Genomic DNA, 51,780 nt, shown 5'->3' with positions numbered 1-51,780 from the left:
ACCCCCGACCTCCGATCTCCGATCTCCGGCCTCAAGCCTCCGACTCTACCCATTACCTACCTCAAACGGCTTAGCTGGCGGCTAATCATGACGGTAATTAATGTTTTGCATAATAATTTGGTGTTATATTTACGTATATCGTAATTGTGATGTATTAAAACCTGAGTTATGGGGTGTTAATGCATTGGGCTGGTTCAGACATTTAAGGAGCGCTTGTGAATAAGCAGATGAGTTTGCAGGAGATTGTTGGCCAACTCCGCGATGGTATGACCATTGGTATCGGTGGTTGGGGGCCTCGCCGCAAGCCGATGGCCTTGATTCGCGCGATTCTTAATTCAGATTTAAAGGATTTGACCATCGTCTCTTATGGCGGCGCTGATGTTGGCATGCTGTGCGCGGCGGGTAAGGTGCGCAAGCTTGTGTTTGCCTTTGTCTCCCTAGATTTTATTCCCTTGGAACCCTATTTCCGCGCTGCGCGCCAGAACGGTGAGCTAGAGGTCATGGAAATTGATGAGGGCATGATGCTGCTGGGCCTGCGTGCCGCAGCCTGGGGTTGTCCGTTTATTCCGACCAAGATTGGCTTGGGCACAGACGTTATCAAGTTCAATCCCGATATTAAAGTTATCGACAGTCCCTACGATGACAAAGAGTGGGTGGCTATGCCGGCTTTGAAGTTAGACGCGGCATTGGTTCACGTTGATCGTGCGGATGTGCGCGGTGTTTGCCAAATTAAAGCACCAGATCACCATATGGATGACTGGTTTGTGCGTGCCGCTGACAAAACCTACGTGACGTGCGAAGAGATAGTCGGCGCTGAGGCGTTCGCCGATCCGGCAGAGGCGCGCTTGGTGTTTTGGGAGCGCAATTTCACCACCGGCGTCGCGGCGGTTCCGGGTGGCGCTCATCCGTCTTCATGCAGCCCCAATTACGGTTTTGATATTCCCCACTTTCAGGAATACAACGCGTCTGCCAAAGAGGGTGGCTTTGCTGCCTATTTTGATAAGTACATTAAAGACAGCAGCGAGGAAGAGTATCAGGCCAAAGTTGGCGGCTTAGATGCGATTCGTAAATTGCCACAACCCGTCTATTAATCGTCTAACAGGTGAGAGGAGAATTGATGATGAGTAAACCTGCAAGCGATTACAGTTTGGCAGAATTAATGATTTGCGCGAACGCGGCGGCTTACGAGCACGATGGCGAAGTGCTGGTGACGGGTATTGGTGTATTGCAGCGTATTGCCGCGAGCCTTGCCATGTTGACGACGAACCCCGGCATTATGATGACAGACTCTGAGGCGTGGATTTTGTCGTCTCCGAATCCGGTCGGTAAACGTCCCGATGACTTTGTGCAAATGAATGAAAACTGGATGGGCTTTAGTCGTATTTTCGACAACGTTTGGAGCGGTCGTCGTCATCTTACCGGCGGCCCAACTCAAATTGACCGCTTTGGTCAGGCTAATATTTCTGCCATGGGTGGCGACTACCAAAAGCCCAAAGTGCAAATGCTGGGTGTGCGCGGTTTTCCCGGTAACTCAATTTGTCACGCCAATAGTTATATGGTGCCAGCTCACAGTAGTCGCGTATTTATTGAAGGTGAATGCGATGTGGTGTGCACCATTGGTTTTAATCCAGAGCGCCTGCCAAAGGGCTATAGCTTCGACGAAATCGATCTGCGCTGCGTATATACCAATCTAGGTGTGTTTGATTTTAACGGCCCGAACCGGCAAATGCAGATTGTGAGTTTGCACCCCGGTGTGACCGTGGAAGAGGTTATTGCTAACACGGGCTTCGAGGTGCATGTGCCAGAAAATATTGCGACTACTGCTGCACCGACAGAAGAGCAGTTAGCGATTATCCGCCAGATTGATCCGCACAATCTGCGCAGCAAGCAGCTGAAAGATAATCCGGCGGGGGTGCGACTGTGAGTTGGACGTCGGAAGTCGGATGTCTGACGATGGTATTACGTCCGACGTCTGGCGTCAGTCCTCAGACCATGAAGCCATAGGCTGAAATCATGTCAAACCTACTTAACACCCGCATTACCGAACTCCTCGGTTGCCGCTATCCCGTTATTCAAACTGCGATGGGCTGGGTGGCCGATCCGCAATTGGTGGCAGGCACTGGCAATGCCGGTGGCTTTGGTTTTTTAGCGGGGGCAACGATTCCGCCGTCGCAAATGGAAGCCGACATTCTCAAAGTGAAGTCATTGACCGATGCGAATTTCGGCGTGAATTTTCATATGTATCAGCCTAACGCCGCCGAGATTGTTGACCTCGTTATTAAGCATAAGGTGAAGGCGGTGAGTTATTCGCGTTCACCGGGTAAGGATATGGTCGGCAAGTTAAAAGATGCTGGCGTTATTTGTATGCCGACCATTGGTCTGCCTAAACACGCAATTAAAGCGGTAGAAATGGGCGCGGATGCCGTCACTGTTCAAGGTGGCGAGGGTGGTGGCCACACCGGATCGGTGCCAACGACTTTGTTGCTACCGCAGGTTGTTGACGCAGTGGGTGCCCAAGTGCCGGTATTGGGTGCAGGTGGTTTTAAAGACGGTCGCGGCCTTATTGCTGCAATGGCCTTTGGCGCTGATGGCATCGCGATGGGAACGCGGTTTTTATTGACCAAGGAAAGCCCTGTTCCAGAGGCCACTAAACAGCGTTATTTAGAGTGCAAAAATCCAGCCGACATTATCGTTTCACAAGCGCTGGACGGTATTCAGCAGCGCATGATTCTAAACCGCTTTTTAGGTGAGTTAGAGCGCGCGGGAAATCTTAAAAAATTAGTGATTGCACTGCGCAATGGTTTGGCGTTTCGCAAATTCACTGGCGCCAGTATTTTCGGCTTACTCAAATCCGCATTGGCGATGAGTAAAGACGGCGATCTCACTCCTGCACAGGCGATTATGTCGGCCAATGCACCGATGATTATTCAAAAGGCGATGGTGGATGGACGGCCCGATGATGGCGTTTTGCCCTCCGGCCAAGTGGCCGGCGTTATCGATAAATTATTAAGTTGCGAAGAATTAATTAGCGGCCTAGTTGCTGAGGCCGAAGCACAGTTACATCGTTTGCAGTCGCAGGGGAAATAATAATGACTCAGCCTTTCTCTATAAATATTAATAACGGAATTGCCGAATTAATTTTTAATCATCCACCGGTAAATGCCTTTAATAGTGCAGGCTGGTTGGCGATAGCCGCCGAGTTAAATGCGCTGGGTGAAAACCCTGATGTGCGGGCCATTATTATCGCCGCCGAAGGGCGTGGTTTTTGCGCTGGTGTAGACATAAAAGAACTCGCAGCTAATAGCGCGATGATTACCAAAGTAAACAAAGGCAATTACGACACCTTTAAAGCGATTCACCGCAATCCCAAGCCGGTGATTGTTGCCGTGCACGGTTTTGTATTAGGCGGCGGGATTGGCATCAGCGGTGCCGCTGATGTGCTGGTTGCCTCTGAGTGCGCTACCTTTGCGGTGCCAGAAGTCGATCGCGGCGCAATGGGTGGCGGCGCGCATTTGCAGCGTATGTTCCCCGTGCAAAAAGTGCGCTACATGTACTTCACCGGCGAGCCCATCGACGCGCAGGAAGCCTATCGCTTAGGTGCTGTTGAAAAGGTTGTGCCGCGTGAACAGCTATTAGATACCGCCCGCGACATCGCCCGTAAAATCGCCGCGAAATCACCCCGCATGGTGCAACTTGCCAAAGAAGCATTGAACGGCATTGAAGACGGCAATCTTGAAGATAAATATCGCTGGGAGCAGGGCTTTACCCAAGAGGCCTATGCGGATCCTGATTCGCAGGAAGCCAAAGATGCATTTGTGGAAAAGCGTGATGCGAAATTTTGATTGGCAAGTCAGGCGTCTGACGTCAGACGTCCGACGCGCACCTTAACAAAGTATAAACGCGGTATTGGACATCAACATGCAACTTGAATATACCCAAGAACAAACCGAATTCCGCGCCGAAGTTCGCGCTTGGCTTGCAGCCAATGTGCCTGCTGAGCCCTTGAAGTCTTTCGATACCGAAGAAGGATTTCAGCAGCACCGCGAGTGGGAGGCGAAGCTCTACGAAGGCCGTTGGGGCATGATTACTTGGCCAGAGGAAATGGGTGGCCGTGGTGCCGATTTGCTGCAATGGCTGATTTTTGAAGAAGAGTATTACGCAGCGCGCGCACCGCTGCGCGTAAATCAAAACGGCATATTCCTGCTCGGGCCAACTCTTATGGAATATGGCAGCGACGAGCAGAAGAAGCGGTTTTTAACTGGTATGGCAACAGGTAAAGACATCTGGTGCCAAGGCTGGTCTGAACCCAATGCAGGCTCTGATATGGCAGCGATTCGTTCGACTGCGACGCTGAGCGAAGACGGTTCTCATTACGTGATTAACGGCCAGAAAACATGGTCTACCCGCGCAGTTTGGGCTGATTGGTGTTTTGGTATGTTTAGAACAGATCCATCATCCGAGCGCCACAAAGGGCTCACTTTTATTTTGGTGCCGCTGGAGTCGGAAGGCATTACCGTTCGTCCGATTCCCCAGCTCGATGGCTTGCCCGGATTTGCAGAAATATTTTTCGACAATGTAAAAGTGCCCGTCGATTGCCGTCTAGGTGGTGAAGGCGAAGGTTGGAATGTGGCCATGGCAACCGCTGGATTTGAGCGCGGTCTTATGCTGCGTTCGCCTGCGCGTTTTCAAGAAACCGCAAAGCGCTTAGTGAATTTATACAAGGCCAATCAAGAGAGTGCAGACCAAGACCCCTCTGTTCGCGATGCGGTGCTGCGTGCTTATCTAGATGCAGAAGCCTATGCGCTAACGACCTATCAAACTGCCTGTCGCTTAATGCAGGGCGGCAAGATTGGTGCGGAAGCATCCACGAATAAAATATTTTGGTCAGAGCTTGATCAACAAATGCATGGTCTGGGATTGAAAATTTTAGGTGCACGAGCGGAGCTAGTGCCGCACGCGCCCGATGCCGGTGATGTAGGGACGTGGTTGGACGGATGGTTGTTCTCTCAGTCGGGGCCGATTTATGCCGGGACCAATGAGATACAACGCAACATTATCGCAGAACGTCTGTTAGGTATGCCGAGGAAATGATCTTTTCACCGCATAGCGGCGTTGAAATCGTGCTCAGTCGGTCACGTATTGCATATACGCTCCCTTCTTCCGCGCGATTTCGCCTTGCTCTGCAGCGAAAATATTTACTGAAGGGAACGCAGCGATCTTTTTGCGCGCTGGCTGCGTTAAAAATGTGCTCGGTTGGTCACGTATTGAATATACGCTCCCGTTCTGCGCGAATTTTGGTTTTGGATCGCAGCGATCTTTTTGCACGCTGGCTGCGTTAAAAATGTGCTCGGTTGGTCACGTATTAAATATACGCTCCCGCCCTGCGCGCATTTTTGCCTTGCCAGCGCACAAAAAACTGCGCTGCTTGGTTCGGTAGAGAGAAATTAAAAATTAATTTTGGGTTGTCTCAGTTTCTTGACGAGCGCTCGGAGAATGATTTATGGATTTTACATTTAGCGAAGACCAGTTGCTGTTCCAAGAATCAGTGCGTGATTTTCTGATTAACGAGGTCACGCCGGAATCAATTCGTGCGGCTTGGCAAACGGAGTCTGGTCGCAGTGATGCGCTGTGGCAGCAGTTTGTCGAGATGGGCTTAACTGGAATCACTGTTCCCGAGGCGCATGGCGGTTTGGGTATGAATGAGTTGGATTTTATTTTGCTGGCGCAGGAGGCAGGCTACGTTGCTTTGTCTGAGCCGCTGGTTCACAGCGCGCTGGTAGCTGTGCCGACCATTATAAAAATTGGAAATTCGTCATTTGCTGAGCAGTGGCTGCCAAAAATTGCGAGCGGCGAAGCGAAAGTAATTGTCGGTTTAGAAATTAATAATTTAGTTGAAGATGCTCACATTGCCGACCTTTTAATTCTTGAAAAAGCTGGTGCGGTTTACGCGGTGGAGGGGAGTGCGGTTACGCTGCGCTATAACGAGTCTATTGATTTGGGTCGTAAATTATTTGCTGTCGAGTTTGATGTAAATGCAGCACATAAATTAGCTGAGGGTGAACAGGCGAAGGAGCTTGTTCAATTTGCGCTAAATCGTGGTGCCCTAGCGGCTGCCGCACAGGCGCTTGGCGTTGCCCAGCGGATGATTGATATCTCGGTGCAGTACACCAGCGACCGCAAGCAGTTTGGTGTTGCCATCGGCAGCTTCCAAGCCGTTAAGCATCATATGGCTAATATCGCTTACAAGTTGGAATACGCAAAAACACCGGTTTATCGCGCTGCTTACGCATTAGCAAATAATTTATCTAGCGCCTCGCAAAACGTAAGTCACGCCAAAGTGGTTGCCTGTGAAGTAGCGGACTTGGCGGCTAAAAACAGCATTCAAGTTCACGGTGCCATGGGTTACACCTGGGAAGTGGATTTACATATTTTCATGAAGCGCGCATGGGCACTAAATAGTAGTTACGGCACCGCAGGTTTTCACAAGCAGCGTATTGCGGAGTATGTGTTTAGTGATGAAGCGAAGTTAGGGGCGGGGAATACGTTTGCGGCATAGCTTATTAGTCTGGCGTCAGGTGTCAGATGTCGGACGACCAACACAGCCCGATCAGTATTGAATAAAGCACCAGACATCAGACATCCGACGTCTGACCAAAAAACAGAGGATTTAACATGGCAGAAGCATACATCGTAGACGCAATCCGCAGCCCTACCGGGCGCCGTAAAGGCGGTCTTGCTCATGTGCACGGTGCTGATTTAGGCGCGCATGTTTTAAAGGCTATCGTTGAGCGCAATGGTATTCCCGACAATGAATATGACGATGTCATCTTTGGCTGTGTCGATACCGTTGGCCCTTTGGCCGGTGATATTGCTCGCAGTGCATGGTTGGCAGCGGGGCTCTCGCAAGAAGTGCCGGGCACGACGATTGATCGGCAGTGTGGTTCTTCTCAGCAATCCGTACATTTTGCGGCGCAGGCGATTATGTCTGGCTGTATGGATGTGGTGGTTGCCGGCGGCGTGCAAACCATGACGCAGATTCCTATTTCCTCAGCGATGACGTTGGCTGCGCCGCTGGGATTTAGCGATCCGTTTTCTGGCTCGACTGGCTGGGTAGAGCGTTATGGTGCAGAGCCACCAACGCAATTTAAATCTGCGCAGATGATTGCCGATAAGTGGAATTTATCGCGCAAGGATTTGGAATTATTTTCTTATGAATCTCATCAGCGTGCATTGAAGGCGATAGCTGAAGGTCGGTTTGATCGGGAGATTGTTCCCTACGGCGATGTGCTTATGGACGAAACGCCACGAAATTCCAGCTTAGAAAAAATGGCGGAATTAGATTATTTATTTGGCTGCGACAAAGTCACTGCGGCGGTTTCTAGCCAAACCTGCGATGGATCAAGCGCGGTCTTGGTCGTAAGCGAAGCTGCATTAAAGCGCTATAACTTAACACCACGCGCGCGAATTCATCATATGAGTGTGCGAGCTGATGATCCAATTTGGATGCTAACAGCCCCCATTTCTGCAACCGAATACGCATTGAAGAAAGCGGGCATGTCATTGCAAGACATCGACCTAGTTGAGATAAATGAAGCCTTTGCTTCAGTGGTATTGGCATGGCTAAAAGAAACGGCTTACGACCACGCAAAAACCAATGTCAACGGCGGTGCCATCGCACTCGGTCATCCACTCGGCGCAACCGGCACCAAATTAATGACGACCTTATTACACGAACTTGAGCGCACCGGTGGTCGCTATGGTCTGCAGACCATGTGCGAAGGCGGCGGTCAGGCGAATGTAACAATAATTGAGAGGCTTTAGTCGGACGACGGACGTCTGACTTCAGACACCAGACGTCCGACTAATCAGTTAAACGAGGAATAACAATAATGGGAATTTGTAATAACAGAGTGGTGATTATCACCGGAGCCGGCGGCGGCCTAGGCGCTGCACATGCAAAGGTATTTGCTGCTGAGGGCGCCTCGGTTGTAGTGAATGATATTAACGAAGCGGCTGCGCAAAAAGTGGTAGATGAGATTACCGCCGCCGGTGGTAAGGCCGTGGTGAACACCTCAGACATTACTAATTACGATGATAGTTTAAATGCGGTGAAGCAGGCTATCGACACCTTTGGTGACCTTCATATTGTGCTGAACAATGCCGGGGTAAACCGCGACCGTATGTTTGCTTCTATGACTGAGGCCGAGTGGGACACCATTATGGCCGTGCATTTGAAGGGGCATTTTTGTATTACTTCACACGCGGTGCATTACTGGCGGGCTAAGTCTAAAGAGGGCAAGCCTGTTGATGCGCGCATAATTAACACCACTTCGGGTGCTGGTTTGCAGGGCTCGATTGGGCAATCAAATTACGCGGCGGCTAAGGCGGGCATCGCAGCCTTAACCTTAAATCAGGGTGCTGAGCTTGCCCGCTACGGTATTACTGCGAATGCGGTTGCACCTGCAGCACGTACCAACATGACCACGGCAGTGGAAGAAATGGCGACGCGTATGGCCAAGCCTGAAGACGGCAGCTTTGATTTTTGGGCGCCGGAGAATGTGTCCTCTTTATTAGTGTGGCTTGGCAGTGTCGAGTCTGCTCATGTCACCGGCTGTGTGTTTGAGGCAGAGGGCGGAAAAATCTCCCTGGCTGACGGTTGGCGCAAAGGCCCCGAGGTCGATAAGGGCGCTCGTTGGGAGCCTGCGGAGGTTGGTGAAGCGGTAAAAACCCTTTTTGCGGAGGCGATTCCCGCTCAGAAAGTGTATGGTAGTTGATTTTATTCTTTGACGTTTACATCAGGAGAATCGCGACCATGAAAGCCCCTTTAATTGCAGCCACCGTGTTAGCTATTGCATCTAGTTCGGCATTTGCAGGCGGTGTTGCCTTCCGCTTTGGTGATGACAGCTTTGGCGTGTCGTTTGCCGGTGATCTGAGTGCAGAAAGCAGCGCGCAACTGGATTGGCTTCACCATGAAGATGACGCAGATATGGTGGCACTGGGACTGTTTGCTAATGGCCAGCGCGGCGCGCTGACCGGACGGGTTGGTGCCAAAGCTATTGGTCTTGAAGTTGACGAACCTGATGTGAGTGGTGGTGCAGTGGCCTTTGGTGGTGATTTGAGCTTGCCGCTAAATGACATTCTTCGCTTGCGCGGCGGTCTGTATTACGCGCCGGATACCACGGGGTTTGGCGATATAGAAGGCTATGAAGAGTGGTCGGTGAGTGCGGAGTTTACGATTTTCCAAAACTCCGCCATACAGATTGGCTACGGCAATATGGAATTTGACGCTGAAGGCGGCGAATTTGAGTTTGAAGACGGCGTCTTCGTACGTTTGCAACTGCGGCTATAAGTTGTGGTAGGCCGGTGGCACGCAAGGTGCCACTGGCTGTGTAAATACGAAGATGGCTGTCTAATTCGGAGACAGTATGGAATTCGCATTTACACAAGAACAAGAAATGATTCGCGACACGGCGGCGTCTTTTCTTAAAGACGCCTCCACTAGCGCCGCTATTCGCAGCGCTATGGCAAGCGACCTCGGTTACTCCCCCGATCTATGGCAGCGCATCTGCATTGATATGTACTGGCAGGCCTTGCATATTCCAGAAGAGTACGGCGGCATGGGCTTAGGCTATGTCGAGCTGGTCGCAGTGCTGGAGCAAATGGGCCGCTATCTGCTGTGCTCTCCCTACCTTGCCACCGTGGCAATGGCTACCAACGCCTTATTGATCGCCGGTACTGACGATCAAAAAACTGAGATTCTTCCGCAGCTTATTGAAGGTAAAACCGCCACCCTCGCTTTTAACGGCGGCAGCAATCTGTGGAATGCCGAAGCCATAACGGCGACTTACCGGCGCGATGGGAATGATCTTATTCTTAACGGCCAGTATCGCTATGTGCTCGATGGCCACAGCGCCGATTATTTAATTATTGCCGCGCGCGAAGAGGCTAGTAGCGGCGAGAACGGTGTAAGTCTATTTGTCTGCCCCGCCGATACCGATGGCATTCAGCGCAGTCTATTGCCGACCATGGATCAGAGCCGGCGCCAAGCGGCTATCGAATTAACTGATCTGCGCTTGCCCGCTGAGAGTGTAATGGGTGAGCTCGGAACAGCCGCAAAAGCCTTATCGAAAATACTAGATCTCGCCACCATTGCTTTGGCGGCAGAGCAAGCTGGCGGCATGCAGCAAATTTTAGATATCACGGTGGATTACACCAAGAACCGCAGTCAATTTGGTCGCTCAATCGCTGGTTTCCAAGCCATAAAGCACAAAGCGGCTGACATGATGCTGCGCAATGAAGTCGCGCGTTCAGCGGTCTACTACGCCGCCTGCATTGCGGATGATGCACTCAGCGCAGGCCCCTTAGCGGATGAGCTAGCCGAGGCCGCGAGTATTGCAAAATGCTATTGCTCAGAAGCGTATTTCAAAAACGCGGGCGAAGCCCTACAAATGCACGGCGGCGTCGGATTTACCTGGGAATACGATGTGCATTTATATTTTAAACGCGCAAAAGCGAGCGAACACTTTTTAGGTAATAGCAGCTATCACCGTGAGCGAGTAGCGGGAGGCTTACTTGATTAGTCGGAATTCGGAAGTCGGATGTCTGAGGTCGGAAGTCGGACGATGACTCTGAACATAGCCTTTACCTCCGACGTCAGACACCCGACATCCGACTGGCGATTTAATATGACAAGCGGTAGACGCAGGGGAAGCCATTTTTTGCGTCTTCCATCTCCCGTCCAGCATAAAGCGAGCATTGCATCATGAAACTACAATTCAGTCCCGAAGATGAACAATTCCGCGCCGAAATTGCCGCGTGGCTCGCTGACAATTTGGTGGGCGAATTCGCTCAATTAAAATTTCGTGGTGGTCCCGGCGATGAGCATATGTTTCCGGAGGAGCGTAAAAAGTGGGAGCGTAAATTAGCTGAAGGCGGTTGGAGCTGTGTGGGGTGGCCGAAGGAGTACGGTGGTCGCGGTCTGTCGATTGAGCAGCAAGTTATTTTCTTTGAAGAGTATGCTCGTGCCGGTGCGCCGGGGCGCATGGGGCATATTGGCGAAGGTCTTGCGGGGCCGACTTTAATCGCCTTCGGCAGCGAAGAGCAAAAGCAAAAGTATCTGCCGGGTATTTTGGCGGGCACTGAATTTTGGTGTCAGGGCTATTCCGAGCCGAGCGCCGGTTCGGATTTGGCAAATGTAAAAACGAAGGCGCGGTTTGACGAGGCCAAGGGTAAGTGGATTATCAATGGCCAAAAAGTTTGGACTTCATTGGCCCACGAATCTGAATACTGCTTCGTGATTGCCAGAACCGATCCCGAATCAAAAGCCCATAAGGGCCTAGGTTTTTTCTTGATAAAAATGGATCAGCCCAATGTTACGGTTAGGCCCATAGAACAAATCACCGGCACTTCAGAATTTAACGAAGTCTTTTTTGACGATGCAGAATGTGACGCAGATGACATTGTTGGCGAACCGGGCGACGGCTGGAAAGTGGCGATGGGCTTGCTGGGCTATGAGCGCGGTGTATCGACCCTTGGTCAGCAAATGGCCTTTCAAAATGAATTAAACGAAGTGGTGGCATTGGCAAAGAAAAATGGTGCCGCCAAAGATCCTGTTATTCGTCAGCGAATTGCCGATGCACATATTGGCCTAAAAATTATGCGTTACAACAGCATGCGCATGCTGTCGGGCAATAGTGGCGACGGCAGCCTGCAAAAAGAAGCGCTGATTTATAAATTGTACTGGGCAACTTGGCACCGAAACCTCGGTGAGTTAGCGATGGATATCTTAGGTGCCGAGGCCGATATTTTGCTCGACGCACCCTATGAATTAAGTCGTTTGCAGTCGCTATTCCTATTTACCCGTTCAGATACGATCTACGGCGGCACCAACCAAATTCAGCGCAATATTATTGCCGAGCGCGGCTTGGGAATGCCTAAGGAGTTGAGGCCGTAGTCGTACGGGAGACGCTTAACGGGAGACGGCAGATGCTAATTCAAAACCCTATCGATGTTGCCTTTGTGTTTTCCGTCTCTCGTCCAGCGTAGGTAACTATAACGAATTTAAAAGTATGATTAATTTTTCAGAAAATACCGGTGTCGAGAAATACTGCGTTTTTTGCTCAGCATCTCCCGTCTCCCGTCAAGCATACAGCCAAGCATTAAGCGGAGAAAATAATGAACATCAAAGTCCCAGAATACGTTCAAGGCCACGGTCTTTTAAAAGCTAAGTCCGTTCTTATTACCGCTGCGGCGGGGGCGGGTATTGGTTTTTCAGCTGCGCAACGCGCTATTGAGGAAGGTTGTCGCGGCATTGTGATTAGCGATATTCATGAGGGGCGTTTGGCAGCGTCGGTTGAAAAGCTGAAGGCAGAAACTGGCTGCGAACAGGTTTATGGCAAGGTCGGTAATGTCGCGGTAGAAGAAGACGTGCAGGCCTTGATTAACACCGCAGAAGAGTTGCTTGGTGGTGTTGATATATTAATTAATAACGCCGGCTTGGGTACGACGAAGTTACTCATCGAGATGGAAGACCCCGAGTGGAATAAGGTTATCGACGTTACCCTTAACGGCACCATGCGTATGACCCGCTACATGATGAAAGTGATGAAGCAGCGTGGGCACGGCGTGATTGTGAATAACGCTTCTGTACTGGGTTGGCGGGCGCAAAAAGAACAGGCTCACTACGCCGCTGCTAAGGCGGGTGTTATGGCGCTTACGCGCTGCGCAGCATTAGAAGCGGCAGACTTTGGAGTGCGTATCAACGCCGTGGCGCCGTCCTTGGCGGTACACGCCATGCTGAAAAAATCTGCACCAGAGGAACTGCTGGCTGAATTGGAAAGCCGCGAAGCCTATGGTCGCGGCGCCGAAGTGTGGGAAGTAGCAAATATCATGATGTTCCTCGCTTCGGATTATTCCAGTTATATGACGGGCGAAATAGTGAGTTGCTCGTCACAGCGAGCCTAATGAACGGGAGATGCTAGACGGGAGACGGAAAACGCGAGAGAAGTAGGTTTAGCGTCTCCCGTCTTCCGTCCAGCGTGTTGGACTAATTAGTGTCGTGCGCCACGACGCATAAATAAAATTCATACAGGAATCAAAATAATGAAAGAAGCCGTTATCGTTTCAACCGCACGCACCGGAATGGGAAAATCTTTTCGCGGCGCATTAAATAATACCGAAGCTCCCGCAATGGGCGGTCACGTTGTTCGCGCGGCGGTAGAGCGGGCGGGTATTGATCCCGCCTCGGTGGAGGATGTTATTTTTGGTGCAGCTGCGCAGCAGGGTACGCAGGCTTACAATCTCGGTCGCCTGTGTGCGGTGGCGGGTGGCTTGCCTGACAGCGTGCCGGGTATGGCGATAGAGCGCCAGTGCTCCTCTGGCTTGATGTCGATTGCCTGGGCAGCAAAATCCATTATGTGTAATGAAATCGATATTGCGGTTGCCGGTGGTCTTGAGTCTATTTCTTTGGTGCAGACCAAACATAAAAACAGTTACCGCAATGTGTCGCAAACGGTGTTGGATATTGATCCCACTGCTTATATTCCAATGATAGAAACCGCCGAGATAGTGTCAGATCGCTACGGTATAAGCCGCGAAGCGCAGGACATCTATTCATTGCAAAGCCAGCAGCGTGTTGCGGCGGCGCAGCAGGCGGGTTTGTTTAGCGCAGAGATTGTGCCCTTTGCCACCAGTATGTCGGTATTTAATAAGGATACGAAAGAAACGACTTTCAAGGATGTGATCTTAGAAAGCGACGAGTGCAATCGCCCGAGTACCAGTTTAGAAAGTCTCGCTTCTTTGGAGCCGGTATTTAAAGACGGTCAGTGGGTTAAACAGGGCCGCTTTATTACCGCTGGTAACGCGTCGCAATTGTCAGACGGTGCGTCGGCCTGTGTGGTCATGGACAGAAAATTGGCTGAGCAAAAAGGTTTGTCGCCCCTCGGTATTTATCGCGGCATGGCGGTGGCAGGTTGCAAGGCTGACGAGATGGGCATTGGCCCTGTGTTCGCCATTCCCAAATTGCTAAAACGTGCCGGTTTAAAAGTGGATGATATTGGTCTGTGGGAATTGAACGAAGCCTTTGCCTGCCAGGTAATTTATTGTCGCGATCAATTGGGCATCGATAACGACAAGCTAAATGTGAATGGCGGTTCGATTGCTATCGGTCATCCCTTTGGTATGAGTGGTGCGCGGATGGTGGGTCACGCATTGATTGAAGGAAAGCGCCGTGGTGTTAAATATGCGGTAGTGACAATGTGTATTGGTGGCGGTATGGGGGCGGCAGCCTTGTTTGAAATCGCCTAAGTTAGATCGGGCAGACTTAAATCTGCCCGAGTTCTTTTGCGGTTAAATACACCCGCAAATCAAATTCCTTCTGGTGGTAGTCGGGTAGCATATAAGTACAAAGTTTATAGAAGGCTTTGTTGTGATCTTGCTCTTTTAAATGAGCGAGTTCGTGCACTACAATCATTTCTAAAAATTCTGGCGCTGCGTCTTTAAATAAGGACGCAATGCGAATTTCTTTCTTGGCTTTGAGCTTGCCGCCTTGGATTCGCGATACCGCAGTGTGTAAACCCAGTGCACGGTGGGTAAGGTCGAGTCGGTTATCGAATAGCACCTTATCTATTTGCGGTGCGCTGCGAAGGTTTTCCTGCTTAATTTTATTTACATAGCTATACAGCGCTTTGTCACTCTGGATCGTGTGGGTGTTGTCGTAGCGCTGCTTTATGTAATGTCCTAAGCCTTGGTCGTCAATCAGCTTTCGTACCTGATTTAAGAGTTGCTCAGAATAGCCCTGTAAATATTTAAGGCGAAGCGAATTTGCTTCCTTGCTCATTGTTTGGTTTCCAGTGCAGATGCCGGCAAGCCAAATACTTTGTCGAAGGCCCAGGTAAAAACAATGGCGTAAATGAAAAAGGTGAGTAGTAAACCAATTTCCGCCAGCAAAGCCTGCCACAGACTGATGCTCAGCCAATATGCAGTCAGTGGCACCAATACCAGCACCAAACCGCCTTCAAAACCCGCGCCGTGAACCAAGCGCCGCTGCCAAGAACGGCCTTTAGTGGTTTGCTTCTTCTCCCAGCGTTCGAATAAGGCATTGAACACATAATTCCAACTTAAGGCGATTGTTGCCATAAGCACTGACAGCGGCAGTGTGGAGGATACCTCTGCATCAAAGGCAAAGCTAAGTATGGGGGTAACCATAGCAACGGCTCCTATCTCGTAGAGCAGGGCTTGGCATACACGGCGACTGGTGGGGCTCATGACTAGGCTTCGTGACGAGTGGGTGATTTACAAGATCGCTATGGTAGCTGATTTGAGCAAGAACTGCCGAGTGCTTGTGAGCACGCAGTAAGTAACGGCGCTGGCATTATGATATTGCGTATATCCAATAGATATACTAGAATGTGTATCTATTGGATATACGGAGGTTTGTGCCATGTCTAAATCCGCACCGATTAATATGAGGGTTGAGCCGAGTCAGCATGCTTTGTTGACCAAAGCCGCTGCGCTTTTGAATAAGGACAGAAGTGCCTTCATTCTCGATGTTGCTTGTCGTGAGGCACAAAACGTATTGCTGGATCAGCGTCTATTTCAACTTGATGAGGACGATTTTGCTGCGTTTGAGCAGGCTTTGGCAGCCCCGATTCCTGAAAATGCCGCATTGAAAGCATTATTGAAAGAGCCGTCTCCTTGGGAAAGTTAATTGCGCCTACATTGCTGAGCGCAGAGCATAATACGAGTGGCTTTTGTTGCGGCATTAGTGTCTTAGACGACTGGCTCACTAAGCGTGCGCTTAAAAATCAAAGTAGTGGGGCCAGCAAGACGTTTGTAATCTGTGAGTCTGATTCAACAGTAATAGGGTTTTATGCGCTGGCTACCGGTAGTGTTGAAAGGGGGCTAGCGACAAGTGGTTTATCCCGCCAAATGCCTGACCCAATACCGGTGATTATCCTCGGTCGTTTAGCAGTTGATGAAAAATTTAAGAGCAGAAACCTAGGTGCGTCATTACTCAAAGACGCGATACTGAGGACGCTTTATATAGCAGATAGCGTCGGTGTGCGAGGCTTGCTGGTTCACGCCATTTCTGAAGAAGCGAAGCGATTCTATTTAAAATATGGGTTTAAAGAATCGCCGTTGGAGCCTATGACTTTGATGATTTCGATGAAGTCTTTAAAGCAACATTTATAGGGGTTTTATCAGGTAGGTGGCTGATCTTGGCAAAGTCATCGCTTTGATAAATTTGAATAAACTATTATGCAGTTTGCTCTTCTTTTAGTTTTTTCCTAACCCCCATCAGCATTTTGCCAAAGATATTTTCTCCCCGCATATCGCGACCGCTACCCCAGAAATAGTCGTATTGGCTGACGTTTTTAATTTCTTGTTCGTCAGAGTCTAGTAGCAATTTCGCTACGTCTGCGTGGGTACGACATTTTATGTAGGTCGCTCGGGTCATATAGGTGACACTGCTTTTTTTCCAATCCTTGCGGCGCGAGAATTTTTTGCTTTTGCCGAGCTTTGCTGCATCAGCAGGATGCGCCGCCAAGCGAATTTGTTCGCGATAGGCGGCGTCATCAAATTTCATAGCTTGGTAATAGTGTTCCACAGAAGGCCACTCGAATCCGTCTAATTCAAAGGCATGCTTAGAGTAAGATGCCAGTGGGTGACTAGGGTCTTCTCGCGTTAGGGTGAGGAGTGGAGCATCATTTTTGTCCAAAAACATAGGGCCTTTCCAAATACTGAGGAGACAGAGTAAATATTATATAGGCATTCTGTCTGGATTAGTTGGTCAATGCCTTTGATGATTTAGTCATCTAGTTAAAGTGATTTGTCGTAATGATCTACTTAATTCGTCGTTGGGCAGTATTACTTACCCTTTTTAATAAAGAAGATGTAGGCTTACGCTGAGTATTTCGCTTCATTCTTGATTGTGTATAAGTTAGTGGCGACAGCCAATTATTAGCGAGCATCTTAATAGAGATATGAAAAATGCAAGAAATGATCATTCTTCACCACTACGACAATTCACCTTATGCGGAAAAAATTCGTTTAATGTTTGGTTTGACGAATATGTCGTGGTCTTCCCTGCTTTCACCCGCATGGCCACCTAGGCCAAACCTTGATCCCTTAACCGGCGGATACCGTCGAATCCCTGTTGCGCAGATTGGTGCTGACATTTTTTGTGATACAGCGTTAATTGCGCAAGAAGTGGCGAGACTAAGTGGCAGCGCCGCTCTTGATCCTACTGCGGTGGATGGTCGCGCACTTGAACTGATGAAGCAAGCTGAGGGACAGGCTTTTTTTGCGGCAATTGCTACGGTACCGCCACTGCGCTTGCTTACCACCATGATGAAAGGTTTTGGACCAATCGGAACGTATCGTTTTATAAAAGACCGTGTTTCTCTATTGAAGGGTGGAACGAGCAGGCCACCTAAAGGCGACAAGGCAAAGGTAGTGATGGAATCTCTGTTTTATGCTCTTGAGGGAAGCTTGGCTGAAAGTGCATGGGTGGGCGGCGATAGTCCTTCTGTTGCAGATTTAGCGGTATACCATCCTTTGTGGTTGCATGTTAGCTGTAACCGGAAACCGCTAGAGGCCAGCCAAAAAATACAGCAATGGTATAGCCGAGTAGAAAATATTGGTCACGGCACGCGCAGCGAAATCACTCAGGCTGATGCCTTTAATGCCGCAAGGCAGGCGGAGCCGCGTGCCTTGCCTGCCAGTATAAAAGATACCCCTGTTGCCATTGGTTCGGCGGTTCAGGTTGCGCCATCAGACTATGGTCTTGTGCCCGTAGCGGGAACACTGACGGCCTTGACCGAGAATCGTATTATTGTTGCTCGGCAAACTAGCGATTTTGGGCTGTTGCATATCCACTTTCCCCGCGCCGGCTATTCTATCGTCGCCAAATGATTAAAGCGGGCCTTTATGGGCCCGCTTTAATGAAGGCTTATATGTCAGCGACGCTAAATATTATTTATGCGTTGCTATGGTGGGCGACATAGGCAGTGATAAATGCCGCCTCTTGAAAGCCTTTTAGCTCAGTGTCTGCAAAGGGGATGTGCAAGGGATTGTCTGCCAGTGCAGCTTTGGCCTGTGAGGAGCTAAGTAAAATAACTTCGATATCGGCTAGGAGTTGTATTGCGGCCTCAAGTTTAAAACTGACTGCGCCGCCCGCGAACTTTCCCTTTGGCAGGCGACCTTTGATGGCGACTTTATCGACTTTGTAATCCCGCATAAGTTGGGCAAAGGCGGTTTGAAATTGTTTTAAGTCGTCGCGGCTGTGTTCTTTGGGGAGGCTTAGTTTACGCACTCGGCAATCTGGGATATTAAATTGCTGACCTTCTAAATTGAGTAAGCAGATGACGGCATCGTTGCCGGTGAGTTCTACGCCGCAAATTCTCATGGTGATTCCTTGTTAGTGCAGGCTGATGTGGTGTTGGTAAAAATTTTTAAAAATGCGTTTTTAAATGATAGTGACTTCAGTTTTTTGCGAAACAGTTTTGGCGCCGGTACGTTCAATAATCTTTATTAGGGCTGATTGAATAACGTCGTTCTCCCGCACGTCGGCGGTATTACTGAATCGTTCTGTCATTGGTTCAGCGCCTTCTTCGAATATCAAAGTAACCGTTACTTCAGTGGCTAGATCGGCGTTTTTGCCGTGGTATTCAATAGCAATTTTTGGGTAGCCCTGATCCCCCATTTTAACTCTTTTGCTAATGCGCTTTTTAGACTTGTCTAAATTCATATTGTTGTCTCACGCTGGGGGATTTTAAAAAAGTTTAGGTGCCGCAAAAAGTTTGTAACACCTGTTCATTCGGTTTTGCCGGTCTGGCGTATGCAAGTTTGGCGGGGTCGAATATATGCGGTGCTTCGAGTACGTCTACTAATTGATTAAAGTAGCTGAAGTCGCCGTGCTGCTCGGCGGCGACAATGGCCTCGTGCACTAAGTGGTTGCGCGGAATAAAAACAGGATTCGCCTTAAACATAAGGGTTTGGCGTTGCTCTGGGGTGAGGGTGTCCTCTTTTAAACGCTGGCGCCATTGTTGTAACCACGGCGTAAAGCTGTCGTTAAAATCGAAAAGTTCGCGAATACTATTATTGATGCAGGCGGCTTCGTTGCTGAGTTCGGCAAGGCGTCTAAAGCACAGTGTGAAGTCGGCTTTTTCTTGCTGCATTAATTTGAGCAGGTCTTGATAGAGCGCGTCATCCGATTCTGTAAAATTATTTAGCCCCAGTTTGTTTTTAATAATGTTTTGGTAAGCGCTTAGGAATAAATCCGGAAAGGCATCTAGCGCTTGCTGGGCTAGGGCAACGGCGCTGTCTTCATTCGCGTCTGCGCTATTATCTAAAATCGCTAACAGTGCTTGGGCAAGCTGGGCCAAATTCCAGTGGGCGATGCCCGGCTGGTTGCCATAGGCGTAACGGCCATTGTGGTCGATGGAGCTGAATACGGTGGCGGGGTCGTAGTTTTCCATAAATGCGCAGGGGCCGTAGTCTATGGTTTCCCCGCAGAGCAGCATATTGTCGGTGTTCATGACGCCGTGAATAAAGCCGATGGATTGCCATTGGGCAATGAGGCTGGCCTGCCGTGCGACAATTTCATTGAGCATAGCCAAGATTGAATTGTCGGCCTGTGCCGCCTCTGGGAAGTGACGCTGTATTACATAATGACTTAATTCATGTAGGGCTTCGGTGTCGCGTCGAGCCGCAAAAAATTGCATGGTGCCAACGCGAATATGGCTTTGGGCAACGCGACTAAATACCGCGCCGGGCAAGGCTTGGTCGCGAAATACCATCTCTCCCGTGCACACGGCGCCAAGGGCGCGGGTGGTGGGCACCTTTAATGCCGTCATTGCCTCGCAAAGAATATATTCGCGCAGCACCGGTCCCAATGGTGACTTGCCGTCACCGCCACGTGAGTATGGTGTGCGCCCTGAGCCTTTTAATTGCCAGTCGTAGCGTGTGCCACTGTCGGCAATGAGTTCACCGAGTAAAACCGCACGACCGTCACCTAGCTGTGGATTCCAGCCGCCAAATTGATGGCCGGCATACACGGTGGCGATTGGTTCTGCACCATCTGGAATATGATTGCCCGCCATAGTGGCAATGCCCTCAGGCGATGCCAGCCACTGCGGGTCTATGCCTAGGCTGCTCGCAAGGTGATGATTGACCCGAATGAGCGCGGGTGTCGGTACGGTGGCAGGGGCTTGTGGGCTGTAAAATCGATCCGCTTGTTTTACATAGCTATTGTCAAAAGTGGGGCTGTTTGCGGAAGTCATGGCATGGCCTGCATAAAACGGTAAGACAATTCAGGTAGGTTTGTTATACCTCCTATTTGGGGCGATTGTACATGAATCGGCTGCACCTCGCGGCGCTTAGGCAGATAATCTAACCGTGTAAAGTGCGATGTTTTGGGTGTTTTACTTGGTGCTGGGGTGAAAACCGCGACGCAGCGCGACAGACCAAGTAAAATTGCGCGCTGTGGCTGTATTAAATAATGAATCGGTTCATGTCAGCTGGGCGTGGACACGCAGCGTCGTTTTAAAAGGGTTTTAGCGCTATGCCTTGGTTTGCACGTGTATTTTTTGTGTTATGTCGGATCTTATCCGCGCCGTTTCTTGCCGGTATTAAACCAAAGCTGGTGCAGTTTGATGAATCTTTGCACGAGCAATTAGATGCCAAGCCTGTGTGCTATGTGCTTAGGCAGCATAGCTGGACTGATCGGTTTTTATTAGAGCGGGTTTTTAAAGCTCATAATTTGCCCTTATTACGCGCAAGCCCAGGGAAGTTACCGGACAGCGAACGCGCTGCATGTTTGTATCTACCGGTATTGAGCGGTCAGCGCGGCGGCTCCCGTGGCGAGAAAACGATGGCTGCCTTGATTGCGCAGGCCGCCGATGGCAGCTATCCCCTGCAAATTGTGCCGGTGTCGGTGTTTTGGGGGCGCGATCCTGGCAGCGAAACCTCTTTCTTCAAATTGTTATTAGGTGATGGTGAGCGGGCCGGCGCGTTTCGCAAGCTCATGGTTATTCTAGTGCAGCGTCGCAATGTGCTTATTCATATTGCGCAGCCCGTGCGCTTCAGTACCTTTGTTGCCCGCAAGCAAGATCCGGTGGCGGCAGCGGCGGTGATGGCACGGATGTTGTCGTTTTATTATTCTCGCCGTAAAACCGCCAGTCTTGGCCCTAGCTTATTATCGCGTCAGCAGATTATTGATGTGGTTTTGCGTAGACAGGCGGTGCGTGACGCCATTGCCGAAGAGCAGGTCGCGGCCATTACCAAACCGGAGGTGGTGAATAAGCAGGCTCGCAAAATGGCGGAAGAAGTCGCCGCTAATTTTGATGGTCGGATGATTCGCGCACTAGAGCTGATCTTAACTTGGGCATTTCGAAAGATATTTTCCGGTTTAAAAATTCACCATATAGATCGCCTGCGGGAGACCGCAAATAGCCGGCAATTAATTTATATGCCGTCCCATCGCAGTCATTTTGATTACCTGCTTATTTCTTACACGCTTTATGTGCAGGGCTTGGTGCCGCCGCATATTGCCGCTGGGGTGAATTTAAATTTTTGGCCTGTGGGTGGTTTGTTACGCCGAGGTGGAGCCTTTTATATTCGCCGCAGTTTTGGTGGGCAAAAATTATATTCTGCAGTGTTTAAATCATATTTAGATGTGTTGCTGGGACGTGGGTATCCCGTTGAGTTTTTCCCAGAGGGTGGCCGCAGCCGCACGGGGCGTTTGCTGCCGCCGAAAAAAGGCATGCTGAAAATGACTGTGGAAAGTTTTATTCAGCAGCCTGGGCGCAAAGTGGCGTTAGTGCCGATCTACGTGTGCTACGACAAATTGGTAGAGAGTGCCTCCTATGTCAAAGAGTTGCGTGGTGCAGCTAAGCAAAGTGAGTCGGCGGGTGGCTTGTTAAAGGCGCGGAAGATTTTTAAGTCCTCCTACGGTAGCCCGCATGTAGCATTTGGTCAGCCTATTAGTTTGGATGAATGTTTTAGTCACATCGAGCCGGATTGGCGTAAACGCACCCAAGCCGGCGACCATTCCTTTGTTCCTGCGGTGATTGATTATATTGCCCAGGAAAATATGGAACGTATCAATGCGGCGGCGGTGGTAAACCCTATTGGTTTGGTCGCCATGATATTGCTTTCTAGCCCGCAGCGGGCGATGGCAGAAGATGAGCTGCTGCTGCAGATAGATCACTTTATTGCCATTCTGCGCCGCCTCCCATACAGCCCAGATATTACACTGCCAGAAGGCAGCGCCAAGGAAATACTTGAACAGGCGGCGCGCACGGCTGGGCTTTCTCGAATTGATCACCCTTGGGGGCCGATTATTACGGCCACCGGTAAAGAAGCGGTGATGCTAACGTATTACCGCAATTCGGTTATGCATGTTCTGGCCTTGCCAAGCTTGATTGCGCGGTTTTTCCGCCACAGTCAAACCGTCAGCGAAGCGGATTTAATTGAAGGCTGTACCTTGCTATATCCCTTTGTAAAAAATGAACTGTTCTTGCGCACCAAGATTGACGATTGCGCAGAGGCGGTCAAGGAGCAGATTAATAATTTGGTTGCTCTTAATTTACTGTCGCGCAATGACGATAGCGCTAGTCTGAGTCGCGCCAATGTTGGCACCGAAGGCTATGCAGTATTGACGGGCTTGGGGCGAATTCTCCGCGAGACCTTCGAGCGCTACACCATTACCAGCTTGCTGCTAGTGCAGGATATTTCTGAGGTGGCGGCACTGCGGGATGATGTGGAGCAGAACACTATTGAAATGGCCCAGCGTTTGGCTATTTTAAGTGGCCGTGAGGCACCGGAATACTTCGATAAAAACCTCTTCCGCGGCTATATCGATACCCTGATTCAGCAGGGCTTGCTGTTGGCTGACGAGCAGGAGGCGGGCGAATTTTTACGGGTAGATAAGCGTTTAGAAGCGTTTTCTCAACGCTGGGTCGCCTTGCTGGGGCCGGATGTTCAGCAGAGCATGCAGCAGTTGATTCGCAAGCCGGTGATGAATTAAGGGGGGTGATTCGCGGGCATTCTTAGATCGTTATACTCGGCTACGACCGAGTATCCATGTGAGCGGCAGCGAATGCCTTTAGCGTCAGACATCCGACCCCTGACGTCCGACTAAGCTTAAGCGCATGCCTTTGGTATTTTTGAGGTTCCCCCACGCGGCCCGCTCGGTTACAATGTTTTGACATTCTAATTACGTGTGACGAGTCCGAAGAAATGGTGCATAACGCCCGCATGACACAGCTGTGTGATTGCCGTCGATGGCGATGGTAGCTCTTGCAATAAGCGAATTACTGCAAATAGCAGATTACCTAGCCGAACCCCATTTTTAAGGATTTATCATGCAAGCCCAGCGATACAATGAACTGGCGCAGCAAAGCTATAACCGTATTCCGGTTTACCGCGACGTGCTGGCCGACCTCGATACCCCTCTTAGTGCCTATTTAAAACTCGCCGCCGAGCCCTACAGTTTTCTGTTTGAGTCTGTTCACGGTGGTGAGAAATGGGGCCGTTACTCCATTATTGGCCTTGGCGCGCGCACCATACTGCGGGCTGAGGGCAGCCACATCACGATTTCTCGTGATGGCAAAACAATAGAGACCCACGACTGTGAAGACCCTCTGGCCTTTGTCGAGGGTTTTCAGGCCCGTTATCAGGTGCCAGAAATTGACGAGTTGCCGGCATTTTACGGCGGCTTAGTGGGCTATTTTGCCTACGACTGCGTGCGCTATATTGAGCCAAAATTGATGCCAAGCACGCCGCCGGATGTGTTGGGTACGCCAGATATTTTATTGATGGTGTCTGAGGAATTACTGGTTTTTGATAATCTGTCGGGCATCGTCAAGATTATTACCCACGCTGACCCTGCCGATGATCGGGCCTATAGTAAGGCGCAGGAAAGATTAGATTCCTACGAGCAGATGCTGCGTGGCTTATCACCGATGCTGCCGACCTTGAATTTGGATGCTGACGGCGTTGCCGAAACCGACTTTGTGTCGAGCTTTGGTGAAGACAATTTTAAAGATGCTGTCGAGAAAGTGCGTGAATACGTCTTGGCCGGCGACGCGATGCAGGTGGTGTTGTCGCAGCGTTTGAGTATTCCGTTTACGGCCTCACCATTGAATTTTTATCGGGCACTGCGCCATCTCAACCCCTCACCATATATGTATTACCTCAATTTGGAAGACTTCCATATTGTGGGTTCCTCACCAGAAATTTTAGCGCGCCTAGAACACGGCGAAGTGACGGTGCGGCCGATAGCGGGTACTCGCCGTCGCGGTCATACCGAGGCGGAAGACCTAGAGCTTGAAAAAGAGTTGTTGGCTGACCCCAAGGAAATTGCCGAGCACTTGATGTTGATCGATTTGGGCCGTAATGATGCTGGACGTGTCGCCAAAACCGGCACGGTGGAATTGAGCGATAAAATGGTGGTGGAACGTTACTCTCATGTGATGCATATCGTGTCGAATGTGCGCGCCCAAGTGCGTGATAACATTAGCGCGATGGATGTGCTGCGGGCGACTTTGCCGGCGGGCACCTTGAGCGGTGCGCCGAAGGTTCGCGCTATGGAAATTATCGACGAGCTAGAGTCTGTGAAGCGCGGCGTGTATGGCGGCGCGGTTGGCTATTTGAGTTGGAATGGCAATATGGATACCGCCATTGCCATTCGCACAGCGGTCATTAAAGATAATCAGCTTCATATTCAGGCGGGCGCAGGTATCGTTGCCGATTCGCAACCACGCTTGGAATGGAAAGAAACCATGAACAAGGCGCGGGCGGTGTTTAAGGCAGCGTCTATGGTGCAAAGCGCGGCGAGCAAATCTGACAACAACGGGGAGGCGTCATAATGTTATTAATGATCGATAATTACGACTCCTTCACCTACAACGTCGTGCAGTATTTTGCCGAGCTAGGTGCAGACGTGAAGGTGCTGCGCAATGATGAAGTCACGATTGAAGAAATTCGCGCTCTGGCGCCAAGCCATTTGGTAATTTCCCCAGGCCCATGCACGCCGAACGAAGCGGGTATTTCGCTAGCGGCAATCAAGGCTTTTGCCGGTGAGATTCCTATTTTAGGCGTGTGCCTAGGGCATCAAAGCATTGGCCAAGCCTTTGGCGGAAAGATTGTGCGGGCGCGGGAAGTGATGCACGGCAAGACCTCGCCAATGCATCATCACAATAGCGGCGTGTTTACTGGCTTGAATAATCCGCTGGTGGCAACCCGTTATCACTCCTTGGTGATTGAGAAAGACAGCCTGCCAGATTGTTTGGAAGTAACCTCTTGGACGCAAAATCCCGACGGTTCTATTGATGAAATTATGGGTGTGCGGCATAAAACCTTAGATGTTGAGGGCGTGCAGTTTCATCCTGAATCCATTTTGTCTGAACAGGGCCACGAACTGTTTAAAAACTTTTTGGAGCGCGGCGCATGAGCACAATGAATATTAAAGATGCCCTGGGCTTGGTGGTACGCAATTTGAGTTTAAGCACCGAGGATATGGCCTCGGTGATGCGCGACATCATGACTGGGCAGTGCAGCGATGCTCAGATTGCCGCGTTTTTAATTGCTCTGCGTATGAAGAGTGAAAGCCTTGATGAAATTGAAGGGGCGGCTCGCGTGATGCGCGAGCTTGCCACGCCGGTTGATATTTCTGGGCTAGATCACGTGGTGGATATTGTCGGCACCGGTGGTGACGGCGCCAATCTGTTTAATGTCTCGTCGGCCAGTACCTTTGTTATTGCGGCGGCGGGTGCCAAAGTTGCTAAACATGGTAATCGCTCGGTGTCATCTAAGAGTGGCAGCGCAGACGTGCTAGAAAGCGCCGGTATTCAGCTAAATTTGAATCCCAAGCAGGTTGAACGCTGTATTCGTGAAGTGGGTGTCGGCTTTATGTTTGCGGTCAACCACCACAGTGCCATGCGTCACGCAATTGGTGTGCGGCGCGACATTGGCCAGCGCACCATTTTTAATATCTTAGGGCCGCTGACGAACCCCGCCGGCGTAAAGCGTTTGGTTTTAGGTGTGTTCAGCTCAGAACTTTGTCGGCCTTTGGCTGAGGTGATGAAACGCCTTGGCGCCGAGCACGTGATGGTAGTGCACGCCAAAGATGGTTTAGATGAAATTAGCTTGGCGTCGGCAACCGAAGTGGCCGAACTGAAAGATGGCGAGATTCGTGAGTATCTGATCACTCCAGAAGATGTAGGGCTGGAGAGCCAGAGCTTGGTCGGCTTAGATGTGGCAGATAGTAAAGCTTCATTGGCTTTGATTCGCGATGCCCTGGGCAAGCGTGAAACAGACGCGGGCAAGAAAGCGGCAGATATGATTGCCCTCAATGCTGGAGCAGCACTGTATGTGGCGGGTGTGGTTAGCACCTTAAAGCATGGTGTGGCATTGGCCGAGGACACCATTCATGGTGGTCAAGCGCTGGAAAAAATGGGTGAGCTAGCGACCTTTAGCCAGGGCTTAAATCCCGCGAAAGAGACAGAGGCATGATGAGTGATAGCGGCACCCCAACGGTCTTAAAAAAGATTCTTGATCGCAAGCGAGAGGAGGTTGCTGAACGCAGCGCGCTAGTGTCCATCGCGCAGCTGCAAGAACAGATCACCAACGCGTCTGCGCCACGGGGCTTTGTTAAGGCCATAGAAGCCAAACTCGCTGCCGGTAAATCTGCAGTGATTGCGGAGGTTAAAAAGGCCTCGCCCTCAAAGGGCGTTATTCGCGAGAATTTTATTCCTGCGGATATTGCGACAAGTTACGAGGCCGGCGGTGCTGCTTGCTTGTCGGTGCTAACCGATGCGGATTTTTTTCAGGGCGCTGAGCGGTATTTGCAAGAAGCACGCAGTGCCTGCTCGCTGCCGGTTATTCGTAAAGACTTTATTATTGACCCCTACCAAGTTTACGAAGCGCGGGCGATTGGTGCTGACTGCATCTTATTGATTGCTGCGGCGCTAGACGACGAGACCATGACAAGCCTAAACCAATTGGCGCAGAGCCTAGGTATGGATGTGTTGATCGAGGTGCATAACGCCGAGGAATTGGCGCGCACCCTACCGCTGGGTAATCGATTGGTGGGAATTAATAACCGCAATTTGCATAACTTTGAAACCTCGCTGCAAAACACCTTTGATTTACTGGCGGCAATAAGCGACGAGCATATTGTGATCACCGAAAGCGGCATTCATACCGCCGAAGATGTGGCTGCGATGCGCGAGCAGGGTGTGAACACGTTTTTGGTAGGCGAGGCGTTTATGCGGGCGGCGGAGCCGGGTGAAAAGCTGGCGGAGTTGTTTGGGTAAATAGCTCGATGTCGGAGGTCTGACGTCTGATGCTAAGTCCGACTTCCGACTGGCATTCAGCGCGTACCAAACACCACCATCGTTTTTCCCTTCACCTGCACCAAGCCCTGTTCTTCTAGGGTCTTCAATACACGACCAACCATTTCTCTTGAGCAGCCCACAATTCGACCGATTTCCTGACGGGTAATTTTAATTTGCATACCGTCTGGGTGGGTCATGGCATCGGGTTGCTTGCACAGATCTAGCAGGGTGCGAGCGACGCGGCCGGTGACATCTAAAAATGCAAGGTCGCCTACTTTGCGCGTAGTTAGTCGCAGTCGCTTGGCCATTTGCTTGCCTAGGGCTAGCAATATGTCTGGATATTGTTTATTTAGTTCTCGGAACTTGGTGTAGCTGATCTCGGCGATTTCGCATTCGGTGCGGCTTTTAACCAAGGCGCTGCGGGTGGCGGGGATGTCTTCGTCGAATACGCCCATTTCACCGAAAAAGTCGCCTTTGTTGAGGTAGGCTACAATCATTTCTCGGCCTTCATCATCTTCAATAATGACCGTCACCGATCCTTCGGTAATGTAGTAAAGCGCGTCGCTAGCGTCGCCGGCGTAAATAAGCGTACTTTTACTGGGATAGCGCCGCCGGTGGCAGTGAGCGAGAAAATTGTCTAAATCAGCTATTTCTGGTTTCGCGGAATTCAACACTGTTCGGGTCTCTCGATAAAGCAGAAAATCCATTTAATAAATGAGGGCGCCTTGGAATTATAGTAGCTGCCCAGAGTTACGGTGGTTCTTAATACTTTAGGCTTTGTTTCACTATCCACAACGACCTTGGCCTAAGTATGACTTGCTTTGCCGGCCTTGGCGAGCTTGAATCTGGACGCTGTGGTAAGCTTAGCGCAATTTTTGGTATCGCTATGAGGGTGAAATGAAAGCGACGGTTAAATGGGTAGATGGCGTGATGTTTCTCGGTGAGTCGGGAAGCGGGCACTCGGTAGTAATGGACGGTCCAGAGGACCACGGCGGCCGTAATATGGGCGTTCGCCCCATGGAAATGCTGCTAGTGGGTATGGGTGGCTGCGCGTCTTTTGATGTGATGAGTATGCTGAAAAAGTCACGCCAAGATGTGACGGATTGCCGCTGCGAGCTAGATGCTGAGCGCGCAGATGCGGTGCCAGCGGTTTTCACAAAAATTCACCTACATTTTATTGTTAGTGGTAAAAACTTGAAGGAGGCGCATGTAAAGCGCGCGGTTGAGCTGTCGGCAGAAAAATACTGCTCGGCCTCGATTATGATGGAAGCCGCCGGTGTTGAAGTGAGTCATAGCCACGAGATTGTTGACGGTGTCTGAGAAGCTAAGTCGCCCTAATCCACACAGCGGCATGCGGCATATTGCCCTGTTTGTAGAGAAGTTTGACGATACACTGCATTTTTATACTGAGTTAATGGGGATGGCAGTGGAGTGGCAGCCGGATCCGGACAATATTTATTTGTGTTCTGGAACTGACAATCTTGCTCTGCACCGTTATCAAGGGCCGCAACGACCGGTAGCGGGGCAGCGTTTAGATCATATCGGTTTTATTTTGAATACACCTGATGACGTGGATGCCTGGCATGCGTTTTTATTGGCAAATCAGGTAAGTATTAAAACTGAGCCGCGTACCCACCGCGATGGTGCCCGCAGTTTTTATTGCCTCGATCCCGATGGCAATCTCGTGCAGCTGATTTTTCATCCGCCAATTAGTGGTCGGATGTCAGGCGTCTGACGTCGGAAGCGAATGCCCTTACCTCAGACATCCGACACCAGACGTCCGACGATCAGCCGCCCGCTAAACGTAATAAGTACTACCGGTCATCACCTTAGCCATTAGGCTCATGGCTTTTTTCACGGGGCTTGGGAATATATGGCCGCCAGCCTCGATGGCTTTGCTGGCATGTTCCGCTTCGTCTTCTAGCATTTGCTGCAGAATCGCCCGTGATTTTTCGTCATCCATTGGCAGTGTTTGCAAATGCTCACGCAAATGTTCGCATACCTGATCTTCTGTGGCGGCAACAAAGCCAAGGCTGATTCGATCACTAATTGCGCCGGCCGCGGCTCCTATAGCAAAAGAGGCGGCGTAAAAAAGTGGATTTAGATGACTGGTATGACTGTCTAATTCCTTCAGGCGTTGCTCGCACCAAGCTAGATGGTCAATCTCCTCGTTCGCAGAATGTTCCATAGCGGCCTTAACCTGCGCGTTTTTTGCGGTAAGTGCTTGGCCTTGATACAGCGCTTGGGCGCAGACTTCGCCGGTGTGGTTGATTCGCATTAAGCCCGCCGCGTGACGGCGTTGCTCTTCAGCATTGAGGGAGCCGCTAATGTGCTGGGCAGGGCTGTGACGCTGGGCGGTGCTGCTGCCTTTAACAAGGGTTTTTAGACTGCGATCTGCTCCCATTAAGGCGCGATCTAGCAGGGTGTATTCGCGTGTCATGACGTAGTCCTCCGCACGCTATTGTATCGGAATCGCCGCTTCATGACTTGTCCTGCTGATAGCCGGTCCAGCGCTTGATGGCTTCGGCCAGCTCCCACAGGCGAATAGGCTTTACTAAATGCAGGTCCATACCCGCGCGGAGATAGCTGTCGCGCTGTTCATCTAAGGCATTGGCAGTTAAGCCAATAATAGGGGTGCGCTCGCGCTGTTCTTCTTTTTCAAACTGACGGATTTGGCGGGTTGCTTCGGCGCCGTCCATGATCGGCATTTCGATATCCATAATCACTACATCAAAGCGCTTGCGCATAAAGGTGTTTACCGCCTGTTGGCCGTTTTCGACATGATGGACGGTGATCCCCAAGCTCTTCAGCATGCGGGTTAATACCTGCGCATTGGTTGGATTGTCCTCTGCGATCAAACATTGCAGTGAGGATAGCGTTAGGGCGTCGGTGCGGTATTGATCCGGCGCGCTATTGACCGCATTGGCGTCAAAGTGACATTCAGACAAAAGTGCGCTGCGCAGGGCGACGCCCGTCAGTGGCTTACTTAAAATGCGGCGAACCCCCGCGTCTTGCAATTCATCGCGGTCAAAGTTGATGTTGGCATGGGCCAGCAATAGGCCGATGGGTGTGTGCTGTTGATCTTTGGTTTCGTCGTATATTCGTTTGGCCAATTTCAAACCGCCACCGGGCAGGGCGTGGTCTATGAGAATAATATCGATGGGGGCGTTAATAAGGGACTGATTGCGAACCGTGGCGATGGCCGCATTGTCACTATTGGCAATAAATACCGGCATACCCCAGTTGCCGCATTGTTTGCTGACTACTTTGCAAAAGGTCTGATTGCTATCGACCACAAGAAGTCGTTTATTACTGAGCAGGCCGGTGCGAATTCGCAGGGTATTGTTGTTACTATTGTTCGGTACACCTAATTGCAGTGTAAAACGTAGAGAGTGCAAGCCCCTGCCTGAGCTTCGAATCGCTGCGCTGCCATTCATTAAGCTAATCAATTGTGAGGCGATGGCGAGCCGTGTGTTGATGATGCCGCCTTCTTCAGAAACAGAACCATTGATCGCCTGCTTCTCTAAATTGCTAAAGGGTTTGCCACGGTGGCTGACTTCAAAAGTGAGCAAACCTTGATTGATGTCTGAGGCGGCGACCTTCAGCAGAATGTAGCCTGATTCAAAGTGCTCAAAGGCATTGTTCATGACATGGGATAGTAATTGTCGAATGCGGGAGGAGTCGCCGATGAGCTTTTCACTCACGTCACTGTCGATATCGCAAATAAGCTCTAGGGCTTGCTCTGCTGCAATATTGCGGAAGCCAGAAACGGACTCGTCGATTATTTCTGGCAGATTTAATAATTCATTGCGCAGTTCAATATCGCTTTCGTTGAAGCGGGTGGCTTGGCTGGCTTCCTGTAGCAGTTGTAATAACTCGTGGCCAGAACGCTGAAGGGTACGAATATGATCTTCTTGGTTGGCGGTGAGCTGGGTGTCTTGAAGAAGTTCGCTGACGCCGAGCATGGCGCTCATCGGGGTTCTAATGTCGTGGGTAATGCGCGCCAAGATATCTGTTTTAGCTCGATTTACCGCGCCCAATATTGCAATGCGTTGCTCATCTTGGTTTTGTTTGCGCTGGCGAATAGTTTGCCGCGCAATTAATAAGGCGGTATGGGTGGTGCAGATGGTCGTAGCGAGCAGCAGCAAGATGATATTGGCGGTGCTTGTGGTGATCAGGCTTAGGGAGTAGCCCACCACGGTTAATATGACAATTAGCGCGAGGGCCGTGCGGGCAACCATATAATAGAAAAGTAATCTGCTATAGGTTTGTAAAAAGCCATTGAGCCCGATGAATAGCAGAACGAGCGAATTAAAAGGAATGATTAGATTGATGGTGATAGCTGCAATTTCGGCGCCTGCGATCACACTAATTACAACAGCGACGATATTGGCGATAGCCACTAGGCGAATAACTTTAGGTCCGTGACCGGGATTGCTGATTGGGAAAATTGGAAAACGCAGGGCGTAAATTAAATCGACAATGGATATCGCTAAAATAATACATATCAGGCTGTAGCCGTCCCAAGGGGGTAATAAGCCCTGTGGTGAACCAATGTAACCCCATGCAATGCTTTGGCTACAAATAATGAGGAACGCGAAACCGGCGGTGGCAAGAAAAAGTGAGTCGGCGTGCAGTGAGGCGCTGATCAGGCTGTAAATACACAGAAGACCGAGCACTCCCAAAAATATAGAGTTACTAAATTCGCGTTGGCTTACTTCTCCGAGAAAGCTGGTGTAATTGTGTAGCGTCAATTCCAATTGGCGATCGAAGGGGTATTCGAGGGCGAGATAATACGTGCTGGTGGTATTGGCGTGAACGGGAATTGAAAATAGCGTTTCGTTGCGTATTAGCTCAGTGGTGACCATTGGCGCAATTTGTCGCCCTGACTGGGTAAATAGCTGAGCCGCATTTAGGTCTATCGGCATGATTTGCAGCAACTGCTGGGTGATTTCACTACTGGTATTGCTTAGCTTAAAGCGAAACCAATATCGGCCAATTGTGTGAGATAAATTGAAGTCGCCGCTTTCAGCGGGCCGAAATTGCCGCTGTAGCTCGGGGGCTAAAATGTCGTCAATACGATAGAGCTTATTGGGGTCTTCAATGATGTCGCTGAAACTTTCAAGCGAGATGCTGCTCTGCTGAGAGCTGAGGGGTAAGGCTGGGGCTGCATGCACGGCAGCCGTTAGCAATAGCAATACCGTGCACAGCAGATAGTTGAGCAAGCGTTTACTCTCGGGCAATGGCGCGGTAAGCGATGTCAGTGCGGTAAAAGGCATCTTTCCACTTTATCTGCTTCGCAATTGAATAGGCAAGCTGTTGGGCGGCGCTTACGGTGTCACCCATTGCGGTGGCACATAGCACACGACCGCCATTGGTGACTAAATTGCCATTGTCTAATTGGGTGCCGGCGTGAAAAACCTTGCCATTAGTGTCGCCGTCCGGAATACCGCTAATGATGTCGCCCTTATTGTAAGAGCTGGGGTAGCCACCGGCAGCGAGCACAACGCCTACTGCGGGCCGCGGGTCCCACTCAGCCTCAAAACCGCCAAGTTTGCCATCTAGTGCTGCGAGGCACAGCGCGACTAAGTCTGATTTTAAGCGCAACATGATGGGTTGGGTTTCTGGGTCGCCAAAGCGGCAGTTGTATTCGATGACTTTTGGGTCGCCGTTGGCGTTGATCATTAGACCCGCGTAAAGGAAGCCAGTATAGCGATTGCCTTCGCTAGCCATGCCTTTAACGGTGGGGATAATGACCTCATTCATAATCCGCTGATGAATAGCTGCAGTCACCACAGGGGCGGGGGAGTATGCACCCATGCCGCCAGTGTTGGGGCCGGTATCGCCGTCGCCAACCCGTTTGTGATCTTGGCTGGTGGCCATTGGCAAAATGTTTTCGCCGTCGACCATGACAATAAAGCTGGCCTCTTCGCCCTCTAAAAACTCCTCGATAACGACGCGGCAACCAGCGTCGCCAAAGGCGTTGCCAGACAGCATGTCGCGTACAGCGTCTTCTGCTTGCTCAAGGGTTTCGGCCACGATTACGCCCTTGCCCGCAGCGAGGCCGTCGGCTTTTACGACGATGGGCGCACCCTGCTCGCGCAGATAGGCGAGGGCGGGCTCTAGTTCGGTGAAGTTCTGGTAGCTGCCGGTGGGGATATTGTGACGAGCCAGAAAATCTTTGGTAAAGGCTTTGGAGCCTTCGAGCTGCGCCGCGCCGCTGGTGGGGCCAAAGCAGGGCAGATTACGCTCGTTGAAGTAATTAACAACACCTTCCACTAATGGTGCTTCGGGGCCGACGATGGTGAGGCCGACATTATTGGTCTCAGCAAAATTCGCTAAAGCGGCAAAATCGTTGATGGCGATAGCGACATTCTCAATGCCGGAGTCGAGCGCGGTGCCCGCATTGCCCGGCGCCACAAAGACGGTTTCAACTTGAGTGGATTGGGCGGCTTTCCATGCAAGGGCGTGTTCGCGGCCGCCGTTGCCAATTATAAGAATATTCATTGCGTTGTTGTTCCGTTGGTACGGGCTTGTAGTCCGCACGCTGAGTTTGTTTATTTTGGTCGGGCGTCAGACGTCTAAAGTCTGGTGTAAAAGCAGGGCGGCTTTGCCGCCTGTTATATGTGCTTTTTACGTCTGACGTCAGACGTCCAGCGTAAGTCTTTTAGTGTCTAAAATGACGCATGCCGGTAAAGGCCATCGCGATGCCGTGCTCGTCGGCGGCAGCAATCACTTCGTCGTCGCGGATTGAGCCGCCGGGCTGAATCACGCAGCTTATGCCATTGGCCGCAGCATTGTCTAAGCCGTCGCGGAAGGGGAAGAAGGCGTCTGACGCCATAACGGCCCCTTTTACGGTTAAGCCAGCGTGTTCCGCTTTAATTGCTGCGATACGGGCCGAGTTTACGCGGCTCATCTGGCCGGCGCCGACACCAATGGTCTGACGATTTTTGGCGTAAACAATGGCATTAGATTTAACAAACTTGGCGACTTTCCACGCAAAGATCATGTCGTGAATTTCGCTTTCTTCTGGTTGGCGCTTGGTCACAATTTTGAGGTCGCTGGCACTGATCATGCCGAGGTCGCGATCCTGAACTAGCAGGCCACCATTAACGCGTTTGTAGTCGAAGGCGGGGTTGTTTGCTCCCCATTCACCGCAGGCCAAGAGGCGTAGATTTTTCTTCTCTGCCACTATCGCGGCGGCTTCGTCGCTGACGCTGGGCGCGATGATGACTTCAACAAATTGACGGTCGCAGATCGCTTTTGCGGTTGCCGCGTCGAGTTCGCGGTTAAAGGCAATAATGCCACCAAAAGCGGATTCAGGATCGGTGGCAAAGGCCAAGTCATAGGCTTCTTTAATACCGTTTAAGGATACGGCCACACCGCAGGGATTGGCGTGCTTTACGATAACGCAGGCGGGTTTAACAAATGACTTAACGCATTCTAGTGCGGCGTCGGTGTCGGCAATATTGTTGTAAGACAGTTCTTTACCCTGTAGCTGAGTTGCCGTTGCAACCGAGGCTTCGCTGGGATGGCGCTCCACATAGAATGCAGAGTCTTGGTGAGGGTTTTCACCGTAGCGCATATCTTGGGCTTTAATAAATTGGCTATTAAAGGTGCGGGGGAATTTCTCGGTGCCGCCGGGAACGAGGCGACCAAAATAATTGGCGATCATGCCGTCGTAAGCCGCCGTGTGTTCATACGCTTTTATGGCTAGATCAAAACGGGTGGCGTAAGTTGTGCAACCATCGTTGGCGCGGAGCTCGGCGAGTATGGTTTGGTAGTCGGTGGCGTTGACCACAATCGCAACGTCGCGGTGGTTTTTGGCGGCGGCGCGCACCATAGTTGGCCCGCCGATATCGATATTTTCAACCGCGTCTTCAAGGGTACAGCCGGGTTTGGCGACTGTTGCCTCAAAGGGGTAAAGGTTGACAATGACCATGTCGATGGTGTCGATGCCGTGCTCGCTCATGATCCCGTCATCAATGCCGCGACGACCCAAAATACCGCCGTGAACCTTGGGGTGTAGGGTCTTCACACGGCCATCCATCATTTCTGGGAAGCCGGTGTAATCCGATACTTCGGTAACCGCGATATCATTTTGGTTCAGCAGAGCATAGGTGCCGCCGGTGGAGAGTAGTTCGACACCGAGTTGCGTGAGTTCGCGAGCAAAATCGACGATGCCGGATTTATCTGAAACGCTGATAAGGGCGCGTTTAACGGGGCGGGCCTGGTTGTCTGTAGTCATGCCTAGTGGTTTACCTTGAGTTTAAAAAGCGTCGAACGGGAATGGCTGAGCCGGTATTACAGTAAATCGTATTGCTTGAGCTTCTTGCGCAGCGTGCCCCGGTTGAGCCCCAGCATTTGCGAGGCGCGGGTCTGGTTGTTGCGGGTATAGCGCATGACTTCTTCAAGCAGGGGGGCTTCCACTTCCGACAGAACCATATTGTAAACGTCGCAAACGTCTTGGCCGTCGAGGGTGGCGAGATAGTTGTTAAGGGCAATCGCGACACTGTCGCGCAGGGTTTTGGCTTTGCTAATGTCGTCGTTGGCAGCCGTTGTCGCGGCGGAGGTGGCTTCGGCGACTGGGGCGGTTTCTATACTGGTCAAATTCATGCTGCTGCTTCCTGTAGGTTTTGTTCGTGCTGTTCAAAGTAGCGATGTACAGCATCTTGTTGTGCACTGGCTGACTCAAGGCGGTTGAATAGGCCGCGAAAACCAGTGGAGGGGTCGAGCTCCTGCAAATACCATGCACAGTGTTTACGTGCGATACGCAGTCCGTTGTGTTCGCCGTAAAAACGGTGAAGTGCGCTGAGGTGTCTCAGCAAAACCTGTTTTATTTCCGCTGGCTTTACTGCTGGGGCCAGCTCACCTGTTGCTAAATAGGTGTTTATCTCTCTGAACAACCAAGGCTTGCCCTGTGCGCCTCGGCCTATCATTACGCCGTCTGCGCCGGTGTAATCTAGTACACGTTTGGCGTCTTGGGCGGAGCAAATATCGCCATTGGCAAATACCGGAATCTCTATAGCTTGTTTTATTGCTGCAATAGTGTCGTATTCCGCCGCGCCTAAAAAACGGCATTCACGGGTTCTGCCATGCACTGCCAGTGAGCGAATGCCGCAATCTTGGGCAAGTTTGGCAATGTCTGTGCCGTTGCGTTGCTCCCGTGACCAACCGGTGCGAATTTTTAGCGTAACCGGAATATCTACTGCGTTTACTACGGCACTTACTATGTCTTTTACTAAGTCTGGTTCTTTTAACAGCGCCGAACCTGCGGCTTTTTTACATACTTTTTTAGCTGGGCAGCCCATATTGATGTCGATGATGTCTGCGCCCAAGTCTGCACAGCGTTTTGCTGCGTCCGCCATCATCAGCGGATCAGCCCCGGCGATTTGCACTGCGCGGGGTGTGTTGTCGTCGTGGGCAAGACGCAAATGACTTTTGCGGGTATCCCACAGCGAGGTGTCACTGATTAGCATTTCTGACACGGTTAAACCGGCACCGAACTCGCGGCACAGGCGGCGAAACGGCAGATCGGTAATGCCTGCCATCGGCGCCAATACTGCACGGGCAGGAAGCTTGTGAGGACCAATCTGGATCATCGCCATGCCCTGTAAAGGGAAAATTAACCGTGGGAAAACAGGGCAGCTATGATACTCGTTCAAAGACTTCACCGGAAGTCTTGCGCTCAGAAAATAACCAATTTTGAGCGCAAAAAATAAGCTTTACTGCGTCACTTTTAACTGGTAGTTCACCGCGTCTAGACCGGGGTGGATGATTTCTAGTGCGATGTGGACGGGTTGCTGGCTGGCTAACAGGGAGTGCTGGTTCAGCTCGCCGGCGAGGTATTCTGAGGGCTGAAAGGTACGCTGGGCGATGGTGTTGTCTTTTATATCGCTGAAGCGAAGTTCGAGTTTGGGGAAGGGGGCGCTGTCGGCACCTCGGTTTAATAAAATGGTGTCGATTTGCAGGGCGTCGCTATTGGATGGGTGTTTGCGAACGACCAGTTTGGTGCTGACGATGTCGCTAGCGGCTTGCTGTTGCTTTGGCGCATCTTCGCAGAGTAAGGAGTGCAGGGGACAAAGTTTGCGTAGTTCGTCGCCGATTGGGCTGGCGAATAGCGCTGCTTTTTGCCACAGCGCAAGTTGAGCAATAAGCACCAGTAGCGCAAGAGTGTTGGCCAAGAGCCAAAACCATTGTATCGGCCGGCGGCGGGGAAGATGGTGCTCAAAGTCGTGGTTGACGGTGCTCAGGCCGGCCAGTAAATCCGGTTCAGGTGGTTTGCCCTGCAGTGATTCTTCGTCGCTGTGGTCGGGGCGCTCAAGCTCGGTTTGTACGGGGGGCTCAGCTTTTGTGTTGTCATCAATGTCTGTTAGTAAAATCGAGGCATTGGTTTGCTCGTCGATACCGCTAAAAATGCTCATGCATACGCTGCACCGCACCAAGCCGTCGGCGAGCAAGAGCTGTTCTGCTTTTACTCTAAACCGAGTGTTACATTGCGGGCATTGAATGCTTTTTGCTGTGCTGTGCTCTGTATGCATTGGTGGGTGTCGTCGCTTTAACTATTGTTTCTACTGCCGGATATCCTAACCCATTCTTCTTTTGTGGTCAGGTTTAGCTCATCGAACCATTGGCTATAGCAATTCATCAGCTCTTTGGCTTGGCTGTGCAATATGCCGGATAGGCAGATTGGTCCGCCTGCGCTAAGTGTGGCGGCAAGATTTGGTGCCAGCGACGTTAGCGGCCCTGCGAGGATATTGGCAACCATGACGTCGCCGCGCAGCTCGCTGGGGAGTTGCTCTGGCAGCAGGCATTCTATGCGGCTGTCGTCGATATTATTGCGGCGGGCATTGTCGCGGGTGGCGAGCAATGCCTGAGGGTCATTGTCTACCGCAATGACTTTTTGCGCGCCGAGCAGCAGCGCTGCGATGCCAAGTATGCCGGAGCCACAGCCGTAGTCGATTACCGTTAGGCCGCTGAGGTCCTGCTGATCTAGCCACTGCATACACAGCCATGTGGTTGGGTGGGTGCCGGTGCCAAAGGCGAGGCCGGGGTCGAGTAATAAATTAACAGCCTTGGGGTCGACGGGCTCGCGCCAGCTAGGGCAAATCCACAGGCGCTCGCCGCATTGAATGGGGTGGTAGCTGTCCATCCACTCTCTTATCCAATCGCGGTCTTCTAAAATTTCGATACGCAGTGGCGGTAATTCTTGGCCATAGTGCCCCTGCAGTTCGGCAAGCGTGGCGGTCATGTCGGTGTCGGCGGTGAATAGTCCCGTGACGCGGGTGTGTTGCCAAACGGGCGTTTCACCTACGCCGGGTTCGTACACCGGCTGATCGGCATTGTCTTCCATAGTGACTGCGGCGGCGCCTACCTCTAAAAGTGCGTCTTCCAAAGTGGAGGCGGTGGCTGGGTCGGCGTCGAGTCGCAGTTGTAACCAGGTCATGGCGTGCTCTTTTGTATAGTTGTCAGAAATAAAAAAGGGGCCTATCCGAAAACAGGCCCCTGATATGTTACAGACTTAGGCTGCTTAGAGCTTAAGTTTTTTCTCTAAGTAGTGAATGCTAACGCCACCCTCGCGGAAGGCAGAGTCGCGCACCAAGTCCCGATGTAATTCGGTGTTGGTGCGAATGCCATCTACGACTAATTCGTCTAGGGCATTGCGCATACGGCTTAGTGCAATTTCGCGACTATCGCCCCAGGTGATGATTTTGGCGATCATCGAATCGTAATGGGGCGGCACGGTGTAACCACTGTATAGGTGCGAGTCTACCCGAACACCTAGCCCGCCCGGTGGATGATAGTGTTTTATCAAGCCTGGGCAGGGCATAAATGTTTTGGGATCTTCGGCGTTGATACGGCATTCAAAGGCGTGGCCTTTGATTTTGATATCATCTTGGGTGATAGATAATTTCTCACCGCCGGCAACTAGCAGCTGTTGCTTGATTAAATCGACACCGGTCACCATTTCGCTGACGGGGTGCTCAACCTGAATACGGGTGTTCATCTCAATGAAGAAGAACTGGCCGTTTTCGTAGAGAAACTCAAAGGTGCCCGCACCGCGATAATTGATGGCTATACAGGCATCAACGCAGGACTTGGCAACTTGGTTGCGGATTTCGTCTGGAATGCCAGGCGCGGGTGCCTCTTCTAGCACTTTTTGGTGGCGGCGCTGCAGTGAGCAGTCGCGGTCACCAAGGTGAATCGCATTACCCTGACCGTCTGCCAAAACTTGAATTTCGACATGGCGTGGGTTTTCAAGGAATTTCTCGATATACACCGTGTCGTCGCCAAAGGCTGCCTTGGCTTCTGACTGCGTTACGTAGACCGCGTTTAGCAGGGCCGCTTCGCTGTGAACAACACGCATGCCGCGACCGCCGCCGCCGGCAGCGGCTTTGATAATAACGGGGTAGCCAATGCGCTTGGCAACGGCGAGAGTGTGGTCATTATCTTCAGTAATTGGGCCATCGGAGCCGGGTACTGTCGGTACGCCCGCTTTCTTCATGGCTTTAATGGCCGATACTTTGTCGCCCATCATGCGAATGATGTCGGGGGTGGGGCCGATAAAGACAAAGCCGCTTTTTTCGACTTGCTCGGCAAAGTCAGCGTTTTCGGCTAAGAATCCGTAGCCAGGGTGGATGCCCACGGCGTCGGTGACTTCGGCGGCACTGATAATAGCCGGAATATTTAAGTAGCTAGCTGGCGATGGCGCGGGGCCAATACAGACCGACTCATCGGCTAGGCGGACATGCATTAAATCGCGGTCTGCAGTGGAGTGGACTGCCACGGTCTTAATGCCAAGCTCCTTGCAGGCGCGAAGTATGCGCAGTGCAATTTCGCCTCGGTTGGCAATGACAACTTTTTTAAGCATTTGAAATCAATCCCTATGGGGTGCGTTGATCGGACGATTGTTTGTTCCGGGTGTACCCGTTTTACACAATAGTGATCAAGGATTGATCGAACTCTACCGGCTCAGCGTCATCGACAAGAATGGCTTCAATTACGCCAGCTTTGTCAGCTTCGATCTGGTTCATCATTTTCATTGCTTCAACGATACAGATAACATCGCCGACTTTAACGTGCTGGCCAACTTCAACAAAGGCCGGAGAAGATGGTGAAGGTGAGCGGTAGAAGGTGCCGACCATAGGTGACTTAATAATGTGGCCGCTTGGTTCGGCAGCTTTGGCTGGCTCGGCAGCGGCGGCGGCAGGAGCTGGCGCGGCGGCGGGTGCTTGCATCATCGGCTGGCTAATATACTGAGGTGCAGGCATACCCTTGGCGGCACTGTTACGGCTGATGCGTACAGATTCTTCGCCTTCTTTAATTTCCAGTTCGTCAATGTTTGACTCTTCGAGTAGCTCGATTAACTTTTTTACTTTTCTAATATCCATAGTCGCTCTCTTGAATGGCTAGTTGTTAAAGACGTTATTGGTTTAATTGGTCCATCGCTGCTTGTAGCGCGAACTGGTAGCCTTGGGCGCCCAGACCGCAGATGACACCGCGAGCAATGTCCGAAAAATAGGAGTGGTGACGGAAGCTGTCCCTTGCGTGCACATTGGACAGATGTACTTCAATAAACGGAATGTCTACCGCGAGCAGTGCGTCGCGCAGGGCAATGCTGGTGTGGGTAAACGCCGCCGGATTAAAAATAATGAAGTTGATACCCTCTGGGCGTGCCAGATGAATGCGCTCGATCAATTCGTATTCGGCATTGCTTTGCATAGACTGCAGGTGGTGGCCATTGGTTTTGGCAATGAGCTGTAGCTGCGCATCAATATCCGCCAGTGTGGTGCTGCCGTAAACGCCGGGTTCACGGGTGCCGAGTAAATTTAGATTAGGGCCGTGAAGAACGAGTATTGATGCCATAAGTCGCTGCTTGAATGAGTCATTCAGGGTGTAGCGCGATTGTGCCTTATTTGGATATATGAGTCCAACGCATCTCGTGAATTTTTTAAGATAGCGTCCAGTTGTCTGCAAGTTTCCAGAAGTTAGCCGGCATTTTGCAGATGCCAGTGTTTTCGGTGTTAACACCGTTGGCGGCTTATCCTATCTGTTTAGCAGCTCAATGATCATCGATTTGGTCAGCACCTGGGGCAGTATAATTTCTGTCGCGCTAAGATCGGCGGGGTAGTAAATATACAGGGGAATGCCGTTGCGTTGGTAGTCGGCCAGTAGCTCGGTGATGGCGGGGTCGTAGCGGGTCCAGTCGGCGATTAAATAATGCACATTATGCTGGGTGAATGCGTCGCGAATCGTCTTGGTGTTGAGAACCAATGTTTCGTTAGCTGCGCAGGTGATGCACCAGTCGGCGGTGACATCAAGAAAGACGTTCTGGCCGCTTTCCCGTAGCCGTTGAATTTCGCTTTTGTCGAACTGCCCGCTTGCTAGTGTTGGCTCGCGTGGCGGCGAGTTTAAGCTGAGAACGAGGCCTGCGAGGCTGGCAATAATGAAGAGCGCTGCCAGTATTTTTTTGCCGTGACTGCGCAGCCATAGGCCAAAGCCTATCAATAACCATGCTATTAGCGTGATAGCCATACCGTTGGCACCGGTTTGGCGGCCGATGACCCAAGCCAGCCAAATGGCCGTTGCCAATAGCGGGAAGCCGAGAAGCTGGCGCAGTGTAATCATCCAGTTGCCGGGTTTGGGCAGTTTGCGCAGGCCAGCGGGGAACAGGGTCAGCAGCAGCACAGGCAGTGCCATGCCTACGCCGATAAAGGCGAATACCAATAGTGCGATAATTGCGGGTTGGCTGGCGGCAAATCCAACGGCGGTGCCCATAAATGGGGCGGTGCAGGGGCTGGCAACCACGGTGGCGAGTACGCCGGTGAAAAAACTACCGCGGTAGCCTTTGTCGCGACTTATATCGCTGCCGACATTCATCCAGCTGCCGCCAATCTCAAATAAGCCGAAGAGGTTGAGCGCGAGTATAAAAAATAAGCTGGCCAGCAGGGCGACAAACCAAGGTGTTTGCAGTTGGAAGCCCCAGCCAATCGCTTGGCCGGCCTGTTGCAGGGCAATGAGTACCCCCGCTACTAAAACAAAGCTGCTGATCACGCCTATGCTGTACACAAGGCCGTGCTGCAGCGGGCTGCCTTTATTGGTGTTGGTAAAGCTCAATACCTTTAGACCCAGTACGGGGAATACGCAGGGCATAAGATTGAGGATAGCGCCACCCAATGCGGCGAAAACTAATATCAGCCACAGTGCGTGATTGCTTTCTACTTCGCCAGACAATGTAAGGGCGCCATTAGATGCGCTTGCCGAGTCTGTCTCATCGATTAAGCGCTGCTGGGGATCAATGCGATAGTGTTGGGTTTGCGGTGGGTAGCAAAGCCCGGCATCTGCACAGCCCTGTGAAGTGATCGAAAGGGTGAAAGGGCTAGTGGGTAATTGGCTAAGGGTGATGCTTGTGCCGTAGTAGTAGACTTCTGTTTCACCAAAATTCGGGTCTTGTTTTAGTTTGCCGGCTTCGAATTCTGTTGCGATATCGACGGGTTTGCCATTGAGGCTGGCTTTAATCGCGAATCGCTCTTTGTAAAGATAGTAGCCGTCCGCAGCGGTCCAGTTGAGTAGTAGATCCTGCTCATTCCAAAGCAGCTGTGACTGGTATGCCTCTTCAACCGGCAGAAATGTCGGTGCACTGTCGCCAAATGCCACCGCTTTGGGAGCGGCAAAAAAATCATCTGCGCTGTAGGCTGGGCCTGCGAATAGCAGAATTACCAGTAATAAAAACGGCTTCATAAATACAATCACTTAAACTGTAGCGGTATGATACGTTAAATTCGATAGCTTGGACGCGTGAGTATAACTTTGGTGCCAGCATGCAGGTATTTTAATATGCGCCGTGTATGCTGGTGCGGCTATTCTGGGGGAAAATTGTGGTGAAGTTTAGGGCTTGCGCCCTGTTTATATGTCTTGTGATGCCAGTTGTGACGCAGGCGCTTGAGATTAAAAATGCCTATGTTCGCGGTTTACCGCCGAATCAGCGCAATACTGCGGCATTTTTTACCGTGGAGAACGCTGGTGCTGAGGCAGTTGAGTTACAGGCGGGTAGTAGCGCTGCCGCTGCACAACTTGAAATTCACGCCCATCGGCACCAAAACGGCATGATGTCGATGCAGATGCAGTCGTCAGTGCGTGTTGAAGCGGGGCAGAGTCTTCGCTTTGTGCCCGGCGGTTATCATCTTATGTTGATTGATCTTAAGCGGCCTTTAAAAGAAGGTGAGTCAGTTAGCTTTAGTTTGAGAACTGCAGATGGTGAGGAGCTAAGCGTGACAGCGCCAGTCATTAGCGTGCTAAATGAAGCGTCTGCACTAAACGACATAATAGGAAATCAGCCATGATAAAGCAGAGAATATCAGGCGCCTTTGGCGCTGCGAAAGAAGCGATGCAGGACTGGCTGGGTAACGGTGTGGCGTGGCGCATTGCGGCGGTTGCGGTGCCCGTGTACTTATTGCTAGTGGTGGTATTTGGGGTGTATTGGAGCTTTACACCCGATATGCCAGAAACCCGCTATTTACAGCAAGATGCTAAAAAGGCGGTGGTAGGTACGGCGACAACCTCGGCCTTAATTGATGTAAGCGAAGTATTGTTGAATAAGCCGGGCGGGTTTATCAGCAACGACATTACGCCGCCCGGTATTTTTATGGATGATATGCCAGCGTGGGAATACGGCGTGCTCATTCAAGTGCGGGATTTAAGCAGGGCAATGCGCGAAAGTTTTAGCCGCTCGCAGTCGCAGTCCCAGGAAGATGCAGATTTGGCCAAGGCTGAGCCGCGCTTTAATTTTTCTAATAATAGCTGGGCAGTGCCGGCGTCTGAGTCTGAGTATGGACAGGGGATTAAATTTTTAAAAGCCTATCGTAAGCGGCTGAGTGATGTAGACGACCCGCAGGCCCAGTTTTATGCGCGGGCGGACAATTTGCGTTACTGGTTGGCTGGGGTGGAGTCGCGATTAGGCAGCTTGTCGCAGCGCTTGAGCGCCAGTGTTGGACGGCCGCGATTGAATACGGATTTAGCCAACGATGCCAATGCGCGGCAATCAACGCCAGGTGAAAGCGAGCAACGGGTGAAAACACCGTGGTTAAAGCTAGATAATGTGTTTTACGAGTCGCGGGGCACGGCCTGGGCCCTGATTTGTTTTTTACGTGCGGTCGAAGTTGATTTCGCCGATGTGCTCGCTAATAAGAATGCTGCGGTAAGTTTGCGGCAAATTATCCGCGAGCTAGAGGGAACCCAGCAGGCAATGTATAGCCCAATGGTGTTGAACGGCGGCGGTTTTGGTTTGCTCGCCAATCATTCGTTAGTCATGGCCTCGTATATAACTCGGGCCAATGCTGCGATTACTGATTTACGTGATTTATTGTCCCAAGGATAAGAGATGAGCTACACAACAGTGATGAAAGGAATTGTCTTAACGGCGGCCTTGTTGATAACAGCGTGTGCACAGAGCCCGCAAGCGATAAAGCTTGCGCCGACTTTTGCAGCGCCCACCCAACAAAACGGCGGGCAGAGTCCGGTGCATGTGCGGGTTAGTGATCAGCGTGCCAATAAAGTCTTGGGTAGCCGTGGGGGTGCTTATCGAGAAACGGCGGTGATCACGCTAGCGAATGACCTGTCGCTGCCGGTTGAAAAAGCACTGTCTTCTTATATGGCAAAAATGGGTTACGACGTAGATAGTTTGAATCCCGCCACGGCTGATCTACATGTTATTTTTACTTCCCTCGTTTACGACCACCCAAAAGAAGACGGTGTTGGTTACGATATGGATATGTCGGCGACCGTAGAGGTTGAGGCGCGACGGGGCAATGAGCACTATCAAGGACGCTACCGCATAAAGCGTAATCAGAAGTTTTTTAACGCGCCCAGCGGGGCTCAAAACACCACCTTGGTGAATGAGTTGGTGACTGAAGTGCTAGAGAGTATGTTTTCAGATCCTAAGCTAGTGGCATTTTTACAGAAGAGCTAAGGCGCTTTTAGGCTAGCTAAGAAAAAGGCAGGGCTCCTTGCGGGGCCCTGCCTTTTTTATGTCCGCAGTGTTGCTTAGATAAAACTTGCTAACAATTCGCGGTGTTTTGGTCCCGCAAGGCGCGGCCCGTATTGGGACACGACTTCAGCGGCGGCGCGACTGGCTAAGTTGCCGGCTTGTTTAAAATCGTAGCCATGGGTAATGGCGTACAAAAACGCCCCAGCAAACATGTCGCCGGCACCGTTGGTATCGACGGCTTTGACCTTGTGTCCGCTGACTTTGTGCAGTTCCTTGCCGTCAAATACTAGTGCGCCCTCAGCGCCTAGCGTGATGGCAAAGGTCTTGCTGACGGTTTTTAACGCCGAAACCGCGTCGTCTAAAGAGTCGCTCTGCGCCCAACCCAAGGCTTCTGCCTCGTTGCAGAAAATGAGATCCACGCCGTCGCCTAGCATTTCCACTAAGCCGTCGCGGAAGAAGCTGACCATGCCTGGGTCTGAAAAACTTAGGGCGGTTTTAACCCCATTTTGCTCAGCGATTTTACGGCCGGCAATAGCTGCAGCGCGGCCGGTATCAGATGTGACTAAGTAGCCTTCGGCATAAAAATATTCCGAATCCGCGAGGGCGGCTTCATTCAGCTCACTGATCGATAGGGTCTCGCTAATACCTAAATTGGTATTCATGCTGCGTTCGGCGTCTGGGCTAATGAGTACCAAACATTTGCCGGTAACACCTGCGGATTTTTCACCGTCAAAGTCGGCATCTACCCCAGCGGCTTTGATATCATTCATGAAAAAATCGCCGTGTTCATCGTTGGCGACCTTGCAGGAATAGTAGTTTTTGGCACCAAAATAGGCGGCGGCAATAACGGAGTTACATGCTGATCCACCGCTTGCCAGACTAGCATGAACCATATGGCTGCTTAGCTTGTCCAAGAGTTCCTGTTGACGAGCGGCGTCAACGAGGGTCATCAGACCTTTTTCAACGCCGAGAGAGCTGAGCTCTTGGTCGTTAATTTCAATTTCGGTGTCGACCAGCGCAGCGCCAATGCCATAGAGGTGGTATTTTTTCATCTTATTTGCCAGTTACTTGCGGTAAAGTGCCGCTATTATCCGGTTTGAATGTCGATTTGCAATGCGCTAGCGCTGTAATAGCGTGAACATCAGCGTATTAATGCTTTGAATGAAGTCTTATGTGTATCAATGAAAATTATTTGGTTGTGATGAATGGCTAAAAAATCCCCCAAGCGCGGTGGCGGCAGGTTTCGTAATTTCAAGTTTCGAAATATTTCTTGGTTGAGCTTGTTTTTGAAGCTCTCGCTGGTTGGTCTGGTGTTATTGCTTATTCTGTTTGCCTACAGCGATGCCAAGGTGCGCGGCGCATTCGACGCCAAGCGCTATGAGCAGCCGGCCAAGGTGTATGCGCGGCCTCTAGTTTTGGCGTCGGGGGCGATTTTGACCGCCTATGAATTAGAGTCGGAACTGGGTGAATTGGGCTATCGCTCTCGTAAATTAGTGGATGAGCCGGGTACATACCGACGCCAAGGCGATCATTTTTCAATATTTATACGGCCCTTTAATTTTGCTGATGGCGATCGGCCTGCGCGTAAAATTGAATTAGATATGGGGGTGACTACGGTAGGTGTGGTGCGCAATACCCTTGGTGAGCGGATTGCTGAAGAGCAATTAGACCCCATGGTGATTGGTGGTGTTTATCCTGGTCGGCATGAAGACCGCTTGATGCTGAGCTTGGCGGAAGTGCCGCAAATGCTCATTGAAACCTTGGTGCAGGTAGAGGATCAGCATTTTTACAGCCATTTTGGTATTTCGCCCCGCAGTATCGCCCGTGCGTTTCTAGCAAATATTAAGGCCGGTCGCACAGTGCAGGGCGGCAGCACGCTAACCCAGCAGTTAGTGAAAAACACCATTTTAAGCAGCGAGCGCAGCCTGTGGCGTAAAGCTAAAGAAGCGGTGATGTCGATTCTCACCGAAATGCACTACAGCAAAGATCGTATTCTTGAAGCGTATATAAATGAAGTGTATTTGGGGCAGGAGGGCAACCGAGCCATTCACGGTTTTGGTTTGGCGGCGCGTCACTATTTTAATAGACCGCTGGACGAGTTAAATCTTGCGCAAATTTCCATGCTGGTCGGTTTGGTGAAAGGACCCTCTTATTACGACCCTTGGCGTCATCCTGAGCGCGCTAAAAATCGTCGTAATATCGTGATGGGTGAGTTAGCTGAGCAGGGCTGGTTGACCCCCGCACAATTGGCGGCCTGGCAAAAAGAGCCGCTGGAATTGGCAAAATCCTCGGCATTAGATGGTGTTTACCCCGCCTATGTGGATTTGGTGCGTCGGCAACTCAGCCGTGACTATCAAAGCAAGGAATTGCAAAATAGCGGCCTGAGAATTTTCACGCCCTTTGATCCGGTGCTTCAACGCCGTGCTGAAAAAGCCACAGTAAAATCCTTGGCGCGCTTGGAAAGTCGCCAAAAAGATTTGCAAGTTGCGATGGTGGTTACACAGGTTAATAGCGGTGATGTGGTTGCGGTAATTGGTGGCAAACGGCCGCGTTATGCTGGCTTTAACCGCGCTCTAGATGCCTTGCGACCTATTGGTTCTTTGGCTAAACCAGCGGTATTTTTGGCGGCGCTTAATCAGCCGCGTTACTACAATTTAGTTACGCGGGTATCTGACGAACCTATCACGATACCCAATGCCAATGGCTCGCTGTGGAAGCCGTCTAATTATGACCGCAAATCCCACGGTAATGTCCCTTTACACACCGCGCTGGCGCATTCCTATAATCTCGCGACCGCTCGCTTGGGTATGGAAGTAGGCTTAAGTAATGTGATGGATATGTTCCAGCGCTTGGGTATTCAGCGCCCCTTGCTGGAGGTGCCGTCGATGTTACTAGGGGCGGCGCAATTGGCACCGATTGAAGTGGCATCCATGTATCAGACGATTGCCGCCGAGGGGCGTTATACCCCTTTGCGAACGATTTATGCAATTTCGGATAGCAAAGGTAAGTTGCTAGCGCGTTATCCACAAAAGCCCAAGCAAGTGGTTAACCCCGCCGCTGTGCATGTATTGCAATATGCAATGTTAGAAACCGTCCGCGAAGGTACAGGTAAGGGCGTATATAACGTCTTGCCTAAAGATTATCGCGTGGCGGGCAAAACCGGTACCAGTAACGACACCCGCGATTCTTGGTTTGCTGGATTTGCTGGCGATTATATGGCGGTGGTGTGGATGGGTTTAGACAATAACGCATCCACGGGTTTAACTGGCGCAAGTGGTGCGCTCACCGTGTGGCGGCAGTTTATGGCCGAAGCGAGCACCGAGCAAATGCCGTTCTCGCAAACAGCGGGCGTTGAATACCAGTGGGTTGATGGCGAGTCTGGTAAATTAACCCAGTCTTGGTGTGAAGGTGCTCGGTATATGCCGTTTATGAGTGGCAGTGCGCCGACTGAAAGTGGGGGCTGCGCCCCCGATGGCGAGAAAATGTGGAAATGGTTTAAAGGTGTGTTTGATTAATTAAACACACCTTTAATTGCCGGACTTAGCGCTCGCGAATATGGGCGGTATAGCCGCCTTTATCAGAGGGGACTAAGTCCATAAATTGGTTGATGCAATCCGGCACTTCTTCGCTGCGATGGCTGACGAATAAAATCCGAGTTTGGCCGTGGGCGGCAATTTGATCGACGGCGCCCAGCAGTTTGGATTTTTGCTCGTTGTCTAGGCCAATGCAGGGTTCGTCTAAAATCAGAATACGCGGTGACTTCACCATTGCCCGCGCCAGTAAAATCATGCGCTGCTCGCCAAAGGACAGACGGTCGAAGCGTTGATCTTTGAGGGGAAGTAACTCTAGCGCATCTAGCCAGGCAACTAATAGCTGGCGCTGGCCTTCGCTGTAGTCAGTATACAAACCCACCGAGTCGAACAGTCCAGACGCGACAACATCTATCACCTTGGTGCGCTTTAAATTACTCATTTGCATGCTGGTATTGAGCAGGCCAAATTGAGATTTCACCTCCCATATACTTTCGCCGCTACCGCGCTGACGGCCAAATAAAAATACTTGCTGGCCATAGGCTTTATCATTTTCGCCACATAGCAGACCGAGCAGAGTGGACTTGCCCGCGCCATTGGGCCCGCTGATACAGCAGTGCTGATGGGGCATGAGGGTCCAATTAATATCGCTGAGTACCTGTTTGCCACGGAAGTTTACGTTGATGTCGCGCAGCTCTAATAATGCCGTGTCTGAGGGGTGGACGGGCGCGTCTGCAATGGGTAAGGGCTTGGCGTAGTGGTGAACGGCCTTCGCCTGTTGCTTGGCATCTTTGGCGCTGCATTCCCCCAGTATTTTGCCGTGGGCCATATTGAATACGGTGTCGATGGCGTCAGGTATATCGTTGGCGTCTTTGGTGAGCAGCACGAGCGGTGTTGGCGAGCTAACTAATTCTGCGAGCAGGCTGTGCATCTCTGCTTGGGCTTTTACGTCTAAGCCTTCAAAGGGATTGTCTAAAATTAAGGCGGCGGGTTTGGCGAATAGCGCGCGGGCTAATAAGGTCTTGCGGCTTTCGCCTGTCGAGATGTAGCGAATGCCCTGTTCAAGAATATGGCCGATACCTAAACGCTCACAGAGTTGGCTAAATTCGGCATTTGCTTTTTGACCCTGCAGAATAATGTTTTGCACAGTGGTGCCAACATCGAAGGCATCTTCGCGAGTTTCACTGTCGTCAAAACGGCGATCGCGCTCCATTAATTCGCGGTGTAGGTCAAAGGATATATGCGCAATATTCGCCGGCCCAATATCGTCGGCATAACTCACCTCGCCACTATTGTGGCGCAGCGAGTCGGTGATCAGCTTGGCGAGGGTGGTTTTGCCGGCACCATTGCCACCAAGAATGGCGATGTGCTGACCCTGTGGCCACTGCCAATTAAAGTCGTCGAGGATGGGGTCGAGTTGGTAGGCAAAGCGAATATGTTCAAAGCGGACAATAGGGGCTGACATGTGAAACCGTTACGCAGAAAAATAGGCGCGTATTGTACCATAAGCAAGAGTATCAATAGGGAGCTTGATACTCTTGCGGACAATGCTTAGCAACGTATGCATTGCCCTGGGCTGAGTTGATAGAAATCAACAATTTGCTGCCATGCTTGCTCTGCGGTATCAACAATGGAAATCATATTGACATCGTCGGGGCTGATCACGCCTTCGTCGCGTAAAAACTCTAAATTGATCGCTTGACGCCAAAACTCATGACCGATGAGGATGATGGGCACCCGCTTAGATTTGCCGGTTTGGATAAGGGTCAGGGCCTCGAAGAGTTCGTCGAAGGTACCGAAACCGCCGGGACAAACGATGAGCGCCTTCGCCCGCAACATAAAGTGCATTTTGCGAATGCCGAAGTAGTGAAAGCGAAAGCAAAACTCAGGGCTGATATAGGGGTTGGGCTCTTGTTCGTGGGGCAATACGATATTTAAACCGATAGAGCGACCACCTGCTTCCATTGCGCCGCGATTTGCCGCTTCCATAATCCCAGGGCCACCGCCGGTCACTACATAGAGCTGTTCGTTTTCATCGCAATTTGCAGAGTGAGAGGCGATGAGTTCCCCCAATTTTTGCGCCTGTTGGTAGTGGTGGCTATTGCGCTGCTCTCGTTTTGCGGCACGTATTTTGGCGGGATCACCGTCGGCTTCAGCGGCCTTTAGGGCTGCATCGGCATCCTCTGGGGACAGAAAGCGCGCGCTCCCAAAAATGACAATGGTGGATTCTACGCCGTGTTCTTTCAATATCATTTCAGGCTTTTGCAGTTCCAGGTGGAAGCGTAGGCCGCGTAATTCCTCTCGGAGTAAAAAGTCTTGGTCGGTATAGGCTAGTCGATACGCGGCCGGAATGTCTTGCTGATTACTGGGCATTTCCTCGCGAGCGGATGGGAAGTTGGCGCCACGCAGTTTTGATTTATTCGGCATTTATTATTTCCTTACGAATGACTGCCTTCTATGCTGCGTCAAGTTGGGGAACGGGGCAAGGCCTGTCTGCCTTCTGCCGCAGATTGTTTATTGCGCCAGACGATAAAGGAGTGGAATAACTTGTGTTGGACTGTCTAGGCGGTATGATCTTTGAAAAGCCGCAATAACAAGGCGGGTGATGCTGGCGTTTACAGACTGCAAACCCAAATAATGAATGGCGTGGCAATTCACACAGGTGTTTATGACGCAATCAGACGATTCATTTATCAGTCATTTTTTAAAGCAAGAGTCCGCTGGTGGGATTTTGTTGGTTATGGCGAGTGCCATTGCTATGGTGCTAGCAAATAGCCCCCTTGTCAGTGTTTATAATTTATTGATAGACACCCCAGTAGTGGTGCAGGTTGGCGCTCTAGCGCTCGCGAAGCCCTTGTTGATGTGGGTTAACGACGGCTTTATGGCGGTGTTTTTCCTGTTGGTAGGCCTTGAACTCAAGCGC

General features: G+C 51.0%; 50 protein-coding genes (1 of these 50 running past the window's edge). 28 read left to right on the top strand and 22 right to left on the bottom strand.

Features of this window, described 5'->3' with window-relative positions; genetic code table 11:
- Positions 1-215: 215 nt before the first annotated feature.
- The 13 genes from C0068_RS19310 to C0068_RS19245 all read left to right on the top strand — a co-directional run bounded on the left by C0068_RS19310 (position 216) and on the right by C0068_RS19245 (position 14,304).
- The gene (locus C0068_RS19310; RefSeq protein WP_103686099.1) at positions 216-1,091 is read left to right on the top strand and encodes a CoA transferase subunit A; all 876 of its coding nucleotides are present in this window, start codon (positions 216-218) and stop codon (positions 1,089-1,091) included.
- A gap of 26 nt (positions 1,092-1,117) precedes the next feature.
- Positions 1,118-1,924 (top strand): CoA-transferase subunit beta, encoded by an 807-nt coding sequence (locus C0068_RS19305; RefSeq protein WP_233208877.1) that lies wholly within the window; start codon positions 1,118-1,120, stop codon positions 1,922-1,924.
- Positions 1,925-2,013: 89 nt separating this feature from the next.
- On the top strand, positions 2,014-3,087 hold the full coding sequence (locus C0068_RS19300) for an NAD(P)H-dependent flavin oxidoreductase (RefSeq protein ID WP_103686097.1): 1,074 nt from the start codon (positions 2,014-2,016) through the stop codon (positions 3,085-3,087).
- Positions 3,088-3,089: 2 nt separating this feature from the next.
- On the top strand, positions 3,090-3,842 hold the full coding sequence (locus tag C0068_RS19295) for an enoyl-CoA hydratase family protein (protein WP_103686096.1): 753 nt from the start codon (positions 3,090-3,092) through the stop codon (positions 3,840-3,842).
- Between the two features lie 76 nt (positions 3,843-3,918).
- A complete protein-coding gene (locus tag C0068_RS19290) occupies positions 3,919-5,091 on the top strand; it encodes an acyl-CoA dehydrogenase (RefSeq protein ID WP_103686095.1) in 1,173 nt (390 codons plus the stop codon).
- A gap of 409 nt (positions 5,092-5,500) precedes the next feature.
- Positions 5,501-6,556: an acyl-CoA dehydrogenase family protein gene (locus tag C0068_RS19280; RefSeq protein ID WP_103686093.1), complete on the top strand. Its 1,056-nt coding sequence runs from the start codon at positions 5,501-5,503 to the stop codon at positions 6,554-6,556.
- Between the two features lie 116 nt (positions 6,557-6,672).
- Positions 6,673-7,821 (top strand): acetyl-CoA C-acetyltransferase, encoded by a 1,149-nt coding sequence (locus tag C0068_RS19275; protein WP_103686092.1) that lies wholly within the window; start codon positions 6,673-6,675, stop codon positions 7,819-7,821.
- Positions 7,822-7,889: 68 nt separating this feature from the next.
- Positions 7,890-8,774: an SDR family oxidoreductase gene (locus C0068_RS19270; RefSeq protein WP_103686091.1), complete on the top strand. Its 885-nt coding sequence runs from the start codon at positions 7,890-7,892 to the stop codon at positions 8,772-8,774.
- A 38-nt stretch (positions 8,775-8,812) separates the two neighbouring features.
- Complete coding sequence (locus C0068_RS19265) at positions 8,813-9,349, top strand: YfaZ family outer membrane protein (RefSeq protein ID WP_103686090.1); 537 nt, start codon at positions 8,813-8,815, stop codon at positions 9,347-9,349.
- A gap of 76 nt (positions 9,350-9,425) precedes the next feature.
- Positions 9,426-10,580: an acyl-CoA dehydrogenase family protein gene (locus C0068_RS19260; RefSeq protein WP_103686089.1), complete on the top strand. Its 1,155-nt coding sequence runs from the start codon at positions 9,426-9,428 to the stop codon at positions 10,578-10,580.
- Positions 10,581-10,762: 182 nt separating this feature from the next.
- Entirely contained in the window at positions 10,763-11,953 is a 1,191-nt protein-coding gene (locus tag C0068_RS19255; RefSeq protein WP_103686088.1) for an acyl-CoA dehydrogenase family protein, read from the top strand.
- Positions 11,954-12,174: 221 nt separating this feature from the next.
- Positions 12,175-12,963 (top strand): SDR family oxidoreductase, encoded by a 789-nt coding sequence (locus C0068_RS19250; protein WP_199176244.1) that lies wholly within the window; start codon positions 12,175-12,177, stop codon positions 12,961-12,963.
- Positions 12,964-13,101: 138 nt separating this feature from the next.
- On the top strand, positions 13,102-14,304 hold the full coding sequence (locus tag C0068_RS19245) for an acetyl-CoA C-acyltransferase (RefSeq protein ID WP_103686087.1): 1,203 nt from the start codon (positions 13,102-13,104) through the stop codon (positions 14,302-14,304).
- 16 nt (positions 14,305-14,320) lie between these two features.
- On the opposite strand, the gene C0068_RS19240 is transcribed toward C0068_RS19245, so the two are convergent.
- Both C0068_RS19240 and C0068_RS19235 read right to left on the bottom strand, forming a co-directional pair.
- A complete protein-coding gene (locus C0068_RS19240; protein WP_103686086.1) occupies positions 14,321-14,836 on the bottom strand; it encodes a M48 metallopeptidase family protein in 516 nt (171 codons plus the stop codon).
- Positions 14,833-15,264: a PACE efflux transporter gene (locus C0068_RS19235; protein ID WP_103686085.1), complete on the bottom strand. Its 432-nt coding sequence runs from the start codon at positions 15,262-15,264 to the stop codon at positions 14,833-14,835. Before C0068_RS19235 ends, C0068_RS19240 begins: the two co-directional genes overlap by 4 nt.
- A gap of 175 nt (positions 15,265-15,439) precedes the next feature.
- Here C0068_RS19235 and C0068_RS19230 point away from each other — a divergent pair, with 175 nt between their 5' ends.
- Together C0068_RS19230 and C0068_RS19225 are read left to right on the top strand one after the other, a co-directional pair.
- The gene (locus tag C0068_RS19230) at positions 15,440-15,706 is read left to right on the top strand and encodes a type II toxin-antitoxin system TacA family antitoxin (protein ID WP_103686084.1); all 267 of its coding nucleotides are present in this window, start codon (positions 15,440-15,442) and stop codon (positions 15,704-15,706) included.
- Complete coding sequence (locus C0068_RS19225; RefSeq protein ID WP_103686083.1) at positions 15,694-16,191, top strand: GNAT family N-acetyltransferase; 498 nt, start codon at positions 15,694-15,696, stop codon at positions 16,189-16,191. Before C0068_RS19230 ends, C0068_RS19225 begins: the two co-directional genes overlap by 13 nt.
- Before the next feature lie 64 nt (positions 16,192-16,255).
- Here the strand turns inward: C0068_RS19225 and ybiA are convergent, their stop codons facing one another.
- On the bottom strand, positions 16,256-16,723 hold the full coding sequence (ybiA, locus tag C0068_RS19220) for a riboflavin biosynthesis intermediates N-glycosidase (RefSeq protein WP_103686082.1): 468 nt from the start codon (positions 16,721-16,723) through the stop codon (positions 16,256-16,258).
- A 266-nt stretch (positions 16,724-16,989) separates the two neighbouring features.
- On the opposite strand from ybiA, the gene C0068_RS19215 reads away from it, so the two are divergent.
- Positions 16,990-17,913, top strand: coding sequence for a glutathione S-transferase family protein (locus C0068_RS19215; protein WP_103686081.1), 924 nt, complete (start codon positions 16,990-16,992; stop codon positions 17,911-17,913).
- Between the two features lie 64 nt (positions 17,914-17,977).
- Here the strand turns inward: C0068_RS19215 and C0068_RS19210 are convergent, their stop codons facing one another.
- Genes C0068_RS19210 through C0068_RS19200 form a run of 3 tightly spaced genes read right to left on the bottom strand, consistent with a single transcriptional unit; the run spans position 17,978 to position 20,282 of the window.
- The gene (locus tag C0068_RS19210) at positions 17,978-18,406 is read right to left on the bottom strand and encodes a DUF3010 family protein (protein WP_103686080.1); all 429 of its coding nucleotides are present in this window, start codon (positions 18,404-18,406) and stop codon (positions 17,978-17,980) included.
- A 60-nt stretch (positions 18,407-18,466) separates the two neighbouring features.
- Entirely contained in the window at positions 18,467-18,748 is a 282-nt protein-coding gene (locus tag C0068_RS19205; RefSeq protein WP_103686079.1) for a hypothetical protein, read from the bottom strand.
- A gap of 34 nt (positions 18,749-18,782) precedes the next feature.
- Complete coding sequence (locus C0068_RS19200; protein WP_103686078.1) at positions 18,783-20,282, bottom strand: protein adenylyltransferase SelO; 1,500 nt, start codon at positions 20,280-20,282, stop codon at positions 18,783-18,785.
- A gap of 281 nt (positions 20,283-20,563) precedes the next feature.
- On the opposite strand from C0068_RS19200, the gene plsB reads away from it, so the two are divergent.
- From plsB to trpC, 5 genes are all read left to right on the top strand, one after another.
- Positions 20,564-23,029, top strand: coding sequence for a glycerol-3-phosphate 1-O-acyltransferase PlsB (gene plsB, locus C0068_RS19195; protein WP_103686077.1), 2,466 nt, complete (start codon positions 20,564-20,566; stop codon positions 23,027-23,029).
- Between the two features lie 337 nt (positions 23,030-23,366).
- Positions 23,367-24,872 carry an anthranilate synthase component I gene (trpE, locus tag C0068_RS19190; protein WP_103686076.1) on the top strand — a complete coding sequence of 502 codons (1,506 nt, stop codon included), beginning with the start codon at positions 23,367-23,369 and terminating at the stop codon, positions 24,870-24,872.
- Positions 24,872-25,456, top strand: a complete 585-nt coding sequence (locus C0068_RS19185) for an aminodeoxychorismate/anthranilate synthase component II (RefSeq protein ID WP_103686075.1) — start codon at positions 24,872-24,874, stop codon at positions 25,454-25,456. Before trpE ends, C0068_RS19185 begins: the two co-directional genes overlap by 1 nt.
- A 5-nt stretch (positions 25,457-25,461) precedes the next feature.
- The gene (trpD, locus tag C0068_RS19180) at positions 25,462-26,517 is read left to right on the top strand and encodes an anthranilate phosphoribosyltransferase (RefSeq protein WP_103686114.1); all 1,056 of its coding nucleotides are present in this window, start codon (positions 25,462-25,464) and stop codon (positions 26,515-26,517) included.
- The gene (trpC, locus tag C0068_RS19175) at positions 26,514-27,320 is read left to right on the top strand and encodes an indole-3-glycerol phosphate synthase TrpC (protein ID WP_199176243.1); all 807 of its coding nucleotides are present in this window, start codon (positions 26,514-26,516) and stop codon (positions 27,318-27,320) included. The genes trpD and trpC overlap by 4 nt, the downstream gene beginning before the upstream one ends.
- 56 nt (positions 27,321-27,376) lie before the next feature.
- On the opposite strand, the gene crp is transcribed toward trpC, so the two are convergent.
- Positions 27,377-28,048, bottom strand: coding sequence for a cAMP-activated global transcriptional regulator CRP (gene crp / locus C0068_RS19170; RefSeq protein ID WP_434061426.1), 672 nt, complete (start codon positions 28,046-28,048; stop codon positions 27,377-27,379).
- A 190-nt stretch (positions 28,049-28,238) separates the two neighbouring features.
- Here crp and C0068_RS19165 point away from each other — a divergent pair, with 190 nt between their 5' ends.
- Positions 28,239-28,661, top strand: coding sequence for an OsmC family protein (locus C0068_RS19165; protein ID WP_103686074.1), 423 nt, complete (start codon positions 28,239-28,241; stop codon positions 28,659-28,661).
- Positions 28,654-29,076, top strand: a complete 423-nt coding sequence (locus C0068_RS19160) for a VOC family protein (RefSeq protein WP_233208876.1) — start codon at positions 28,654-28,656, stop codon at positions 29,074-29,076. The genes C0068_RS19165 and C0068_RS19160 overlap by 8 nt, the downstream gene beginning before the upstream one ends.
- Before the next feature lie 63 nt (positions 29,077-29,139).
- Here the strand turns inward: C0068_RS19160 and coq7 are convergent, their stop codons facing one another.
- The 12 genes from coq7 to C0068_RS19100 form a co-directional block, all read right to left on the bottom strand.
- Positions 29,140-29,781, bottom strand: a complete 642-nt coding sequence (coq7, locus tag C0068_RS19155) for a 2-polyprenyl-3-methyl-6-methoxy-1,4-benzoquinone monooxygenase (protein ID WP_103686073.1) — start codon at positions 29,779-29,781, stop codon at positions 29,140-29,142.
- A gap of 40 nt (positions 29,782-29,821) precedes the next feature.
- Positions 29,822-32,620, bottom strand: coding sequence for a response regulator (locus tag C0068_RS19150; protein WP_103686072.1), 2,799 nt, complete (start codon positions 32,618-32,620; stop codon positions 29,822-29,824).
- Positions 32,571-33,848 carry a phosphoribosylamine--glycine ligase gene (purD, locus tag C0068_RS19145; RefSeq protein ID WP_103686071.1) on the bottom strand — a complete coding sequence of 426 codons (1,278 nt, stop codon included), beginning with the start codon at positions 33,846-33,848 and terminating at the stop codon, positions 32,571-32,573. The genes C0068_RS19150 and purD overlap by 50 nt, the downstream gene beginning before the upstream one ends.
- A gap of 160 nt (positions 33,849-34,008) precedes the next feature.
- Positions 34,009-35,589, bottom strand: a complete 1,581-nt coding sequence (gene purH / locus C0068_RS19140; protein ID WP_103686070.1) for a bifunctional phosphoribosylaminoimidazolecarboxamide formyltransferase/IMP cyclohydrolase — start codon at positions 35,587-35,589, stop codon at positions 34,009-34,011.
- A gap of 56 nt (positions 35,590-35,645) precedes the next feature.
- A complete protein-coding gene (gene fis, locus C0068_RS19135) occupies positions 35,646-35,957 on the bottom strand; it encodes a DNA-binding transcriptional regulator Fis (RefSeq protein ID WP_103686069.1) in 312 nt (103 codons plus the stop codon).
- Positions 35,954-36,943, bottom strand: a complete 990-nt coding sequence (gene dusB / locus C0068_RS19130; RefSeq protein ID WP_103686068.1) for a tRNA dihydrouridine synthase DusB — start codon at positions 36,941-36,943, stop codon at positions 35,954-35,956. Before dusB ends, fis begins: the two co-directional genes overlap by 4 nt.
- Before the next feature lie 123 nt (positions 36,944-37,066).
- Entirely contained in the window at positions 37,067-37,882 is an 816-nt protein-coding gene (locus tag C0068_RS19125) for a zinc-ribbon and DUF3426 domain-containing protein (RefSeq protein ID WP_103686067.1), read from the bottom strand.
- Positions 37,883-37,899: 17 nt separating this feature from the next.
- Positions 37,900-38,787: a 50S ribosomal protein L11 methyltransferase gene (prmA, locus tag C0068_RS19120; protein WP_103686066.1), complete on the bottom strand. Its 888-nt coding sequence runs from the start codon at positions 38,785-38,787 to the stop codon at positions 37,900-37,902.
- A gap of 84 nt (positions 38,788-38,871) precedes the next feature.
- A complete protein-coding gene (gene accC / locus C0068_RS19115) occupies positions 38,872-40,212 on the bottom strand; it encodes an acetyl-CoA carboxylase biotin carboxylase subunit (protein WP_103686065.1) in 1,341 nt (446 codons plus the stop codon).
- Between the two features lie 61 nt (positions 40,213-40,273).
- Positions 40,274-40,732 carry an acetyl-CoA carboxylase biotin carboxyl carrier protein gene (accB, locus tag C0068_RS19110; RefSeq protein ID WP_103686064.1) on the bottom strand — a complete coding sequence of 153 codons (459 nt, stop codon included), beginning with the start codon at positions 40,730-40,732 and terminating at the stop codon, positions 40,274-40,276.
- A 34-nt stretch (positions 40,733-40,766) separates the two neighbouring features.
- Positions 40,767-41,207 carry a type II 3-dehydroquinate dehydratase gene (gene aroQ / locus C0068_RS19105; protein WP_103686063.1) on the bottom strand — a complete coding sequence of 147 codons (441 nt, stop codon included), beginning with the start codon at positions 41,205-41,207 and terminating at the stop codon, positions 40,767-40,769.
- A 180-nt stretch (positions 41,208-41,387) separates the two neighbouring features.
- Positions 41,388-43,082, bottom strand: coding sequence for a protein-disulfide reductase DsbD family protein (locus tag C0068_RS19100; protein ID WP_103686062.1), 1,695 nt, complete (start codon positions 43,080-43,082; stop codon positions 41,388-41,390).
- Positions 43,083-43,261: 179 nt separating this feature from the next.
- On the opposite strand from C0068_RS19100, the gene C0068_RS19095 reads away from it, so the two are divergent.
- From C0068_RS19095 to C0068_RS19085, 3 genes are read left to right on the top strand one after another with little or no spacing between them, the layout of a single operon-like run.
- Positions 43,262-43,684, top strand: a complete 423-nt coding sequence (locus tag C0068_RS19095; protein WP_158250032.1) for a copper chaperone PCu(A)C — start codon at positions 43,262-43,264, stop codon at positions 43,682-43,684.
- Positions 43,681-44,718 carry a DUF2333 family protein gene (locus tag C0068_RS19090; protein ID WP_103686060.1) on the top strand — a complete coding sequence of 346 codons (1,038 nt, stop codon included), beginning with the start codon at positions 43,681-43,683 and terminating at the stop codon, positions 44,716-44,718. The genes C0068_RS19095 and C0068_RS19090 overlap by 4 nt, the downstream gene beginning before the upstream one ends.
- Before the next feature lie 3 nt (positions 44,719-44,721).
- On the top strand, positions 44,722-45,309 hold the full coding sequence (locus C0068_RS19085; protein ID WP_103686059.1) for a YajG family lipoprotein: 588 nt from the start codon (positions 44,722-44,724) through the stop codon (positions 45,307-45,309).
- A gap of 74 nt (positions 45,310-45,383) precedes the next feature.
- On the opposite strand, the gene C0068_RS19080 is transcribed toward C0068_RS19085, so the two are convergent.
- A complete protein-coding gene (locus tag C0068_RS19080) occupies positions 45,384-46,379 on the bottom strand; it encodes an adenosine kinase (RefSeq protein ID WP_103686058.1) in 996 nt (331 codons plus the stop codon).
- Positions 46,380-46,532: 153 nt separating this feature from the next.
- On the opposite strand from C0068_RS19080, the gene mrcB reads away from it, so the two are divergent.
- Positions 46,533-48,842 (top strand): penicillin-binding protein 1B, encoded by a 2,310-nt coding sequence (gene mrcB / locus C0068_RS19075; RefSeq protein ID WP_103686057.1) that lies wholly within the window; start codon positions 46,533-46,535, stop codon positions 48,840-48,842.
- Between the two features lie 25 nt (positions 48,843-48,867).
- Here the strand turns inward: mrcB and C0068_RS19070 are convergent, their stop codons facing one another.
- Complete coding sequence (locus C0068_RS19070; protein WP_103686056.1) at positions 48,868-50,322, bottom strand: ATP-binding cassette domain-containing protein; 1,455 nt, start codon at positions 50,320-50,322, stop codon at positions 48,868-48,870.
- A gap of 86 nt (positions 50,323-50,408) precedes the next feature.
- A complete protein-coding gene (locus tag C0068_RS19065; protein ID WP_103686055.1) occupies positions 50,409-51,284 on the bottom strand; it encodes an LOG family protein in 876 nt (291 codons plus the stop codon).
- Between the two features lie 241 nt (positions 51,285-51,525).
- On the opposite strand from C0068_RS19065, the gene nhaA reads away from it, so the two are divergent.
- On the top strand, positions 51,526-51,780 hold the beginning of the coding sequence (gene nhaA, locus C0068_RS19060) for a Na+/H+ antiporter NhaA (protein WP_103686110.1). It continues 942 nt past the right edge of the window; 255 of the gene's 1,197 nt are visible here — the first part of the coding sequence; its start codon is at positions 51,526-51,528; its stop codon lies off the right edge, out of view.

Source organism: Zhongshania marina (genome assembly GCF_002915595.1).
GTDB lineage: Bacteria > Pseudomonadota > Gammaproteobacteria > Pseudomonadales > Spongiibacteraceae > Spongiibacter > Spongiibacter marinus_B.
This window is presented reverse-complemented; position numbering and strand designations above follow the sequence as displayed.

Excerpts from the sequence above, each read along its gene's own strand:
- C0068_RS19200 (WP_103686078.1), bottom strand. The coding sequence starts at position 20,282 with ATGACTTCCGCAAACAGCCCCACTTTTGACAATAGCTATGTAAAACAA.
- C0068_RS19100 (WP_103686062.1), bottom strand. The coding sequence starts at position 43,082 with ATGAAGCCGTTTTTATTACTGGTAATTCTGCTATTCGCAGGCCCAGCC.
- C0068_RS19240 (WP_103686086.1), bottom strand. The coding sequence starts at position 14,836 with ATGAGCAAGGAAGCAAATTCGCTTCGCCTTAAATATTTACAGGGCTAT.
- C0068_RS19150 (WP_103686072.1), bottom strand. The coding sequence starts at position 32,620 with ATGCCTTTTACCGCACTGACATCGCTTACCGCGCCATTGCCCGAGAGT.
- C0068_RS19280 (WP_103686093.1), top strand. The coding sequence starts at position 5,501 with ATGGATTTTACATTTAGCGAAGACCAGTTGCTGTTCCAAGAATCAGTG.
- trpD (WP_103686114.1), top strand. The coding sequence starts at position 25,462 with ATGAATATTAAAGATGCCCTGGGCTTGGTGGTACGCAATTTGAGTTTA.
- C0068_RS19185 (WP_103686075.1), top strand. The coding sequence starts at position 24,872 with ATGTTATTAATGATCGATAATTACGACTCCTTCACCTACAACGTCGTG.
- C0068_RS19165 (WP_103686074.1), top strand. The coding sequence starts at position 28,239 with ATGAAAGCGACGGTTAAATGGGTAGATGGCGTGATGTTTCTCGGTGAG.
- dusB (WP_103686068.1), bottom strand. The coding sequence starts at position 36,943 with ATGATCCAGATTGGTCCTCACAAGCTTCCTGCCCGTGCAGTATTGGCG.
- C0068_RS19260 (WP_103686089.1), top strand. The coding sequence starts at position 9,426 with ATGGAATTCGCATTTACACAAGAACAAGAAATGATTCGCGACACGGCG.
- C0068_RS19090 (WP_103686060.1), top strand. The coding sequence starts at position 43,681 with ATGATAAAGCAGAGAATATCAGGCGCCTTTGGCGCTGCGAAAGAAGCG.
- C0068_RS19230 (WP_103686084.1), top strand. The coding sequence starts at position 15,440 with ATGTCTAAATCCGCACCGATTAATATGAGGGTTGAGCCGAGTCAGCAT.
- coq7 (WP_103686073.1), bottom strand. The coding sequence starts at position 29,781 with ATGACACGCGAATACACCCTGCTAGATCGCGCCTTAATGGGAGCAGAT.
- C0068_RS19070 (WP_103686056.1), bottom strand. The coding sequence starts at position 50,322 with ATGTCAGCCCCTATTGTCCGCTTTGAACATATTCGCTTTGCCTACCAA.
- C0068_RS19255 (WP_103686088.1), top strand. The coding sequence starts at position 10,763 with ATGAAACTACAATTCAGTCCCGAAGATGAACAATTCCGCGCCGAAATT.
- C0068_RS19125 (WP_103686067.1), bottom strand. The coding sequence starts at position 37,882 with ATGCATACAGAGCACAGCACAGCAAAAAGCATTCAATGCCCGCAATGT.
- C0068_RS19095 (WP_158250032.1), top strand. The coding sequence starts at position 43,262 with ATGCCAGTTGTGACGCAGGCGCTTGAGATTAAAAATGCCTATGTTCGC.
- trpC (WP_199176243.1), top strand. The coding sequence starts at position 26,514 with ATGATGAGTGATAGCGGCACCCCAACGGTCTTAAAAAAGATTCTTGAT.
- C0068_RS19305 (WP_233208877.1), top strand. The coding sequence starts at position 1,118 with ATGATGAGTAAACCTGCAAGCGATTACAGTTTGGCAGAATTAATGATT.
- crp (WP_434061426.1), bottom strand. The coding sequence starts at position 28,048 with ATGGATTTTCTGCTTTATCGAGAGACCCGAACAGTGTTGAATTCCGCG.
- C0068_RS19295 (WP_103686096.1), top strand. The coding sequence starts at position 3,090 with ATGACTCAGCCTTTCTCTATAAATATTAATAACGGAATTGCCGAATTA.
- C0068_RS19065 (WP_103686055.1), bottom strand. The coding sequence starts at position 51,284 with ATGCCGAATAAATCAAAACTGCGTGGCGCCAACTTCCCATCCGCTCGC.
- plsB (WP_103686077.1), top strand. The coding sequence starts at position 20,564 with ATGCCTTGGTTTGCACGTGTATTTTTTGTGTTATGTCGGATCTTATCC.
- C0068_RS19290 (WP_103686095.1), top strand. The coding sequence starts at position 3,919 with ATGCAACTTGAATATACCCAAGAACAAACCGAATTCCGCGCCGAAGTT.
- aroQ (WP_103686063.1), bottom strand. The coding sequence starts at position 41,207 with ATGGCATCAATACTCGTTCTTCACGGCCCTAATCTAAATTTACTCGGC.
- accB (WP_103686064.1), bottom strand. The coding sequence starts at position 40,732 with ATGGATATTAGAAAAGTAAAAAAGTTAATCGAGCTACTCGAAGAGTCA.
- accC (WP_103686065.1), bottom strand. The coding sequence starts at position 40,212 with ATGCTTAAAAAAGTTGTCATTGCCAACCGAGGCGAAATTGCACTGCGC.
- purH (WP_103686070.1), bottom strand. The coding sequence starts at position 35,589 with ATGACTACAGACAACCAGGCCCGCCCCGTTAAACGCGCCCTTATCAGC.
- C0068_RS19215 (WP_103686081.1), top strand. The coding sequence starts at position 16,990 with ATGCAAGAAATGATCATTCTTCACCACTACGACAATTCACCTTATGCG.
- C0068_RS19270 (WP_103686091.1), top strand. The coding sequence starts at position 7,890 with ATGGGAATTTGTAATAACAGAGTGGTGATTATCACCGGAGCCGGCGGC.
- C0068_RS19300 (WP_103686097.1), top strand. The coding sequence starts at position 2,014 with ATGTCAAACCTACTTAACACCCGCATTACCGAACTCCTCGGTTGCCGC.
- C0068_RS19080 (WP_103686058.1), bottom strand. The coding sequence starts at position 46,379 with ATGAAAAAATACCACCTCTATGGCATTGGCGCTGCGCTGGTCGACACC.
- C0068_RS19245 (WP_103686087.1), top strand. The coding sequence starts at position 13,102 with ATGAAAGAAGCCGTTATCGTTTCAACCGCACGCACCGGAATGGGAAAA.
- C0068_RS19235 (WP_103686085.1), bottom strand. The coding sequence starts at position 15,264 with ATGAGCCCCACCAGTCGCCGTGTATGCCAAGCCCTGCTCTACGAGATA.
- C0068_RS19250 (WP_199176244.1), top strand. The coding sequence starts at position 12,175 with ATGAACATCAAAGTCCCAGAATACGTTCAAGGCCACGGTCTTTTAAAA.
- purD (WP_103686071.1), bottom strand. The coding sequence starts at position 33,848 with ATGAATATTCTTATAATTGGCAACGGCGGCCGCGAACACGCCCTTGCA.
- C0068_RS19265 (WP_103686090.1), top strand. The coding sequence starts at position 8,813 with ATGAAAGCCCCTTTAATTGCAGCCACCGTGTTAGCTATTGCATCTAGT.
- C0068_RS19210 (WP_103686080.1), bottom strand. The coding sequence starts at position 18,406 with ATGAGAATTTGCGGCGTAGAACTCACCGGCAACGATGCCGTCATCTGC.
- C0068_RS19085 (WP_103686059.1), top strand. The coding sequence starts at position 44,722 with ATGAGCTACACAACAGTGATGAAAGGAATTGTCTTAACGGCGGCCTTG.
- prmA (WP_103686066.1), bottom strand. The coding sequence starts at position 38,787 with ATGACCTGGTTACAACTGCGACTCGACGCCGACCCAGCCACCGCCTCC.
- ybiA (WP_103686082.1), bottom strand. The coding sequence starts at position 16,723 with ATGTTTTTGGACAAAAATGATGCTCCACTCCTCACCCTAACGCGAGAA.
- fis (WP_103686069.1), bottom strand. The coding sequence starts at position 35,957 with ATGAATTTGACCAGTATAGAAACCGCCCCAGTCGCCGAAGCCACCTCC.
- C0068_RS19205 (WP_103686079.1), bottom strand. The coding sequence starts at position 18,748 with ATGAATTTAGACAAGTCTAAAAAGCGCATTAGCAAAAGAGTTAAAATG.
- C0068_RS19275 (WP_103686092.1), top strand. The coding sequence starts at position 6,673 with ATGGCAGAAGCATACATCGTAGACGCAATCCGCAGCCCTACCGGGCGC.
- mrcB (WP_103686057.1), top strand. The coding sequence starts at position 46,533 with ATGGCTAAAAAATCCCCCAAGCGCGGTGGCGGCAGGTTTCGTAATTTC.
- trpE (WP_103686076.1), top strand. The coding sequence starts at position 23,367 with ATGCAAGCCCAGCGATACAATGAACTGGCGCAGCAAAGCTATAACCGT.